We start from the raw sequence: 55456 nt of genomic DNA, 5'->3' as shown, positions 1-55456 counted from the left end.
CTCGCCCCGGAGGACACGGTCGGGGTCGACCTGGACGGCAAGCAGGTGCTCGGCGCGCTGCGCCCGACGAGCGAGCTGGCGATGCATCTGGCGATCTACCGGCACACCGACGCGGGCGCCGTCGTCCACACCCACGCCGTGCACGCCACGGCCGTCTCCACGCTCCTCTACGAACTGCCCGCCATCCACTACATGGCGGCGGCCCTGGGCGGCCGGATACGCGTCGCCGACTACGCGACCTACGGCAGCGAGGAACTGGCCGCCAACGTCCTGCGCGCGCTCCGTGACCGCACGGGCTGCCTGCTGCGCAACCACGGCACCATCGTCTACGGCGACGACCTCGAGCAGGCCTACGACCGCACCGCCCAACTGGAGTGGATGTGCCAGGTGTGGCTCGCCGCCCGCTCGGTGGCCGGGTTCTCGCCCTCGCTGCTCTCCAAGCGTGAACTCGCCCGCGTCGCCGAGCGGCTGCGCCAGTACGGCCAGCCCGGGGACGAGGCGGAAGAGGAGCACGCGGGGGACGAGGGGCACGGGGTCCACGACGGCCCCGAGGTCCACGAGGAGCGCGCGCCCGGCCGCGCCGACGTCCCCCGGCCCCGCGAGGCCCACGAGGACGAGCGCGGCTGAGCCCGGACGGCTCCGCCCACTGGCCGCCCCGGGTGAGCGCGCGGAGACTGGAAGCGATGCGCCTCACCACGGCGGCGGCCCTCGCCGCCACGACAGCGTTCGGTGCCGGTGCGGCCGCGGTGGCGGCCGGGCGGCACGTCTCCGAGCTTGCCCTGAGGCCGAGCGCGAGCGGCGTCGACCCGGACCCGCTCACCGTCCACGCCGTGACCGGGCAGGACATCACCCTCACCCGGACCCTGGGCACCGTACGGCGCGGAGTGCACGGCCTGATTGCCGCAGGGGTGCACGTCACAGTCGGCGAGGTGCTCTCGACGGCCCCGGACTCCGTGACCCGTCGCCTGGTGCGGATCAACCGCGGCGGCGTCGCGCCGGGCGACACGCTTCGACTCACCCCGCAGGTGCACATAGGCACCCCTGGCTCGGCCCTCGGCCTGGAGTACCGGGACGCCGAGATCCCCGCCGAACTCGGCCTGCTGCCCGCCTGGTTCGTGCCCGGCGCCCGCGACACCTGGGTCGTGCTCGCACACGGCCTCGGCACCTCCCGCGAACTCGGCATGAACCTCATGGCGTTCCTGGCCAAACTGCGGCTGCCCGTCCTGGCGTTCTCCTACCGCAACGACGCCGGCGCGCCCTCCTCCTGGGACGGCATCGGCCACCTCGGCGACTCCGAATGGCGCGACCTCGACGCGGCCATGCGCTACGCGGTCCGGCACGGCGCGCGCCGGCTGGTGCTGCACGGCTGGTCCACCGGCGCGACGATGGCGCTCCGGGCGACCAGCCACTCCCCGCTGCGGGCCCTGGTGTCCGGGATGGTCCTGGACTCCCCGGTGCTCGACTGGCAGGACACGGTCCGCGCCGCTGCTGCCGCCCGGGGCGCGCCGCGGGTGCTGCTGCCGCTGGGCGTGCGCGCCACCGAGGGCCGCACCGGCCTGCACGCGGAGCGGATCGCCGAGGCCGCCCACCCGGAGCGGCTGGACGTCCCGGCGCTCGTCTTCCACGGGCCCGACGACACACTCGCCCCGTGGGGGCCGTCCCGCCAACTCGCCCGGCAGCGTCCGGACCTGGTCACGCTGCACGCCGTCAGCGGCGCGTCGCACGCGGCCATGTGGAACGCCAACCCCTCAACATACGAGGAGGCCCTCCGGCGCTTCCTCACGCCCCTCCTCTGAGCCCCTCCCTGCGTGGTCTTTATGTCCGTACAAAAGTGCATCTCTCCCGTCAATTCGGGCGGCGTCAATCACGGTACGGGGACGCTCGTTTGGGTTTCCGGGTGCTCACCCGCAAGACTGCTCCCGTGACGTCCCGTATTCCGCGAGACACTCCGCTGCGTCTTGTCCCGCGCAGGCCACTCGCCACCGCGCGCCGTGCCGCCACCACACGGCGAAGCCGCCCGCCGCGGCCGCCGGAGGGAATCCCGGCGCTGCCCGAGCTCGCCCGCAGGGCGCGCACCGAACTCTCGGACGCCGTAAGGCTGGCCCGCTGGGCCGACGCGGAGACCGGCGCCGCCGCCCCCGGGACCGCCGGGATACTGCGGGACCCCGACGTGCTGCGGGCCGTCGCCTCGCTGGGCCTGACGGAGCGGCAGGTACGCACGGCCTGGGACCGGGCCCGGCTGACCGGCCTGATCGAGCTGCACAAAGGAGGTGCCGCCCGACCCGGCTGGCGCCTGCGCGCCTGGGACCGCGACGACACCGCCGTGCTGCGCGGCTGGGTCGCGCTCTTCGACGCGTGGTCGCTGGCGCACCCGGCGGCGCTCGATCCGGAGTGCGCCGACGCCGACCCCTCGCTCGTCGCCGAGGTCGTGGAGGCCGCACCGCAACTGCTCTCCCTGCTCCACCTCTCCTCCGGTCCGGTCGCCGTGGCCGTGCTGCTGGACCTGTTGCGGCAGCGTGTGGCCGAGCTACGCGCGGAGCGCCACGAGCCCCCGGCCGACGGCGGCCGCGACGAACTGCCCGCGCTGCTGGACTGGACGCTGGACGCGCTCGCCCGTGTCGGCGCCCTCAGGCCCCGCGACCCGGCCCGCCCCGGCGAGGTCACCATCACCGCGCTCGGCAGCTGGGCGGTGTGGGTGAAGCTGGAGCAGATCTGCGTCGCCGCGCAGGGCCCCGCCGGGCACTTCGAGCACTCCGCCGAGGAGATGCTCAAGGCGTGCATCGGGATGGCGCCCGGAGCCGCCCGCGACGAGTACAAGGCCTGGCTTGCGGCCCGCCCGGTGGCCCAGGCGGTGGGCGAGTTCCTGGACGTGGCGCGCGGCGACGACGCCCTGCTGCGCGCCCTGGCCTTCGAGGCGCTGCGCGTCGTCGGCGGCCCCGCGGAGCCGTCCGTCCGCCATGTGGTCGACGAGGCCGGTATGCGGCCCTACGCGCTGCTCTGGCTCGCCGAGCACGAGGGAGCGGACCCGGAGGACGTCGCCGCGCTGCTCACCCGCGAGGAGTCCACCTGGCTCTGGGTGGACACCGCCGCGGCCGTGGCCGACCACGGCGAGAGCCACCTGCTGGTGAGCCATCTCGAGACGGCCGTCCAGGGCTCGGTCACCCGCCTGCTGGAGGAGCTGCGTCACGCCGGGCACCCCCGCACCGTCCAGGTGCTGGTCGCCCTCGCCGCCGCGCACCCCGACCCCGCCCTGTCCAAGATGATCCGCCGGGCCGCCTTCCAGGTGCACACCGGGGGAGAGTGACGGGGAGCCGCCCCAGGGCTACTCCGGTATCCGCGGCACATAGGTGCCGAAGGACCAGAGGTTGCCCTCCGGGTCGCGGGCCGTGTAGTCCCGCGACCCGTAGTCCTGGTCGGTGAGCGGCAGCACGACCTCCGCCCCGGCGGCGACGGCGCGCTCGTGGTGGGCGTCGGTGTCCTGCACGGCCACGTACACCGACGCGGCGCCCAGGTCCGAGGCGATCCGGCTGAACGCGGTGCCCGACCGCTCGCTGCCGAGCATCACCACGCCGTTGCCGTACGCCAGTTCCGCGTGCTCCACCACGCCGTTCTCGTCCTCGTACACCGCGACCTCGGTGAAGCCGAAGGCCTCCTTGAGGAAGGCGACGGCGGCCTTCGCGTCCTTGTAGCGCAGCGTCGGACAGACGGTGGGCGCGGTTGCCTCGGCGGCCATGACGATCACTCTCCCCTTCCGGACCTGACGTCCTGTGTGACGTGGATCCCAGTCTGGCAGGGGGGTCCGACAATGGCCCCGCGCGCGGACATTCCACCCGGTCAGCGCTGGAAGGTGTCGCAGTGGCCGGGGTCACCGGTGTCCAGCCCGGTCGTGAACCACTGCTGGCGCTGCGCCGACGAGCCGTGGGTCCAGGACTCCGGGGTCACCCTGCCCTGCGTCCGGGACTGGATCGCGTCGTCGCCGACCGCCGCGGCCGCGTCCAGCCCCCGGCGGATGTCCTCCTCGTCGAGTGCGCTGATCATCGGACTGCCCGTGTCCTCGTCCAGGGTGCGTGTGGCGTTGTGCGCCCACACGCCCGCGTAGCAGTCGGCCTGCAGCTCCACGCGCACCGAGTTGCTGCTCGGACCGGTGAGCCGGTCCTGCGCCTTGCCCAGCGTCCCCACGAGGTCCTGCACGTGGTGCCCGTACTCGTGGGCGACGACGTAGCTCTCGGCGAACGGGCCGCCCTCCGCGCCGAAGCGGCTGCTCAGGGTCGAGAAGAAGTCCAGGTCCAGATAGACCTTGCGGTCCACGGGGCAGTAGAAGGGCCCCGACGCGGGGTCCGCGACCCCGCACCCGGTGCGGAGGGGCTGGTCGAAGAAGACGGTGGGAGCGGGCTCGTAGGTCATGCCGCGCTTGCGGAACTCCGACGCCCAGTACGCCTGCACGTTGTTGATCACCGCGACCATGCGGCACTCCTGGCGGGCGTTGGCGTCCGCGCCGGTGCGGCAGCCGGCGGCGAGGTCCGAGCCCGACGTGGTGCCCGGGGCCCGGCCCGGCGGATCGGAGGAGAGCCCCAGCTGGTCGGGGCTGATGCCGAAGATGAGCCCGATCACCACGACGATCAGCCCGGCGAGACCACCACCCACCATCTTGCCCCGCGGCCTGCCGCCGAGTCGTCCGCCGCTTCGCCGGTCCTCCACCTGGGACGTGTCGAGCGATGCGTCGTCGTCGAACTGCATACCTCCGATTATCGGCTGCTTCGTCCCGCCCGGCCCGTCGCGGCCGCCGTCGAAGCCGCCGTCGCAGCCGCCGTCGTGACCGGCCGGGCGGACCCGCCCCGGCCCGCCCGAAAACCGCTTGCCGGGCACCCGTGCCGCCCCCGGTAGACTGGAGACATGGCAGTGATCCTCACGCATTAGACGGCGTCCGACCGCGACCACCGCGCATCCACGCCCGACTGCCGTCCGACACTCCCAGGAGCTTCTTCCCGTGATTACTGCCACCGGCATCGAGCTGCGCGCCGGAGCCCGCGTCCTCATCGAGTCCGCCTCCTTCCGCATCGCCCGCGGCGACCGCGTCGGCCTGGTCGGCCGCAACGGCGCCGGCAAGACCACCCTCACCAAGGTGCTCGCGGGCGAGGGCCTGCCCGCCGCCGGCACCGTGACGCGCTCCGGTGAGGTCGGTTATCTGCCCCAGGACCCGCGCACCGGCGACCTCGACGTCCTGGCCCGCGACCGCATCCTGTCCGCCCGCGGCCTGGACACCGTCCTGCGCAAGATGCGCGAGAACGAGGACCGGATGGCCAACGGCAAGGGCGCCACCCGCGACAACGCGATGAAGAAGTACGCCCGCCTGGAGACCGAGTTCCTCACCAAGGGCGGTTACGCCGCCGAGGCCGAGGCCGCCACCATCGCCGCCGCCCTGGGCCTGCCGGACCGCGTGCTCGCCCAGCCGCTGCACACCCTCTCCGGTGGTCAGCGCCGCCGCGTCGAGCTGGCGCGCATCCTCTTCTCGGACGCCGACACCCTGCTGCTGGACGAGCCGACCAACCACCTCGACGCCGACTCCATTGTGTGGCTGCGGGACTTCCTCAAGACCTACCGCGGCGGCTTCATCGTCATCTCCCACGACATCAACCTGGTCGAGACGGTCGTCAACAAGGTCTTCTACCTGGACGCCAACCGCTCCCAGATCGACGTCTACAACATGGGCTGGAAGCAGTACCTCACCCAGCGCGAGGCCGACGAGAAGCGCCGCAAGCGCGAGCGCGCCAACGCCGAGAAGAAGGCCGCGACCCTCAACGCCCAGGCCGACAAGATGCGCGCCAAGGCCACCAAGACCGTCGCCGCCCAGAACATGGCCCGCCGCGCCGACAAGCTGCTGTCCGGGCTGGAGGCGGTGCGGCAGTCCGACAAGGTCGCCAAGCTGCGCTTCCCGGACCCCGCGCCCTGCGGCAAGACCCCGCTGACGGCCGAGGGGCTGTCGAAGTCGTACGGCTCGCTGGAGATCTTCACCGACGTCGACCTGGCCATCGACAGGGGCTCCCGGGTCGTCATCCTGGGCCTCAACGGCGCCGGCAAGACCACCCTGCTGCGGCTGCTGGCGGGGGTGGAGCAGCCGGACACCGGCGAGGTCGTCCCGGGCCACGGCCTCAAGCTCGGCTACTACGCCCAGGAGCACGAGACCCTCGACGCCGACCGGACGGTCCTGGAGAACATGCGCTCGGCGGCGCCGGACATGGACCTGGTCGCCATCCGCAAGATCCTCGGCTCGTTCCTCTTCTCCGGCGACGACGTCGACAAGCCCGCCGGCGTGCTCTCCGGCGGTGAGAAGACCCGGCTCGCGCTGGCCACCCTGGTCGTCTCCAGCGCCAATGTGCTGCTGCTCGACGAGCCCACCAACAACCTCGACCCGGCAAGCCGCGAGGAGATCCTCGGCGCGCTGCGCACCTTCTCGGGCGCTGTCGTCCTCGTCACCCACGACGAGGGCGCGGTGGAGGCGCTGCAGCCCGAGCGGATCATCCTGCTGCCCGACGGCGTCGAGGACCTGTGGGGCCAGGACTACGCCGACCTCGTCGCGCTCGCCTGATCCTTCCGGGGCCCGCGGCCGATCATCCGTGTGGATCACTCCACTGGATCATTCGGCCGACGGGTGATCCTTCATCTGTGTGAGACCGGCTCGTACTCCGGCGCGGGAACGTGCGAAATACCGGACGTACGGATGGATCAGCCGCGTCACATGGGGAAACTCCTTACCGGCCCAGGTGACCTGCCCTTTCTCCGCCGCGCTCCGGAGGGAGCCGGGGAAGGCTGTGCGGAATGCCGGATTCCACCCGTCCGGCGCCGGGTGTCCGCGTCAACAGGGCGCCAAATGTTGTCGCACGGACCTTGCCGAATGGGTGGCCAGGAAGTCTCCTAGGGGTGATCATGAGAGTCACAGAGCGCACTTCCCTAGAGGAGGCACGGGTGGCCGAGACTCTGAAGAAGGGCAGCCGGGTGACCGGCGCCGCGCGCGAGAAGCTCGCGGCAGACCTCAAGAAGAAGTACGACGGTGGAGCAAGCATCCGGGCGCTGGCCGAGGAGACCGGCCGCTCGTACGGCTTCGTCCACCGGATGCTCAGTGAGTCCGGCGTGACCCTGCGCGGTCGCGGCGGAGCGACACGGGGCAAGAAGGTTTCCACGGCCTGACACACGGCCGGGCGCCTAGCGCGGCGGCCCGGAGGCGTGGCGGGACCACCCGGTCGCGGGGACGGCCGACCGGGTGGTTACTCTTCGGTAATCCAGACTGCGGATCGCCAGGAGGTGCCCGATGTCCGACCCCACTGTGCTGCTGGAACGCGACGGCGTCCGACTCGTGACGGAGGATTCCGTCGCCACCGTCACGCTCTGCAACGCGGCCAAGCGCAACGCCCAGTCGCCCGCCCTGTGGCGGGCGCTGGTCGAGGCCGGCCGGCTGCTTCCGGGCAGCGTTCGGGTCGTCGTGCTGCGCGCGGAGGGCGTGTCCTTCTCCGCGGGGCTGGACCGGCAGGCCTTCACGCCCGAGGGATTCGACGGCGAGCCGTCGTTCGTCGATCTCGCGCGGGCTCCCGGGGGCGAACTCGACGCGACGATCGCCGAGTACCAGGCGGCGTTCACCTGGTGGCGGCGGAACGACGTCGTCACCATCGCCGCCGTGCAGGGGCACGCCATCGGGGCGGGCTTCCAGTTGGCCCTCGCCTGCGACCTGCGCGTCGTCGCCGACGACGTGCAGTTCGCCATGCGCGAGACCAGCCTGGGCCTGGTCCCCGACCTCGCCGGAACCAAGCCGCTGACCGAACTGGTCGGCTACGCCCGGGCGCTGGAGATCTGCGCCACGGGCCGCTTCGTCGACGCGGAGGAGGCCTGCGCCGTCGGCCTGGCCAACGTCGCCGTCCCGGCGGCCGAACTGGACGCCACTGTCAAGGACCTGGCGGGCGCTCTGCTGGCCGCGCCGCGCGACGCGGTGATCGAGACCAAGGCCCTGCTGCGCGAGGCCTCGGGCCGTACGTACGAGGAACAGCGCGTGGCCGAGCGCGCCGCGCAGGGCCGCCGGCTGCGGGACCTGGCGGGCGTGGGGGAGTAGCGGCGGCGCCGGGCCCCTGGTCCATGGCCTCAGTGCCCGGCGATGTCGGTGACCACGACGGTCGTGACGTCCTGCGTCACGGCCGTCACCGCCATGGCCACGGCCCGTCCGACGTCCAGGGCGCGGTGGCCGGCGTCCACGGCGATCTGCACCTGGGACGGATGGCGCTGTCCGCCGAGCCGGGAGGTCAGCCCGGCTACCCCGGGCACCGCCGCCGCGGCGCGGCCCGCGGTGGTGGTGGTCCGTCCGCCCTCCGGCGGGTCGACGGGCTCGGTGGGGAGCGCCACCCGGGCGCCGCCCTCCTCCAGCAGTCCGGTGACGGTCAGGTCGACCGCCTCCGTCTCCAGACCCACGTCCTCGGTCGCCGCCCGCCACAGCGCGTCGCGCAGCCGTCCGGCCGAGTCGGGCAACGGGCGTTCCGGGGTGGCCTCGAAGCCCGCCTCCACGCGCAGCGGCCGCCTGGGCAGCGCCCCGGACGGCGCCGACTCCGCCGGCAGCCCGGCCGCGTCACCCGGCTCGCCGCCCGAGCCGCCCGAGCCGTCCGAGCCGCCCGGACCATCCGGCCCATCCGCTCCGCCGGGCCCGTCCGCCGTGCCGATGCGCAGCGCGCCCAGGCGGATCCCGGGCACCGCGCCGGCCGCCGCGCGCAGTACGCCGGCCGCCGCCCGCTCGGTGACCCACACCGTGTCCCCGGGCCCGCCGAGCGGGAGCACCCGGCCCAGCCCGAGTTGCCGGCGCACCGCTCGAGCCAGCCGGTCCGCGCTCATCGGCCGTCGCCTCCCTCCGGCGCGCGCGTCCGCGCGCGCCGCCATCGTGGCCCTGATCGCTGCATCCTCACGGCGCGACGGGGCATGCCCACATAGTGTGGTGCACGGAGCAGCCCGTACCGCTCCCGCCGTCGGAAACCCGAAGGGACGAGGTGCGATGACCGAGACCGCTCAGCAGCCGGAGGAGCGGGGCCGGACCCTGGAGAAGGGGACCAGCCCGGCCGGCAACGGCACGTCAGGTCGGCGGGCGCCCCTGGGCGATCCCGCGACGCGCGGGCGGACCACCATCGCGGACGGCGTGGTCGAGAAGATCGCCGGGCTCGCGGCCCGCGACGTGGAGGGCGTGCACGCCCTCGGCTCCGGTGTCTCGCGCGGCTTCGGCGCGGTCCGCGACCGGGTGCCCGGCGGCAGGTCGGTGACCCGGGGGGTGCGGGCCGAGGTGGGCGAGGTGCAGGCGGCCCTCGACCTGGACATCGTGGTGGACTACGGGGTCTCGATCGTGGCGGTCGCCCACGGGGTGCGCGAGAACGTCATCGCGGCCGTGGAGCGGATGACCGGGCTCGAGGTCATCGAGGTCAACATCGCGGTGGGCGACGTCAAGCTCCCTGACGACACGGACGACGACGACCAGGAGCAGCGGGTCCAGTGACGGGCCCCGGGAGGGAAACAGGGAGCGGACGATGAGCATGGCCGTGCTCGGCTTGATCGTCGGGATGGCGCTCGGATTCGCCGGGTACTTCGGCGGGTTCGCGGCCTTCCTGCTGGTGGCGGCACTTGGCGCCGTGGGGTTCGTGGTCGGCCGGTTCCTCGACGGCGACCTGGAGCCCGGGGAGTTCTTCCGCAGTCGTGACCGGAGGCGGTGAGCCACGCAGATGACGGCCACGGCGCCGAACTCCCCCGTCCAGCCCCTCGTCCCCGAAGAGCGCGGCTCGCTCCGCCTCGCCGACCGCGTGCTGGCGAAGATCGCCTCCCAGGCGGCCCGCGAGGCCCTCGCCGACGCCCCCGGCCGGGAGTACGTGCCGCGCGGCGCGCGTCCCCAGGCGAGCGTCTCCGCCGTCCGCGAGCAGGTGTACGTCAGGCTCTCCGTCGAACTCGGCTACCCGGTGGACATCGCCGGGGTGTGCCGGTCGGTGCGCCGCCATGTCGCCTCCCGCGTCGAGGAGTCGACCGGTTTCACGGTCCTCGGGGTGACCGTCGAGGTCGAACGCCTGCACTCGCGGGCCAGCCACATCGTGGAGGAGGCGAGGGTCCGGTGAGCGGACTCGGCCCGTCGCCCCTCCCGCCGCGCCCCCGTTCCCGCCCGCGGCGCTTCTGGTCCCCGCGCCGCCTCCCCGCCGCGATCACCGCCGCCCTGCTGGCCGTCGTGGCCGGACTGCTGCTCTACGACATCGCCGCGGTACGTGCCGGCCGGCCCGGGATGGCCTGGCGCCGCAACCTCGCCGACCAACTGGCCACCCGCCCGCTGGACGACCCGTGGATCCTCACCGTGGCCTGCGTGGCGGTCGTGCTCGGGCTGTGGCTGCTCGTCCTCGCCGTCACCCCCGGGCTCCGCGACGTGCTCGCCATGCGCGAGGGAACGGCCCCCGTACGGGCCGGGCTCGACCGCCACGCCGCCGAACTCACCCTGCGCGACCGCGCGGTGGAGGTCTCCGGGGTGCGATCGGCGCGCGTCACCGTCACCCGCCGCACCGCCACGGTGCGCGCCGTGGTCGCCTTCCGGGAGACGGAGGCGGTCCGCGCCGATCTCGCCGCCGCCCTGGCCGAGGCCATGGAACAGCTGGGCCTGGCCCGGCCGCTGGGCCTCGCGCTGCACGTCCGCCGTATGGGAGAGGGGTGAGGCGCGGTGCGCGCCACCGTCAATCGCGTCGTCCTCGTGCTCACCGGGCTGGTCCTGGTGCTGGCCGGCGCCGTCGTGCTGTGCTCCGCGACGGGTCTGCTGCACCACCCGTACACCGGCCGGGACGACGTGCTGCTCAGTGCGGGCGACCGGACCCGTTACGAGGACACCTCCTGGTGGTGGCCCGTCATGATCGGCGTGCTGACCCTGGTCGTGCTGTGCGCCCTGTGGTGGCTGCTCGCCCAGGTGCGCGACCGCAGGCTGCGCCGGCTCGCGGTGGACGCCGCCGACGACGGCACGGCGCTGCTGCGCGGGCGCGCCCTGGAGGAGATCATCGCCGCCGACGCCGAGCAGCTGCACGGCGTCGACCACGCCACCACCGCGCTCATGGGCACGCCCACCGCGCCCCGTGCCCGGCTGCAGCTCGCCCTGTCGCCGAACGCCGTCCCCGGCGACGTCCTCGCCGAACTCGACTCCGCGGTCCTGGACCGCGCCCGCGTCAGCACCGGCCTGCCCCTGCTCCCCGCCGAGGCCCGGCTGCGCGCCGTCAGCCACCGCGCGGCCCGCGTCAGCTGACCGCGCCGGGGCCGGACCTCCTCGGCGACCGGGTCCTGAGGGGGATGGGAGGCTCTAGAAGCCGCCGCGCGCCCCGCCGTCCACCGGAAGCATGATCCCCGTCAGATAGGACGCCGCGGGTGACATCAGGAAGGCGGCGGCGCGGCCGAACTCCTCCGGGGTGCCGTAGCGGCGCAGCGGGATGCGCTCGCTGAGGCGGGCGCGGGCGGCCTCCGCGTCGCCGGTGAGGGCGTCGAGCTCACGGACGCGGTCGGTGTCGATCCGGGAGGGCAGCAGCCCCACCACGCGGATGCCGCGCGGCCCCAGCTCGTCGGCCAGGCTCTTGGCGTATCCCGCCAGGCCCGGCCGCAGGCCGTTGGAGACCACGAGCCCGGGGATCGGTTCGTGCACCGAGCCGGAGAGCACGAAGCCGATGACGCCGCCCTCGCCGAGTTCGTCGGCGGCCGCCCGGGACAGTCGTACGGCCCCGAGGAAGACGGACTCGAACGCGTCCCGCCACTGGTCGTCGCCGATGACGTCGGTGCCGCCCGCCGGCGGGCCGCCCACGCTGACGAGGAGGCCGTCGAGCCTGCCGAACGCCCTGCGGGCGGCGGCGATCAGCCGCTCCGGAGCCTGCGGTTCGGCGTTGTCGGCGACGACGCCGGTGGCCCGCTCGGCGCCGCCCAGCGCCGCGACGGCGGCGGCGACCGACTCCTTGCGGCGGCCGCCGACGACCACCCGTGCGCCGTCGGCCGCCAGTTCCCGCGCGGCGGCGAAGCCCAGCCCGCGGGTCGCGCCCGTGACGACGTACACCCTGTCCCTCAGCCCGAGATCCATGGCCTTATCGTGCCCGGTCGCGGCCGGAGAGCGTGAGCGCGGTGTTGACGAGTCCGATGTGGCTGAACGCCTGAGGGAAGTTGCCCAGTTGGCGCCGCTCGACCGGGTCCCACTCCTCCGCCAGCAGACCGACGTCGTTGCGCAGGCCCAGCAGCCGTTCGAACAGGGCGCGTGCCTCGTCGGTGCGGCCGATGCGGTGCAGCGCGTCGGCGAGCCAGAACGAGCAGGCCAGGAAGGCGCCTTCACCGCCGGGCAGCCCGTCCACGCTGCTGTCCTCCAGGGTGTAGCGGCGGACGAAGCCGCCGTGGTCCAGTTCGCGGCGCACCGCGTCCACCGTGCCGACCACCCGGCTGTCGGTGACGGGCAGGAAGCCGACCTGCGGGATGAGCAGGGTCGCCGCGTCCAGTTCCTTGGAGCCGTAGTACTGCGTGAAGGTGTTGCGCTCCCGGTCGAAGCCCTTGCGGCACACCTCGCGGTGCACCTCGCTGCGCATCGCCCGCCAGGAGTCCGCGTCGCCGGACAGATGCGGCAGGCCCTCCAGGGTGCGCACCGCCCGGTCGGCGGCCGCCCAGGCCATCACCTTGGAGTGCACGAAGTGCTGCCGGTCGCCGCGCACCTCCCACAGGCCCTCGTCGGGCTCGCGCCACTTGCTCTCCAGGAAGTCCATCAGTGTGCGCTGCACCGCCCAGGCGTGCGGTTCGTCGCGCAGCCCGAAGCTGCGGGCCAGGAACAGCGAGTCGAGGACCTCGCCGTAGACGTCGAGCTGGAGCTGCTTGGCGGCGGCGTTGCCGGTCCGCACTGGCAGGGACGCCTCGTACCCGGCCAGCCAGTCCAGCTCCTCCTCGGGCAGCCGGCGCTCGCCCGCCAGCCCGTACATGATCTGGAGGTCGGCCGGGTCGCCGGCGACGGCGCGCAGCAGCCAGTCGCGCCAGTGGTAGGCCTCCTTGAGATAGCCGGTCTCGACCAGCACGTTCAGGGTGAGCGTCGCGTCGCGGAGCCAGCAGAAGCGGTAGTCCCAGTTCCGCACCCCGCGGATCTCCTCCGGCAGCGAGGAGGTGGCGGCCGCGACGATGCCGCCGCTGGGCGCGTACGTGAGCGCCTTGAGGGTGATCAGCGAGCGCAGCACCGCGTCCCGCCAGGGACCGGCGTAGCGGCACTTGGCCGACCAGGACTCCCAGTCCGCGCAGCTCTGCTCCAGTGCCCGGAAGGGGTCGATCAGGCGTGGCCGGCTCTCGTGCGAGGGGTGCCAGGTCAGGACGAAGGCGATCCGCTCGCCCTCGGCGACGGCGAAGTCCGCGTGGGTCGCGAAGCCCTTGCCGTACATGGGCACCTGGGGTAGGGAGCGCAGCCACACCGAGTCCGGCCCCGCGATCGCGACGCGGTGGCCGTCGGTGCGGCGCATCCAGGGGACGACCCGCCCGTAGTCGAAGCGCAGCCGCAGCTCGCTGGCCATCGCCACGCGCCCGCGTACGCCCTCGACGATGCGCATGACGTCCGGCGCGCGATCGCGCTGCGGCATGAAGTCGATCACCTTGGCGGTGCCGTCGCGAGTCTCCCACACGCTCTCCAGCACCAGGGTGCCGTCGCGGTACGAGCGGTGCGTGCAGGGCTCCCCGTGCCGGGCCGCGGCCGGGGCGATCCGCCAGTTGCCGTTGTCCTCGTCGCCCAGCAGCGCGGCGAAGCAGGCGGAGGAGTCGAAGCGCGGCAGGCAGAGCCAGTCGATGGAGCCGCTCCTGGAGACCAGCGCGACGGTCTGCAGGTCGCCGATGATCGCGTAGTCCTCGATCAGTGCCGCCACGGTCGGCCTCCGTCTCTCCCTCTTACGAGGGTCCCTGCTCTACGAGGGTGCCCCCGGCGCTAGGGCGACGCGACCGCAGCGGCGACCGGCTCGGCCGTACCGCCCGCCTCCCGCGCCGCCGCGTCGCGGGCGGCGAGCCGCTCCCGACGCTCCCGGCGGACGAGGATGACCCAGCCGACCGGCACCATGGCGGTGAAGAGCCACCACTGGATCGCGTACCCCATATGCATGCCGATGCTGCTGTGGTCGGGGTCCGGGATCAGCTCGGGCTGCCGCCCGGAGGGCTTGGGAGAGGTTGTCTCCAGCTCGATGTAACCGCCGACCGGCCGCTCCGCCGCGGGCAGCTCCTCGGCCACCAGGGCGCTGTTGATCAGCATGATCATGCGGTCGGGCAGCCCGCCCTTGTTCCGGATGCCGGTCGCCGCCGTCGTCTCGTCCGGGCGCAGCCGGCCGGTGACGGTGACGTCGCCGGACGGGGCCGCGGGGACCTTCGGGAGCTTCGTCAGATCGGTACCGGCAGGGATCCAGCCCCGGTTGACCAGCACCGACCGCCCGTCGGCCAAGACCAGCGGGGTGATCACGTGGTAGCCGATGCTGTCGCCGTCGGCGGCGGTGCGCTGGCGGGCGACGACCTCGTGGGCGGTGTCGTAGCGCCCGGTCGCGGTGACGGTGCGGTAGACCTCCCGCTTCGGCACGGCCGCGCCGGGGGCGGTCAGCGACTCCACCGGGGCGGGCTTCGCCCCGAGGTTGTCCGCGATCAGGTGGTTGCTGGCCACCCGGCGCTCGTGGCGGTGCATCTGCCAGAAGCCCAGCTCGACCATGGTGGGCATCAGGAGCAGTGCGATGAGGGTGAGGATCACCCACTGCCGGGACAACAGGAAGCGGTACACCCCACGACCGTACAACTCGGTCGCGGGGCGCTCCGCGGAGGGGTCGGGCGGCGCCGCCGCGCACCCGCCGGGATCAGCGCCCGCCGGGGGTCAGCCGCCGCCGGGCAGCGAGCCGACCCGGTCGATGATGCCGCTGCGGCCCTCGGCCTTCGAGCAGTGGCCGCCGCAGTACCAGTGGCCGTCGACCTCGACCCCGTGGCCGACGATCCGTACCCGGCAGTGCTCGCAGATCGGGGCCATCCGGTGGATGGCGCACTCGAAGCTGTCGAAGACGTGCACGGCCCCCTGGGCGTGCACTTCGAAGCTCATCACATAGTCGTTTCCGCATACTTCGCATCGGGCCATGAGGCCCAGGGTGCGGTCCGGGCCCCGGCGCGGCAATCGGTGACCGGGTGCGTCGCGGGCGCACCACTCGAACGGCGGTGTCAGCCGTGCACGTCGGGCGCGGGGGCGACGTCGCCCAGCAGGTCGGCGAAGCGGCGCTCGCCGACCACCGGGGTGCCGAGCTGCCGGGCCCGTACGGTCTTCGTGGTGAGCGAGTCCGGGTCGTTGGTCACCAGGAGGCTGGTCAGCCGGCTCACCGAGGACGACACGTGCAGACCCGCCTCGGTGGCGCGGTCCTCCAGCAGTTCGCGGTCGATGCTCGTGTCGCCCGAAAAGGCGACCCGCATTCCCTGGACCAGTGGTCCCCCGGACTCCAGCCGCCCCGGGTTGGGGTAGGGGCAGGGCGGCCGCCTCCGCGCGGGCCGCCAGCTCATCGGCCGGTAGGTGTTGCGGTAGCCCGCGGAGGCCGACTGCCCGGGGACGGCCGTGTCGATCCACTCCGTCAGCGGACGGCAGGCGTGCAGCGGCAGCCGGAGTCCGCCCGCCGCGGCTTGCCGCAGACTGGGACGGAACACCTCCGCCAGCACGCGGGCGTCGTCCAAGGCGTGGTGGGCGCGCTGCTGGACCACGCCGAAGTGCGCGGCCAGGGACTCCAGCTTGTGGTTGGCCAGCGGCAGCGCCAGCGCCTTGGAGAGCACGATGGTGCACAGCCGGTGCTCCACGGGCGCCACGGTGCCCGCCCGCGCGAACTCCCGGGCCAGCATGGACCAGTCGAAGACCGCGTTGTGGGCGACGAACACCCGGCCCGACAGCCGGTCCGCCAGCTCTGCGGCGACCTCGCCGAAGAGCGGGGCGTCCGCCAGCATGTCCGAGGTGAGGCCGTGGATCCACACCGGGCCCGGGTCCCGCTGCGGGTTGACGGGGGTGTACCAGTGGTCCTGCACCTCGCCGTGCGCGTCCAGCCGGTAGACGGCCGCGGACACTATCCGGTCGTCGCGGCCGAGGCCGGTGGTCTCGACGTCCACGACGGCGTATCCGTCGGGGTAGGCCTCTGGCCACGACGGTTGCGGAAGCTGGGGCGCGTGCATGGAGGAACACAATACGGGCGGCCACCGACAGTCCCCGCCGCCACCCGCCCCTGGCGCACCGTCGGATGCCCCCGTGGGCGGTCCGTCCGGGGGCGCTGCGGCGGGCGTGTGACGCTTCGGTCCGGCCGGTCAACCACCCGCCGTACGGCTCCGGTCGGGCTCGCGCACCGCCGCGGCGGCCGGCCCGGCGGACCTCCTCGGATACCCCCGGGTAGAACCGATCGGTAACGACCTCTGGCCGTGGCCGCCAGGCGCCCTTAAGGTGCGCGCATGCCGCAACTGCCCGATGCCGTGATGTGGTCCATACCCGCGTTCGTGCTGCTCACCGTCGTGGAGCTGATCAGTTACCGCATCCATCCCGACGAGGACGCCGCCGGGTACGCCGCCAAGGACACCGCGACGAGCCTGTCGATGGGACTCGGCAGCCTGTTCTTCGACTTCCTCTGGAAGATCCCGATCGTCGTGGTCTACACCGCCGTGTACGAGTTCACCCCGCTCCGGGTGCCCGTGGACTGGTGGACGATCCCGCTGATGCTGCTCGCGCAGGACTTCTTCTACTACTGGCAGCACCGCGGTCACCATGTGATCCGCATCCTCTGGGCGAGCCACGTGGTGCACCACTCCAGCCGGAAGTTCAACCTCTCCACCGCGCTGCGCCAGCCCTGGACCGGCATGACGTCATGGGTGTTCTACCTGCCGGTGATCGCCTGCGGGGTGCACCCTGCGGCACTGGCGTTCTGTTCCTCGCTCAGCCTGGTCTACCAGTTCTGGATCCACACCGAGCGCATCGACAGGATGCCCCGCCCGGTCGAGTTCGTCCTCAACACCCCCTCGCACCACCGCGTGCACCACGCCTCGCAGGGCGGCTACCTGGACCGCAACTTCGGCGGCATCCTGATCGTCTGGGACCGGTTGTTCGGTTCCTTCGCCGCGGAGGGCGAGCGGCCGGTGTTCGGGCTCACCAAGAACATCACCACGTTCAACCCGCTGCGGGTGGCCACCCACGAGTACGCCGCCATCGCCCGTGACGTCGCCGCCGCCCGCACCTGGCGCGACCGCGCGGGCCACGTCCTGCGCGGTCCCGGCTGGCGGCCGCGGGGCGAGGAGCCCGCGGCGTGACGCGCGAGCGCGCCGCCCGCGCGGCGACGGCGGCCTTCGCGGTGGTGGCCGCGGCCCACCTGGCGGCGCAGCTCGCGGGGTCCGCGACGGCCGGCCACCTCACCAAGCCCGTCCTGGTGCCGCTGCTCGCGGCCTGCGCGGTGCTGCGCGGCGGCCCCCGGCTGCTGGTGGCCGCGCTGCTGTGCGGCTGGGCGGGGGACGTGCTGCTGCAGCTCGACGGGGACACGTCCTTCCTCCTCGGGATGGGCGCGTTCGCGGCCGGGCACGTCTGCTACCTCACACTTTTCACCGCCGGCGGGGCCTTCGCCGACCGGCGGCGCGCGGCCCGCACGGCGGCCGGCTACGCGGTCGTGTGGCTCGCCGCGCTCGTGGTGGTGTGGCCGGGTCTGCCCTCCGGGCTGCGCGTGCCGGTCGCCGCGTACAGCCTGCTGCTGACGGCGATGGCGGCCGGCGCGGCGGCGCTCGGCCCGCGGGCTACGGCGGTGGGCGGGGCGCTCTTCCTGCTCTCCGACACCCTGCTCGCGACCCGGCTCGCCGACCTCCCGCAGCTCCCGGCGGCCGACTTCTGGATCATGCTCGGCTACCTCGCCGCGCAGTTCCTGCTCTCCACCGGCCGGTACGGTGGTACGACCCCGTTCGAACAACCGCCGAGGACGACTTCGTATGCGCGCCACCGTGATCCACGCCCCCCACGACATCCGGGTGGAGGAGGTGCCGGACCCGGCGGTGCGGCGGCCCACCGACGCGGTGGTGCGCGTGGTGCTGGCCTGCATCTGCGGCAGCGACCTGTGGGCGTACCGTGGCGAGTCGGCCCGTGAGCCGGGACAGCGCATCGGGCACGAGTTCCTCGGCGTCGTCGAGGAGACCGGCTCCCAGGTGTCCGGGCTCAGGCCCGGCGACCTGGTCGTCTCCCCCTTCGTGTGGTCCGACGGCACGTGCGACTACTGCGCGGAGGGCCTGACGACCTCCTGCCCGGCCGGCGGTTTCTGGGGCCAGGTCGGCTCCGACGGCGGCCAGGGCGAGGCCGTACGCGTCCCGTTCGCGGACGCCACCCTGGTGCGGCTGCCCGCCGAGGCGCTGTCCGACGACCGCCTGCTGGCGAGTCTGCTCACCCTCTCCGACGTGCTGGGCACCGGCCACCACGCCGCCGTCGGCGCCGGTGTGCGGCCCGGGGCCACCGTCGCGGTCGTGGGGGACGGCGCGGTCGGCCTGTGCGGGGTGCTCGCCGCGCGGCGGCTCGGCGCGGAGCGGATCATCGCCCTCGGCCGGCACGAGGCCCGCACCGCCATCGCCCGTACCTTCGGTGCCACCGACGTCGTCGCCGAGCGCGGCGAGGCGGCCGTCGAGGCGGTCCGCGAACTGACCGGCGGCCACGGCGCCCACGCGGTCATCGAGGCCGTCGGAACCGAGCAGTCGATGCGCACCGCGGTCGCCGTCACGCGCGACGGAGGTGCCGTCGGCTACGTCGGCGTCCCGCACGGCAGCGCCACCGGCCTCGACCTGAGCGACATGTTCGACCGCAACGTCTCCCTGCGCGGCGGCGTCGCCCCGGTGCGCACCTACATCCCCGAACTACTCCCGGACATCCTCGACGGGACGATCGACCCCTCCCCGGTCTTCGACCTCACCGTTGGCCTGGACGGCGTCCCGGGCGGCTACAAGGCGATGGACGAGCGCATCGCGCTGAAGGTCCTCGTCAAGGCCTGACCCCGTCCCGGACAGCGGCCCGGACAGCGGCTCAAACAGATGGAACGCCCGGCGGGATCCCCCGCCGGGCGTTCCATCTGTCACGCGGGGCGCGTCACTTGGTGACGGCGTCCAGGGCGTCGACGATGCCGTGGCCGTAGAAGCTGGTCACGTGCCGTCCCGTGATGCAGGTGGCGTCCTGCACACCGTTGCCGTCCGGGTCGTACAGACCCGTCGGGCAACGCGGGTCGTCGGCCTGGGCCTTGAGCATCCCCTGCAGCTGCTGCGGGGAGGCGTGCGGGTGGCGGCTCTTGATGAGCGCGGCGACGGCGGCCACGTGCGGGCTGGCCATCGACGTGCCCTGCAGATAGCCGTAGGTGTTGCCGGGCAGCGTCGACAGGATGCGCCCGTTGGCCGAGGGGGTGGCGGGGATCTGGTAGCGGTCGCCGCCCGGGCCCGCGACGTCGACGACGCCCAGACCGTAGCTGGAGTAGTACGACTTCAGCTTCTGCACACCGGTCGCGGAGACGGTGACGACGCCCGGTAGCTGCGTCGGGAGGTCCCAGCAGACGTGCGGGTCGATCGTCCGGGTGACCGGGGTGGTGTCGTCGGGGCTCGTCGCGTCCTCGATCGCGTGCGAGTCGAGGTCGTGGTTGGAGTTGCCCGCCGAGGCGACGTTCAGCACGCCCTTCTTGTGGGAGTACTGCGCGGCCCGGTTGACGGCGTCGACGATGGCCCGCTGGTCGGGGTCGCCGAAGCAGTTGTAGAGCCACGGGTCGATGTAGTAGCTGTTGTTGGTGATCTCGACGCCGTGGTCGGCGGCGAAGACGAAGGCGCAGACCACGCTCTCCGGGAAGAACAGCTGGGTGACGGGGTCGGCCACCTTGATGGAGGCGACCTTCACGCCCGGGGCGACACCCGCCACGCCGATCCCGTTGCGCGCCGCGGCGATCTCACCGGCGACGTGCGTGCCGTGGTAGGCCTCCGGGACGTAGGGACGCCAGGCGCCCGGGCTCGTGTCGGCCTTGCCGCCCACGCAGTTGGCGGACTGCGAGGCCGAGAAGTTGGCGGTGAGGTCCGGGTGCGTGTCGTCGACGCCGGTGTCGATGACGGCGACCGTGACCTTGCGGCTGCCCGGGTTGATCCGGGCGGCCTTGTCGGCCTGGATGGCCGGCAGGTCCCACTGGTCCGGCTCCATCGGCTCCTGCCCGGCGGTGGCCGCGGCCTTCGCGCGGGCCGCGCCGGCGGCGGTGATCTCCTGCACCGCGCCCAGATCCGTCGTCGACGCCGTGGACAGCGCGGCCGTACGGGTCGCCCCGGCCGTCTGCACACCGCGCACCTTGCGCATCTCGGAGGCGAACGCGGGGTTCGCGGAGTGGACGACGATCACGCCGATCCGGTCGTAGGTGGTGACGATGTCACCACCGCTGCGGGACACGGCCCGCTCGACGGACTTGATGGTTCCCCGGTCGGTCTTGGTGTTGACCACGTACGACAGTGTCGGGCCGTCGTACGCGGCACCGCCGCCGTTCGAGGCGGATCCGGCGGTGGCGGCCGAGGCGGCGTTCGGCAGGAAGGCGAGGGCACTCGCCACCGCGAATCCGATGGGTATCGCGAAGGCGCGGCGCCGTCCGGGCAGTGGAGCCATGGGATCTCCAATCGTCCAAACACCCGTCCTGGCGGGCCGAGTTGCCCTTGGACGGGTACATGACGCTGGAAGCTATCGCCGCCGTCCACGCGCTATCAATGGATTGGTAAAGAAAGCTCTGGTTCCGGTTGCCGAAGAAGAACCAGTTTTCAACTACCGCCCCCTGTCGAAGGCCGTGGTTGCGCCTCTACCATGCGCGGGTCCGATCTTTACGTGACGTAGCTCACGTCGGCGCCCCGTGCGCCCGCGCGGGTCGCGTCACCTGCTCATGCCCTCTCAAACTCCGCCCCCACAGGAGGCATCGTGGACCCCGCACGACCTTCGGCAAGCTCCGGTCCGCCGTCTGCCGACTCGTACGCCGAGGTGCAGGCGAGCGCGGAGTTCGCCCAACTGCGCCGCTCGTACCGCTCGTTCGCGTTCCCGCTCACGGTCGCGTTCATCACCTGGTACCTGCTGTACGTCCTGCTGTCGAACTACGCCGGCGGCTTCATGGACACCAAGGTCGTGGGCCACATCAATGTCGCCCTCGTCTTCGGGCTCGCGCAGTTCGCCACCACCTTCGGTATCGCCGTCTGGTACTCCCGGCACGCGAACGCCAAGCTCGACTCCCGCGCCGACGCCATCAAGGCGCGCCTGGAAGGCCCCGGCACCCGGGGCGCCGACGACACCGACGACACCGACGACACCGAGAGCACGGAGGCCACCGCATGACCGCGCTGCACACCACGGGAGTCCAGGTGGTCGCGGTCGGCGCGAGCGAGCACCGGCCGCTGATCATCACCCTGTTCTCGGTCTTCGTCGTCGCGACGCTCGGCATCACCGTCTGGGCGGGCCGCCAGACCAAGGACGCCACCGACTTCTACGCCGGCGGCCGCTCCTTCAGCGGCTTCCAGAACGGCCTGGCGATCTCCGGCGACTACATGTCGGCCGCGTCCTTCCTGGGTATCGCCGGCTCCATCGCCCTCGTCGGCTACGACGGCTTCCTCTACTCGATCGGCTTCCTCGTCGCCTGGCTGGTGGCGCTGCTGCTGGTCGCCGAACCGCTGCGCAACTCCGGCCGGTTCACCATGGCCGACGCCCTCGCCTTCCGGCTGCGGCAGCGCCCGGTGCGCACGGCCGCGGGCATCTCGACCATCGTCGTCAGCATCTTCTACCTGCTGGCCCAGATGGTCGGCGCGGGCGCCCTGGTGGCGCTGCTGCTCGGCATCACCGGTGAGGGGCCGCGCCGTTTGATCGTCATCCTCGTCGGCGTCGTCATGGTGCTGTACGTGACCATCGGCGGCATGAAGGGCACCACCTGGGTGCAGATGGTCAAGGCGGTGCTGCTGATCGGCGGGACCTTGCTGATCACGTTCCTGGTCTTCGCCAAGTTCAACTGGAACCTGTCCTCGCTGCTCGGTGCGGCCGCGGACAAGAGCGGCAAGGGGGCGGCGTTCCTGGAGCCGGGCCTGAAGTACGGCGTCACGGCGACCTCGAAGATCGACTTCATCTCGCTGGGCCTGGCCCTCGTCCTCGGCACGGCCGGTCTGCCGCACATCCTGATCCGCTTCTACACGGTGCCCACCGCCCGGGCCGCCCGCACCTCGGTGAACTGGGCGATCGGCATCATCGGCTGCTTCTACCTGATGACGATCGCGCTGGGTTTCGGGGCGGCCGCGCTGCTCACCCCGGAGACGATCACCACCTCCAACGCGGCCGGCAACACGGCGGCCCCGCTGCTCGCGCAGGAGATCGGCGGTGGCGCGGGCTCCACGGGCGGCGCGATCCTGCTGGCGGTGATCTCCGCGGTGGCCTTCGCCACCATCCTGGCCGTGGTCGCGGGCCTCACCCTCGCCTCCTCGTCGTCCTTCGCGCACGACCTGTACGCCAACGTCATCCGCAAGGGCACGGCGAGCGAGAAGGAGGAGGTCGCGGCGGCGAAGATCGCCGCGGTGGCCATCGGGGCCGTGGCGATCCTGCTCGGCATCTTCGCGGGCAAGCTCAACATCGCCTTCCTGGTCGCCCTGGCCTTCGCCGTCGCGGCATCCGCGAACCTGCCGACGCTCCTCTACAGCCTGTTCTGGAAGCGCTTCAACACCACCGGGGCGCTGTGGAGCATCTACGGCGGCCTGGTCACCTCCGTGTTCCTGGTGGTCTTCTCCCCCGTGGTCTCGGGCAAGGCGACCGCGATGTTCCCCGGCGTGGACTTCCACTGGTTCCCGCTGGAGAACCCCGGGATCATCTCCATCCCCGTCGGTTTCCTGCTCGGTGTGGTGGGCACGCTCCTGTCCAAGCCGGAAGAGGACGCCGACCGCAAGTACGCGGAGCTGGAGGTCCGCTCCCTCACCGGAGCCGGAGCGCATTAAACAGACTGTTGAACGTCAGTGCCGTCCCGTAGGCTGCAAAGTAACGGGACGGCACTGACGTCCCACCGACCGGACCCTCTAAGGGAGGCGCGCCGTGCTGATCGACACCTACGGCCGGATCGCGACCGACCTCAGGGTCTCGCTCACCGACCGGTGCAATCTGCGGTGCACCTACTGCATGCCCGAGGAGGGCCTGCAGTGGCTCGGCAAGCCGGAGCTGCTCACCGACGACGAGATCGTCCGGCTCGTGCGGATCGCCGTCACCACGCTCGGCGTCAAGGACGTCCGCTTCACCGGGGGCGAGCCCCTGCTCCGCCCCGGCCTCGTCGGCATCGTCGAGCGCTGCGCGGAGCTGGAGCCCCGCCCCAAGCTCTCCCTCACCACCAACGGCATAGGCCTCGCCCGTACCGCGGCCGCGCTGCGCGGGGCCGGGCTGGACCGGGTGAACGTCTCCTTGGACACCCTGCGGCCCGACGTCTTCCAGACCCTCACCCGACGCAAGCGGCACGAGGACGTCGTCCGCGGCCTGGAGGCCGCCCATGCCGCGGGACTGACCCCGGTCAAGGTCAACACCGTCCTGATGCGCGGCATCAACGACGACGAGGCCCCCGAGCTGCTGGCCTGGGCCCTGGAGCACGACTACGAGCTGCGCTTCATCGAGCAGATGCCGCTCGACGCCCAGCACGGCTGGCAGCGCAGCGACATGGTCACCGCCCAGGAGATCCTGGAGAGCCTGCGGACCCGCTTCACCCTGACCCCCGAGGCGGACGAGGCCCGCGGCCACGCCCCCGCCGAACGCTGGCTGGTGGACGGCGGCCCCGCCCGGGTCGGTGTGATCGCCTCCGTCACGCGGCCCTTCTGCCGGGCCTGCGACCGCACCCGGCTCACCGCGGACGGTCAGGTGCGCAACTGCCTGTTCGCGCGCGAGGAGAGCGATCTGCGCGGCGCGCTGCGCTCCGGCGGCTCCGACGAGGAGATCGCCGAACTCTGGCGCACCGCGATGTGGGGCAAGAAGGCCGGCTCCGGCCTGGACGACCCCACGTTCCTGCAGCCCGAGCGGCCCATGTCAGCCATCGGCGGCTGAGCTCGTCTCCCACTCGTCGAAGGGCACGACGTCCTTCAGGAAACCGCGGACGCCCAGGAACGACGACAGGTGTTCGCGGTGTTCCTCGCACGCCAGCCAGGTCTTGCGGCGCTCGGGTGTGTGGATCTTCGGGTTGTTCCAGGCGAGTACCCACACGGCGGGGGCGCGGCAACCCTTGGCGGAGCAGATCGGGGATTCGTCGGTCACGAACCCCATCCAAACATGGCGACGCCGGGCAGCCACGGGGGGAGCCGCCCGGCGTCGGTCCGTCGCTCCGACGGGGGATGCGGAGCGCGTACGCAGTATGCCACGCGGCAAGGCCCCCAGTGCAGTGGATCCTCATGATTGATCTGAGGTTTTCTTGAGCTTCGGAGCGTGGCCGGAGCGGGGAAAAGGTTCAGGCCTGACCGGAACGACGCCGTCCGTCCTCTTCCCGGGTCCGCTCCGCCGGCAGCAGCGGTTCACCGGGGCCGAGCGCCGGCGGGACCGGCGGCGCGATCCGGGCCGACGGCAGCCCCGGGGCGTTCTCCCGGCCCGCGTTGGCGATGACGACCGCGACGTACGGCAGCACCAGACCGAGCACCAGCGCGATCCAGGCCAGGGGCGTCGAGACGTTCCACAGGACGACCGCCAGGATGAACGACAGGGTGCGGACCGACATCGAGATGATGTAGCGCCGCTGCCTTCCGCGGACGTCCTCGGTGAGCCCCGCCGCGGTCCCGGTGATCCGGAAGACCTCGGTACCGCTCCGCTTCCGCATCACGTTCCACCACCTGCTCGAAGCGCCGGAAGCCACCCGGTTCCGGCACGACCCACGTTACGCCGTGGGTCCGTCGCAGTGGAGACCGGGGAGGCCGCCAGGGTGTGACAGCACCCGCCGTACGGCGTATGGCCGCCTTCCGCATGCGTCGTACCCGGGCCACGCCGAAACTGACCGCATGAACTGGTTCTGGGCGATCATCGTCGGCATCGTGCTCGGCTTCCTGGCGAAGCTGCTCCTGCCGGGGAGGCAGGACATCCCCTGGTGGCTCACCATCATCTGCGGCATCCTCGGCGCCTTCCTGGGCAACGCGGTCGCCGGATGGATCGGTGTACGGCACACCAGCGGCGTCGACTGGATCCGTCACGTGCTGCAGATCCTGGGCGCGATCCTCGTGGTCGCCGTGATCACCCCGCTGTGGGCCTCGGTCCGCGGCAGGCGGCGCCGTACGGCCGGCTGACAGGACGTACCGGCCGCCCGCCAGGGCGCCCCGCTCAGTGGGCGTGCTGCCGCAGATGGGTCGGCGGCACCAGGTCGGTGAGCCACACTCCGTTGGCGCTCACCCGGAACACGTGGCCCGTGGCGGCCAGCCCCGCCGCGTCCACCGCCAGCACCACCGGACGGCCGTGCCGCGCACCGACGCGCACGGCCGTCTCCACGTCCGCGGACAGGTGGACGTCCTGCCGGGACATCGGCTTGAGCCCCTCGCGCAGCACGATCGGCAGGGTGGTGCTCGCCGTGCCGTGGAAGAGGACGGCCGGCGGATCCGCCGGGGACAGCCCGAGGTCGACCTCGACCGAGTGCCCCTGGCTGGCCCTGATCCGCCGCCCGTCGTCGGAAAAGGCGTACCTCTTCTTGTTGTTGGCGGCCACGACGTGATCGAGGTCGGCGCGCGAGAAACGCCGGCCGGCCCGGTGGGACGCGGCGATCAGCTCGTCCACGTCCACCCAGCCGGCCTCGTCGAGGGTGATCCCGATCGAGGCCGGGTCGTGCCGCAGCACCCGCGCCAGAAACTTCGAGACCTTGACCGTCTGCTTCTCGTCCATCGCCCCACCCGTCGTCCTGGTCAGACCCCCTGGCTGACCGAGCTCATGTTGAAGTCCGGGACCCGCATCGCCGGGAACGCGGCCCGGGTGAACCAGTCGCTCCACTCGCGCGGCAGCGTCCGCTCGGTGCGGCCCACCTCGGTGGCCCGGCCCAGCAGGTCCACCGGCGACTCGTTGAACCGGAAGTTGTTCACCGCACCGGTCACCTCGCCGCCCTCCACCAGGTAGACCCCGTCCCGGGTCAGCCCGGTCAGCAGCAGGGTGGCCGGATCCACCTCGCGGATGTACCACAGGCAGGTCAGCAGCAGGCCGCGCTCGGTGTCCGCGACCATCTCCTCCAGCGACCGCTTGCCGCCGCCGTCCAGGATCAGGTTGCCCCCGGACGGCGCGAACGGCAGCCCGGTCAGACCGGCGCTGTGCCGGGTGGTGGACAGCCGGTTGAGCACGCCCTCGCGCACCCAGTCGGTCGCCTCGACGGGCAGCCCGTTGTCGAAGACCGACGCGGTGTCGCCCGAGGCGTGCGCGATCACGAACGGCGCCGACTCCAGCCCCGGTTCGTTCGGGTCGCTGCGCAGCGTCAGCGGCAGTTCCGAGAGCTGCTCGCCGACCCGGGTGCCCCCGCCCGGCCGGCTGAAGACCGTACGGCCCTCCGCCGCGTCCCGGGCCGCGGCGCTCCACTGCTGGTAGATCACCAGGTCCGCCACGGCGGACGGCGGCAGCAGGGTCTCGTACCGCCCGGCGGGCAGGTCGATCCGGCGTTCGGCCCAGGCCAGGCGCTGAGCCAGGTCGGCGTCGAGGGCCGCCGGGTCGACGTCGGTGAAGTCGCGGGTGGCGGCACCGGCCCACGCCGAGCGGGACATGTCCTCGGACTTGGCGTTGAGCTCCAGGGTGCCGCTGGGCTGGTCGTGACGGAGCCGCAGCCCCGAGGACGTGCCCAGGTAGGTGGAGGTGACGGAGTGGTACGCGAATCCGTACAGCCTCCGGCCGCCGGCCCGCGCCGCGGCGAAGGACTCGCCCAGGGCGGGCGCGAAGGCGGCGAACACCTCGGAGGAGGTCTCGGCCGGCGGCTCGGTGAAGGAGGCGCTCTCCGGCACCCCCTCGACCAGCGGCTGGGCGTCCTCGGCGGGGCCGGCGGCACGCGCGGCCGCCTCCGCGGCCCGTACCAGCGGCTCCAGTTCGTCCGCGGTGACCGCGGCGCGGGACACCACGCCCGAGGCGGTGCCCTGGGCGCCGTCCACCGTGGCGACCACGGTCAGGGTGCGGCCCCGCGTCACGCCGTTGGTGGTCAGGGCGTTGCCCGCCCAGCGCAGGTTGGCCGAGGAGTCCTCGTCGGCGATGACGACGCAGCCGTCCGCCCGGGACAGCTCCAGGGCGCGCTCGACGATCTCGTGGGGCTTCGAAACGGAGCTCATCGACCGGCCTCCTGTGTGGTGTTGAGGATGTTGACGCCTCGGAAGAGCGCGGAGGGGCAGCCGTGCGAGACGGCGGCGACCTGTCCCGGCTGGGCCTTGCCGCAGTTGAAGGCCCCGCCCAGGACGTAGGTCTGCGGCCCGCCGACGGCCTCCATGGAGCCCCAGAAGTCGGTGGTGGTGGCCTGGTAGGCGACGTCGCGCAACTGCCCGGCCAGCCGGCCGTTCTCGATCCTGAAGAAGCGCTGACCGGTGAACTGGAAGTTGTAGCGCTGCATGTCGATCGACCACGAGCGGTCGCCCACGACGTAGATGCCGCGCTCGACGCCGCCGATCAGCTCCTGCGTCGACGGCCCGTCCGGCGCGGGCAGCAGCGACACGTTCGCCATCCGCTGCACCGGCACATGACCGGGGGAGTCCGCGTACGCGCAGCCGTTGGAGCGCTCGAAGCCGGTGAGCCGGGCGATCCTGCGGTCGAGCTGGTAGCCGACCAGGACGCCGTCCTTGACCAGATCCCAGGACTGACCGGCGACGCCCTCGTCGTCGTAGCCGACGGTCGCCAGGCCGTGCTCGGCGGTGCGGTCGCCGGTGACGTTCATGTGCGCGGAGCCGTACCGCAGCTTGCCCAGCTGGTCGAAGGTGGCGAACGAGGTGCCCGCGTAGGCGGCCTCGTAACCCAGCGCGCGGTCCAGCTCGGTGGCGTGGCCGATGGACTCGTGGATGGTCAGCCACAGGTTCGACGGGTCGACCACGAGGTCGTACGAGCCGGCCTCCACCGACGGCGCCGCCATCTTCTCGGCGAGCAGCCCGGGGATCTCCGCGAGCTCCGCGTCCCAGTCCCAACCGGTGCCGGTCAGGTACTCCCAGCCGCGACCGGCGGGCGGCGCCAGGGTCCGCATCGAGTCGAACCCGCCGGACTTCGGGTCCACGGCGACGGCGGTCAGCTCGGGGTGGACCCGCACCCGCTGCTGGGTCGTGGTCGTCCCCGCGGTGTCCGCGTAGAACTTGTTCTCGTGGACGGTCATCAGGGAGGCGTCGACGTGCGACACGCCGTCGGCGGCCAGCAGCCGCCCGCTCCACTCGGACAGCAGACCCGTCTTGTCGGCATCGGGCACATCGAAGGGGTCGACCTCGTACGAGGAGACCCACACCCGGTCGGGGTGGACCGGCTCGGCCGCCAGCTCCACCCGCTCGTCGGAGCCCGCCGCCGCGATCACCTTGGCCGACAGCTTCGCCATCGCCACCGCCCGCCCGGCCACGCGCGCCGCGGCGTCCATGGTCAGGTCGACCCCGGAGGCGAAACCCCACGCCCCGCCGTGCACCACGCGCACCGCGTAGCCGACGTCCGTGGTGTCGGACGAGCCGGACGCCCTCCCGTCGCGCAGTCGCCACGAGGCGCTGCGCACCCGCTCGAAGCGGAAGTCGGCGTGTTCGGCGCCCAGCGCGCGGGCCCGTGCCAGCGCCGCGTCGGCGAGCGCCCTGAGCGGCAGCGCCAGGAATGACTGATCGACCTCGTGGGGCACGTCGGCCTCCCCTTCTGTCCAGTCGTCGACGTCTCCGCAGTGAATCATGCCGCTCTGACAATCCGCCCGCCTGCGGTTTTCTGTAGGGACTCGACAGCGACTCGCACATGCCCCTGTCGGGGGTCGATTCCACGTACCGCGAGGTAGGCAGATAGTTTTCTGGAGTACCAGACCTCTAGGGAAAGGGTGATCCGTTGAGCCGCTCGGTTCTCGTCACCGGAGGAAACCGGGGCATCGGCCTCGCCATCGCCCGAGCGTTCGCCGACGCGGGCGACAAGGTCGCCGTCACCTACCGCTCGGGCGAGCCACCCGAGGGGTTCTTCGCCGTCAAGTGCGACATCACCGACGGTGAGCAGGTCGAGCGGGCGTTCAAGGAGATCGAGGCCCAGCAGGGCGCGGTCGAGGTGCTGGTGGCCAACGCCGGCGTCACGCGCGACCAGCTGCTGCTGCGGATGTCCGACGACGACTTCACGTCGGTCCTGGACACCAACCTGACCGGCACCTTCCGCGTGGTCAAGGCCGCGGTGAGGAAGATGCTGCGCGCCCGCAAGGGCCGCGTCGTGCTGATCTCCTCCGTGGTGGGCCTGACGGGCCAGGCGGGACAGGCGAACTACGCCGCGTCCAAGGCCGGTCTGGTCGGTTTCGCGCGCTCGCTGGCCCGTGAGCTCGGCTCCCGCAACATCACGGTCAACGTGGTCGCCCCCGGCTTCGTCGACACCGACATGACCCGGGTGCTCACCGACGAGCAGCGCCAGAACATCGTCGGCCAGGTCCCGCTGGCCCGTTACGCGCAGCCCGAGGAGATCGCCGCCTCGGTCCGCTTCCTCGCCTCCGAGGAAGCCGCATACATCACCGGAGCCGTCATTCCCGTCGACGGCGGATTGGGCATGGGTCACTGAGCACATGAGTGGAATCCTCGCTGGAAAGCGCGTTCTCATCACCGGCGTGCTGATGGAGTCCTCCATCGCCTTCCACACCGCGAAGCTCGCCCAGGAGCAGGGTGCCGAGATCATCCTCACGGCGTTCCCGCGGCCCACGCTGACCGAGCGCATCGCCAGGAAGCTGCCGAAGCCGGTCAAGGTCATCGAGCTCGACGTCACCAACGACGAGCATCTGGCCTCCCTCGCCGACGTCGTCGGCGAGGAGCTGGGCGGCCTCGACGGCGTCGTGCACTCCATCGGCTTCGCGCCGCAGGACGCGCTCGGCGGCAACTTCCTCAACACGCCCTTCGAGTCGGTCGCCACCGCGATGCACGTCTCCGCGTACTCGCTGAAGTCGCTCACCATGGCCTGCCTGCCGCTGATGCAGGAGGGCGGCTCGGTGGTCGGCCTCACCTTCGACGCGCAGTTCGCCTGGCCCCAGTACGACTGGATGGGCCCGGCCAAGGCGGCGCTGGAGGCCACGTCCCGTTACATGGCCCGGGACCTCGGCAAGCAGAACATCCGCTGCAACCTGATCTCGGCCGGACCGATCGGCTCCATGGCCGCCAAGTCCATCCCGGGCTTCAGCGACCTGGCCGACGTCTGGAACCACCGCTCCCCGCTCGAGTGGGACCTCGCCGACCCCGAGCCGGCCGGCCGCGGTGTCGTCGCGCTGCTGAGCGACTGGTTCCCGAAGACGACGGGCGAGATCATCCACGTCGACGGCGGTCTGCACGCGGTGGGCGCCTGATCGCACGGCCGTCCCGGCCCCTTCGCGTACGGCCCAGCAGACCGGGTGGCCTGGGCCCGCGGGCCGGGAGGATGGCTGTGCGGGGGAGAGCCGGGGGTGAGCGGAGGGAGGCCGTGCATCGTGCGTGCCTGTGTGCGTGCCTATGTGTGCGCCGCGGCGGCGGTCGCGGCGTGCGCCGCGGGCGTCGGCCCGGCGGTCGCGGCGGGGGCCGCCGCACGGCTGCCGGACGTCGCGGAGTGCCGGACCTCGGTGCAGGGCAGCGAGGGCGTCGCCGTGTGCTTCAACCCCGACCCCGACCTGGACCGCGTTCAGCTGCACATCGAGTGCCTCCAGTGGTGGGACCCGGACGTCGACGGAGTCCTCGTCCCGGTCGGACCCGCCGAGACTGTCACCCTGAGCGACCGCTGCTGGAAGGAGATCCAGGAGATCTGGGTCACCGGGACGCTGGGCTGAACCGGCAGCTGAAGGCGTGCGCCGACGCTTCGGCGGAGGCCGCCTCCGGATCGCCGGCCCGGATCGCCTCGACCAGCCGGGCGTGGTCCACGTACTGCTCGGGGCGCAGCTCCTCGCCGACGTCCGCGCGCAGGAACGCGCGCAGCACCTCGCCGAGGTCGGCGTAGAGCTCGACGACGACCTCGTTGTGCGAGGCCGCCACGACGGACAGGTGAAGTGCCGCGTCGGCGTCGACGAAGGCCTCGGCGTGGCCCGACTCCCAGGCACGTTCCCGCCGTGCCAGGGCCGCGTCCAGCTGCCTCAGGTCGCGATCCGTGCGGCGCCGCGCGGCGAGCGCGGCGGCGGACGCCTCCAGGGCGCTGCGCAGCTCGGCGACGTGCTGCGGGTCCGAGCCGGCGAAGCGGCGGTGCATGACCCCGGCCAGCTCGCTGGTGGCCAGCACATAGGTGCCGGAGCCCTGCCGGATGTCGAGCAGTCCATTGTGCGCGAGCGCCCGGACCGCCTCGCGGACGGTGTTGCGGGCCACCCCCAGCTGCTCGACCAACTGGGTCTCGGTGGGGATCCGCGACCCCACCGGCCACTCACCGGAGGTGATCTGGGCGCGCAGCTGCGCGATCACCTGGTCGGCCAGGGCGGAGCGCCGGGGCGAGGTCAGGGGCATGGGCTCTCCTCGACATTCATCCCATCATTCTATGATGGTCGGCATGCGTGACGACGAAGCGACGCTCGACCCTGCCACGGAACGGGCCACCATGCCCGCACACCTCCCCACCGCCGCGCAAGGCGTACGGCGCACCCGGATCCTGGTGGCCGTCGCATTGGTGCTCGCCGCACTCAATCTGCGGCCCGCGATCACCAGCCTCGGCGCGCTCCTGGAGGAGGTCCGCGACGGCCTCGGCATGAGCGGCGCCGTCGCGGGCCTGCTCACCTCCGTCCCCGCGCTGTGCTTCGCCGTGTTCGGGGTGACCGCGCCCCGGCTGGCCCGCCGCCGCGGCCCGGGTGCCGTGGTCTGCGCGGGTCTGGTCGCGATCACCCTGGGGCTCCTCCTCCGCCCGTTCACCGGCGGCACGGTGCCCTTCCTCGCCGCCAGCGCCCTCGCGCTGGGCGGCATAGCCGTCGGCAACGTCCTGATGCCCGTCGTCGTCAAGCGCTGGTTCCCGGACCGCGTGGGCACCATGACCGGTCTCTACTCGATGGCCCTGTCCCTGGGCACCGCCCTCGCAGCCGCGGCGACCGTCCCGGCGACCCGCGCCTTCGGCGGCGACTGGCGGCTCGGCCTCGCGGCCTGGGGCGTGCTCGCCGCCGTCGCCGTACTGCCCTGGCTCGCCCTCGTCCGCGACCGGGGCCCGGCCCCCGCCGCCTCCCCGCAGGCCGCGGCCCCGGAGCGGGCGCAGGCCCGCAGCATCGCCCGCAGCCGCACCGCCTGGGCGCTCGCCGTCTACTTCGGGCTCCAGGCCACGGGTGCGTACATCACCATGGGGTGGCTCCCGCAGATCTTCCGAGACGCCGGGGTCTCCGCCTCCACCGCGGGTGTGCTGCTCGCCGTCACCATGGTGATGGGCGTGCCGCTCTCCTTCGTGCTGCCCGCGCTCGCCGGCCGGATGCGGCACCAGGGCGGACTCGCCGTCGGCCTCGGCCTGTTCGGGATCGCCGGCTACGGCGGACTGTGGGCGGCCCCGGCCGCCGCGCCCTGGGTGTGGGCCCTGCTGCTGGGCATCTCCAACTGCTCGTTCCCCCTCGCGCTCACCATGATCGGGATGCGCTCGCGCACCGGCGGCGGGGTCGTGCGGCTGTCCGCCTTCGCGCAGTGCACCGGCTACCTGCTCTCCATCCCCGGTCCGATCCTCGTCGGCACCCTCTACCAGCACACCGGCGGCTGGGACCTGCCGGTGGCCTTCATGCTGGCCCTGCTGGTGCCGCAGATCGCCGCGGGTGTGGTCGCCGGCCGCGACCGCGCCGTGGAGGACGAGCTCTGACCACCCGCGTGTGAGGGCGGCAGCGACGGATGCGAGACTGGGCGGCATGCCCGTGCTCGAGCCCGACCCCCCGCAGCCGCAGAAGAAGCTCCTGATCGTCTTCGGCCTGATGATGGCCGTCCCCGCCTTCGTCGCGGTGATCGCCGTCATCGGCGCCAAGTTCGGCTGACCCGCCCCCCCCGAGACCCGGGGTAGGGACAACCCCACCTCCCCTGGGGGGCCAGGGTCAGGGTCAAGTGGGTGGGCCACCCGATGGGACCGGCGGCCGCGTTTCCGTAGCGTCGTGGTGCAAGGCGGGACGACGTCCCGGCACCCCGGCCGACCCACGGAGGCGCCCCGTGTCCACGCAGGCTGTTCCCTCGCGTACCCCGCGAACCCGCGCCGCCCGCCCGGCGGTCGGGGGCGGCACGCAGACGCGCCTGCCGTGGTGGGCGCTCGCCCTGCCCGCCCTCGCCTTCGCGGCGCTGCTCGCCCTGGTCGTGGGCCCGGGGGCCACGGAGGCCTCGGCCGCGGAGCCCGTCGGACAGCTCCTGCACGCGGTCGGCCAAGGGCTCCCGGGGCTCCTGCAGCACCTGCTGTGACCCTCCCGCGGCGAACCGTGATCCGTCCCGCAGCCCGCGCCTGGCGGCCGGATTTCTGGAAAGCTGAGGGTCATGAGCGCAGCTGCATCGCCCCGCCGGATCGTCCTGCTCCGGCACGCCAAAGCCGACTGGCCCGACGTCCCCGACCACGAGCGACCGCTGGCGGAACGGGGACGCAAGGAGGCCCCCGTCGCCGGCCTCAGGCTCGCCGAACTGGGGATCCCGTTCGAACTCACCCTCTGCTCCTCGGCCACGCGCACCCGCGAGACGTGGAAGCTGGCCGCCCACGAACTCCCGCACCGCCCCCGCACCGTCTACGAGGAGCGTCTCTACGACGCCACCCTCGGTGATCTGATCGCCCTGCTCAACGAGACCCCCGAGGACGTCGACGACGTGCTGCTGGTGGGGCACAACCCGGCCATCCACGCGCTCGCGGACGCCCTCGCGGCGGAGAGCGACGGGGACGCCCGCGCGCGGATGAACCGCACGGGCTTCCCGACGGCGGCCATCGCGGTGATTACCTTCTCCGGTCCCTGGAAGACGGTCGAGCACGGCGTCGGCCGCCTCGTCGACTTCTGGTCCCCGCACGACTGAGCCGCCCCCGGACGCGGCCCGGTGAGCCGCGGGGACGGTACGGCGAGGGCCCCGGAGCGCCTGCTGCCGGGGCCCTCGCCGTACCCGTGGAGCCATGCTGGTCAGGCGGTGGCGCCGTCCCGGGCGTCGGCCGCCTCGACCTCCTCGCGGGTGATGCCCAGCAGGTAGAGCACGGTGTCCAGGAACGGCACGTTGACCGCGGCGTCCGCGGCCCGCCGCACCACCGGCTTGGCGTTGAAGGCGACCCCGAGGCCCGCCGCGTTGAGCATGTCCAGATCGTTGGCGCCGTCGCCGATGGCGACGGTCTGGCTCAGCGGCACCCCGGCCTCCGCCGCGAAACGCCGCAGCAGCCGGGCCTTGCCCGCCCGGTCCACGATCTCGCCGGTCACCCGGCCGGTGAGCTTGCCGTCCACGATCTCCAGGGTGTTGGCGGCCGCGAAGTCCAGTCCCAGCCGCTCCTTGAGGTCGTCGGTGACCTGCGTGAAGCCCCCGGAGACCACGCCCACCTGGTACCCCATCCGCTTGAGCGTGCGGATCAGCGTGCGCGCCCCGGCCGTCAGCCGCACCTCCTGGCGGACCTTGTCGATCACGGACTCGTCCAGTCCCTCGAGCAGGGCGACCCGCGCGTGCAGGGACTGAGCGAAGTCCAGTTCGCCGCGCATCGCCGCGGCCGTCACCTCGGCGACCTGGTCCTCACAGCCCGCGTGCGCCGCGAAGAGCTCGATCACCTCGTCCTGGATGACGGTGGAGTCCACGTCCATGACCACCAGCCGCTGCGCCCTGCGGTGCAGGCCCGCCGACACCACGGCCACGTCGACCCCGCGCTCGTGGGCCTCCAGCGCCAGCGCCGGGCGCAGCAGGTCGGTGGCGACGCCGGAGACGGCGAACTCCACCGCGGTCACCGGGTACTTCGCCAGCCGGAAGATGCGGTCGATGTTGCCGCCCGCGCCGGTGATCCTGGCCGCTATGGCGGCCGTGGACTCCGCCGTCAGCGGATGCCCCAGCACCGTCACATGGGAGCGGCCCTCGCCACGCGGCCGGTTGTCTCCGATACCGGAGATGATCTCGGCCTGCAGGCGCATCGACTCCGCCCACGCGTGCACCGTCGCGCGCAGCTCGCCCTCCTCCGAACGGCCCGCGGGGGCCGGCACCAGGGCGCAGAGCACGATGCGCCCCCGGGTGACGACCTGCTCGATGTCGATGACGTTCACCTGGAAGCGGGCCAGCGTCTCGAAGAGCCCGGCGGTGATTCCCGGCCGGTCCTTACCGAAGATCTTGACCAGCAGCGTCGGCACATTGGCGGCGGTGGCAGCGGTCGCCTGCGATGCGTCGTTCATGGTGTCTCCACCGTATCGGGCACCGTGCCCGGGACGGACATGTGTTCCGCCTGGCGGACACCGCCCGTGGTCAGCGGCGGCCCCCGGGCGCGCCGGGTGGCGGAGGGCCCTCGCGCGGCGGGCCGGGCGGCCCCGGGGGAGGACCGGGCGGCGGGGGCAGCGGCGCCCCGGTGACGGTCCGCGCGGAATGCGGCGCCTGACCCCGCGGCGGCGGGCCGTGGGGCGCCTGACCCTGCGGCGCGGGGCCCTGCGGGGGCTGCCGGTAGGGGTTGGGCCCGGTGTCCGGAGGGCCGTAGCCGGGGCTCGGGACGTACGGGCCGGGCTGGTACGCGATGCCCGGATAGGTGCGCGAGCTGCTCTCCCCGGCCGCCGCCTCGGCCGCACGGCGCAGCGCGTACGGCGACACCCGGCGTCCGGCGGTGCCCGTCGCCAGCGCCAGCAGCGCCCCCGCGCCACCCGCCAGCGCCCCCCAGACCGCGCCGAGCAGGAACGCCAGGGGAAGGCTGCCGTGCAGGTCGATGCCGGCGCCCACCGCGTCGAAGCCGAAGACGGAGACACCCGCGTCCACCGAGACACCGGTCACCCACACCAGCAGCGGGAAGGCGACCGCCGTGACCAGTCCGAGCCGTATCGCGCAGCGCCCCGCGTACCCGGCCCGCGTCGTCCCCCACCGCGGGGTGCGAGCCGCGGCCAGCGCGCCCGCGGCCAGCATCATCAGCGCCGCGGCGACGGTCAGCAGCCACACCCGCTGGTCGTACTCGGCCAGCCGGGCGGGCGTCACCGGCTCCTCGGCGCTGGTCGACAGCAGCCGGTCCAGCGGATCCGGCAGCACCTTCGCCAACTCCCCGGTGGCCGTGCCCCGCCAGGACACGAACAGCCCGAGCGGCACCGCCAGCCACACCCCGTTGGGAGCCCCCAGCAGGGCCGCCCCGGCGATCCGGCCCGGCTCGTCACCCGTCACCGCCGCGTACCCGGCGGCGGCGCAGCCCGCGGCGACCGCCAGCAGCAGCACCCAGCGCAGCGCCGACGCGGCGGGCCGGACGACCCGGTGCAGCCCCTCCAGGGCGGGGGGCAGCGGCGTACGGCGCGAGCTGAGCAGCGCCAGCACGAGGACGACCAGCACCCACAGCAGACCGCCCAGCAGGCTGCGGCCGGTGGCGACGTGGAAGCTCACCGAGGCCTTGGCGTCGATCAGGTCCTGCAGCCCGTCCCCGAGCCCGCCGCCGAGGTCACCGATGCCCGGCAACCCGTCCGTCAGGCCGCCGCCCTTGTCCCCGCCCAGCGCGTCCCCGTCGAGGGCGATGGTGTCCTCCCCGGCCCACGCCAGCGCGCCCAGCAGGGTCACGAACAGCACCACCACCGCCCCGGCCCGCGCGGCCAGTTCGCCCCCGGGGACGGTCAGCCCCGCCCCGCGCAGCGACCGCAGGAACACCCAGGCCAGCAGCAGGGCACCGATCAGGCCGACGCCCAGCGGCATGAGCTCAAGCCGGCCCGCGCCGCCCGCGCCGCCCAGACCGAACACCGCCACGTCACCGGAGGGGACGACCTTGCCGCCCACCGCCATGGCGACCACGGCCGCCGTCATCGGCCCCAGCGAGCCCGCGGTGTCCGCGCCGAGCAGGTGCAGTCCCAGCGCCGCGGCCCCCACCATCCCCAGGTACGCCCAGCTCACCGCGGCGACCGCGGCGAGCAGCACACCGCCCCAAGGGAGCGGTCGCCCAGGGCGCGCGGGCGCGTTCGAAGGTGTGGAGGTGTACGCGGTCATGCCCGCCCCCGAGGTCTCGCGTCCGAACCGCCTGCGCTGCATGGTGCCCCGATCCGTCATGATCCGCACGGTTCAGGGGCGGTTACCACTCTCCGGTGGTGTTTCGGCGCCGTCAACGGCTTCTCGGAAGAGGGTTCACATCACCGCCGCGGCACGGCTTCCTGACGGGTGCGCGTGCCTGGAACAGTTCCGCCCGATGTTCGCAATCCCTAGACTCCCCTCATGGGGAACTCGGGGGACAACTTTGTGGGGCTTGGGGTGCCTGGACTCGTACTCGAACTGAACGGACGGACGTGGGCGCTCGATCCGGCCAGGTCGTACAGCCTCGGCCGCGATCCGCAGTCGGACGTCGTCCTCGACGACGCGCGGGTCTCCTGGCGGCACGCCACCATCCGCCGTGGCGAACGCGGTTGGGTCGTCGAGGATCTCGGCAGCACCAACGGGACCTACGTTCAGGGTCAGCGCGTCCACGCCTACGACGTCGCCGCGGGCGCCACCGTCAACCTCGGCAACGCCACCGACGGCCCGCGCCTGAGCTTCAGCGGCGGCGCCGCGGCCGGCGGTGACCTCTACAGCGCCGAGACCGCGCTGGCGAACCCGCAGCAGGGCCGCCGGTCCGGGCCCGCCGCGCCGGTGACGCCCGACTCCGGCGGCCCGCCGCGGCAGGGCGGCTGGGGGAACGGCTCGCCCGCCGCCCACGTGCCGCAGCCCTCGCCGGCCTCCCGTCCGGACCAGCGCAAACCCCAGGCCCGCATCCCGTCGCCGCAGGGGCCGTCGGGCGGCGCCGGCGCGCCGCCCGTGTACGGCGACCGCAGCCCGACGACCTTCCACCACCTGGTGCTCGGCCGCGTCATGAAGATCGGCCGTGCCCTGGAGAACGAGCTGGTCGTCTCCGACCTGCAGGTCTCCCGCTTCCACGCGGAGTTCAGGGCGCACCCCGACGGCCGTTACGAGATCGTCGACCTCGGCAGCCACAACGGCACGTACGTCAACGGCCAGCCGATACAGCGTCATCTGCTGGGTCCCGACGACATCGTGGGCGTCGGCCACTCGACCTTCCGGCTCGTCGGCGACCAGCTCGAGGAGTTCGTCGACACCGGCGAGATCTCCTTCTCCGCCCGCCGGCTCACCGTCCGGGTGCCGCAGGGCAGCACCACCAAGACCATCCTCAACGACGTCTCCTTCGGCGTCCCCGAGAAGTCGCTGGTCGCCGTCATCGGCCCGTCCGGCTCCGGCAAGTCGACGCTGCTGCGCGCCCTGACCGGCTACCGCCCCGCCGAAGAGGGCGAGGTGCTGTACGACAGCCGCAACCTCTACAAGCAGTTCGCCGAGCTGCGGCAGCGCATCGGCCTCGTCCCGCAGGACGACATCCTGCACAAGGAGCTGACGATCCGCAGAGCCCTGCGCTACGCGGCCAAGCTCCGCTTCCCCGGCGACACCAAGGCCGCCGAGCGCGAGGCCCGCATCGACGAGGTGCTGCGCGAACTCAAGCTGGACGTCCACGCCGACAAGCGCGTCACTTCGCTCTCCGGCGGCCAGCGCAAGCGGGTCTCCGTCGCCCTGGAGCTGCTCACCAAGCCCTCGCTGATCTTCCTGGACGAGCCCACCTCCGGTCTCGACCCGGGCATGGACCGCGACGTCATGAAGCTGCTGCGCGGCCTCGCCGACGACGGCCGCACCGTGCTCGTCGTGACCCACTCGGTGGCCGAACTCGCCCTGTGCGACAAGCTGCTGGTGATGGCGCCGGGCGGCGCCGTGGCCTACTTCGGCCCGCCGGAGGAGGCGCTGAACTTCTTCGGCTACGAAACCTGGGCCGACGTCTTCTCCGCCTTCGAGAACTACCGCGACTACGACTGGTCCGGCCGCTGGCACGGCTCCCAGCACTACCAGATCTACGCCGCGGACCTGGACGCGGTCGCCCCGCAGTCCGTAGGCGCGGCCCCGCAGCGGGCCAAGCCGCCCAAGCCGCAGAGCTGGCCGGCGCAGTTCGTCACCCTGGTCCGCCGCTATCTGTCGGTGATCGCCTCCGACCGCGGCTTCATGGCCCTGATGGTGATCCTCCCGGCCGTCCTCGGCCTGGTGAGCGTGGTCATCCCGGCGAAGTTCGGACTGGCGCCACCCGACGAGGCGGGCAAGTTCAACACCGACGCCGGCACCATCATGCTGATCATCGCGGTCGGCGCCTGCTTCTCGGGCGCCGCCAACTCGGTGCGCGAGCTGATCAAGGAACGCGTGATCTACGAACGGGAACGCGCCACGGGCCTGTCCCGCTCCGCGTACCTGCTCTCCAAGGTCTTCGTGCTGGGCCTGATCAGCGCCCTGCAGGGCGTCATCATCTGCGCCATCGGGCTGTCGGTGCGCAAGCTCCCCGAGGAGGGTCTGATCGTCAAGGGCTTCCCGGCCGCGGAGATCACCCTGGTGGTCATCGCGCTGGGCTTCACCTCGATGATGTTCGGCCTGGTCATCTCCTCACTGGTGAAGACCGCCGAGAAGACCATGCCCCTGCTGGTGATGTTCGCGATCGTCCAGGTCGTCTTCACCGGTGTCCTGTTCCAGATCTTCGGCACCGTCGGTCTGGAGCAGGTGGCCTGGCTGATGCCGTCCCGCTGGGCCGTCGGCGCCGCCGGCGCCACCCTGGACCTCGGGCACATCATGCCGCCCTGGGACCCGGCCAAGCCCGACAACCTCGACCCGCTGTGGGAGCACTCGGCGAGCCAGTGGGGCTTCGACATGGCGATCCTGCTCGGCATCGCCCTCGTTTGCGGCATCCTCGTGCTGCGGCTGCTGCGCCGCCACGAGCCGGAGGTCATGCGCAAGTAGCGGCCGCTCGTACGACGACGGAAGGCGGCGGCTCCCCGGGGTGGGGAGCCGCCGCCTTCCGTATGCCGTGCGTCCTGCGTGCGCCGGCTCAGTACCAGTGGTTGGCCTGCCAGAACGACCAGGCGCCGCAGGGGCTGCCGTAGCGCCCGTTCATGTAGTCCAGACCCCACTTGATCTGCGTGGCCGGATTGGTGCGCCAGTCGGCGCCCGCGGAGGCCATCTTGGCGCCCGGCAGCGCCTGGACCAGGCCGTACGCGCCGGAGGAGGGGTTGACCGCGTAGGGGTTCCAGGTGCTCTCGTGCATCACGATGTTGGAGAAGCACTGGAACTGCGCCGCGTCACCGATGATCTGCTGCGCCATCTGCTGCGGGGTGCCGGACGGCGCGGCGGGCGCCTGCGGGGCGGCCGCGCGCGGCGCGGAACGCGAGTTCTCCTGCCGCTGCTGCGGGACGAGGGCCTTGCGCTCATGGCTGCGGTTCGCCGCCTGCCGCTCCTGCCGGCGCGCCTCGTCCGCGGCCTTGCGCGCCCGCTCCTGCGCCTGGCGCTTGCGCACCACGGCCTGGTGGGCGACATGGGCGGCGTGCTGCTTCGCCAGCACCTTGCGGTGCGCGACGTGGGCGGCGTGCGAGGCGTGCTGCTCGGCCGCGACGGACCGCGCCCGCTCCGCGGCCGACTCCGCCGCCTTGCCGGAGGCCTGCGCCGTCCCGCTGGTCCCGGTCACACCGGTGATGGCCAGGACGCCCACGCCGGCCGCGGCGATGCCGGCGGCGGAGTACTTGTGGGCCTTGGTCAGACGGTCGAACTTCGGGATCGTCGGGAGCTGCATGGGGGAGTGACCTCTTCCATTCGGCTGCGCTCCACTCCCGCCCTCGGGCAGGGAGAAGCGCCGCATGTCCAACACGGCGCGGAGCGACCCGAGCATTGTTAGCCCCGGCAAATTCCCCAGCCAAACCCACCCATTACTACCCGAAGTCGTAGTCGCCGGACCGGCCGGGTACGGCGCACGCCGTATCTCCGGCCCATCCGGCAGCCCGTGCACTACTACGCGCCCTCGTACGTGATGTACGTCCTGTGCGCCGCCTCACAGGTGCGTCGCGCACCGCGACCGCGCCACGACGCCACGTGCCCCGGGCGAGGAGGTCAGGGCAGCAGCAGGTTCACGTCCCCGAACTCGTGCCAGAGGTAACCAGCCCCCACCGCGGCGTCGTAGACCCGTTCCAGCAACTGCCGCCCGGCCACCGCCTCCAGCATCAGCACATGCGAGGCCGCCGGGTCGTGCAGCCCGGTGAGGAGGCCGTCCACCGCCCGCACGCCCCGCTCGGGGGTGACCACCAGGTCCGTCCAGCCGCCCGCCGCCGCGACCCGCCCCCGTGCGTCGGCCGCCGTCTCCAGGGCGCGCACCGCGGTGGTGCCCACCGCCACCACCCGCCCGCCGCCCGCCCGGGCGGTGTTCACCAGCCACGCGGTGCTCTCCGGCACCGAGAACCGCTCCGGGTACGGCGGCTCGTGCGCCTCGCCCGAGGACACCCCGGTGTGCAGCACCACAGGGGCGAACTGCACCCCCCGGCTCACCAGAGCCGTGACCAGCCCGGTCGTGAAAGGGCGGGCCGCGCTCGGCATCTCGGCCGAGCCGAGACCGTCGTCCGACGGCACCGAGAACACCGTCCGGTACGCCGCAGCCGGCTGGTCCCGCTCGGTGTACGCGTACCGGATCGGCCGCCCGTGCCGGTGCAGGAACGCCATCGCGTCCGCCACCGACGCCCGCGCCACCCACAGCCTCTCCCCGCAGGGGCTCAGCGGCTCCTGCGGCACCAGCCGCTCACCGCCGGGCAGCGCCACCGCCACGCCCGCCGGGCCTCCCGCGCGCGGGCGGGTCGTACCCCGCCCGTCGGGCGTCCGCAGCTCCACCACCCAGCGCCCGTCGTCCAGCAGACCCGAGAAGTGCACCACCACCGGCGCCTCCTCGAGCGTGGCGTCCACCGCCGCCGGCAGGGTCCGCGAGGTGTTCACCACGAGCACGTCCCCGGCCCGCAGCAGCTCCGGCAGGTCGCCGAACGCGTGGTGCGCCACCTCGCCCCCGGCCCGCCGGCCCACCAGCAACCGCACCCCGTCACGGCCCGACGCCCCGCCGGAGCGCTGCTCCACCGGCACGCGCGCCGCCAGTTCCTCCGGCACCCTCAGCGCGCCCAGCGCGGTCACCGCCCGGCCTCCAGCAGCGCCGTCGCCACGTAGCGGCCACTGGCCGCGCCGCCGTCGAGCAGCCCCAGCACGGGCGGCACCACGGACCCGGGAGCCGGACGCCCGTCCGCGTCCGGATCGTCGGGCACCGCCGCCGCGTACAGCTCCGTCCCCATGTCGCCCGGGTCCAGCCACCACACCCGCAGGTCCGGTTCCTCCGCCGCCAGCACCGCCGACAGCTGCTCCAGCGCCGCCTTGCTCGCGCCGTACCCTCCCCAGGTGGGGTACGCCTCCACGGCGGCGTCCGAGCTGATGTTGAGGACCGCCCCCCGCCGCCGGCCCAGCAGCGGCAGAGCCTCCTGTACCAGGCCCAGCGCGGCCACCACATTGGTCTCCAGCGCCGCTCGCAGCCCCTCCAGCGGATGATCGGACAGCGGCCGCAGCGGCTCGGCGCCCAGCGCGCTCGCGTTGTTCACCAGCAGGTCCAGCCCGCCGAACTCCCAGGCCGCCGCGACCAGGTCCACCCGGTGCCGCGGATCGGTGACGTCACCGGGCAGCGCGGCCACCCGGGTGCGTTCCGCCAGCTGCCCCTCCGCCTGCTTCAGCGCCCCGGCCGACCGCGCGTCGATCACCAGGTCCCAGCCCCGCTCCGCGAGCGCCCCGGCGAGGGCCCGGCCCAGTCCCCGCGACGCTCCCGTGATGATTGCCACCGGCATGACGTGTCCTCCCGCCGGCCGCCCGGCCCGTCGCCCGGCGGCTGCCCCCACCGTAGGAACGGCCCCGCCCCGGGCACCTCGGCCGCCCGCAGCACGGGCGGAAGGCACTTCGCCCTAGGTCCGCGGACCCGGGGGAGGTCGGTCAGGAGGCCGATCCCGCCGGTCCCACCCCGCCGGTACGGTGAGGTCATGTCCAGCCGATCGTCCCGACGCGGCATCGAGGCGGTGAGTGAGGCCGTCCTCGCGATGAGCCGCCACCTGGAAGTGCGCGAGGTGCTGCAGACGATCGTCTCGTCCGCCCGCGAACTGCTCGAGGCCCAGTACGCGGCCCTGGGCGTGCCGGACGACCACGGCGGCTTCGCCCAGTTCGTCGTCGACGGCGTCAGCGACGAGCAGTGGAAGGCCATCGGCCCGCTGCCCCGGCAGCACGGCATCCTCGCCGCGATGCTCCACGAGGCCACCCCGCAGCGCCTGCGCGACGTCAAGCGCGACCCGCGCTTCGGCGGCTGGCCGTCCGCCCACCCCGACATGGCCGACTTCCTCGGCATGCCGGTGGTCGACGGCGACGAGATCCTCGGTGCCCTCTTCCTCGCCAACAAGCGCTGCGCCACCCGTCCCCCGGAGGACCGCGGCGGCTTCACCGAGGAGGACGAGGAACTGCTGCGCACCCTGGCCGCGCACGCCGCCATCGCCCTCACCAACGCCCGCCTGTACGAGCGCAGTCGCGAGCTGACCCTCGCCGGAGAACGGGCGCGGATCGCCCACGAGCTCCACGACGCCGTCTCGCAGAAGCTGTTCTCGCTGCGGCTGACCGCCCAGGCGGCCTCCGCCCTGGTGGCCCGCGATCCGGAACGCGCCCGCGAGGAGCTGCGGCAGGTCGCCGCCCTCGCCGCCGAGGCCGCCGACGAACTGCGCGCGGTCGTGGTCGAGCTGCGGCCCGCCGCGCTGGACGAGGACGGCCTGCTGGCCACCCTGCGCACCCAGGTCGGCGTCCTGGACCGGGCGCACTCGGCGCGCATCTCCTTCGGCCACCGTCACGTGCGGGCCCTGCCCGCCGCCCAGGAGGAGGCGCTGCTGCGGGTCGCCCAGGAGGCCCTGCACAACGCGCTGCGCCACGCGGACGCCGGCCGGGTGACGGTGTCCCTGGAGGGCCGGGGCAGGGGAGCGGTGCTCACGGTGCGCGACGACGGGCGGGGCTTCGACCCGTCCGCGGTGCGTCGTGCCGGCCGCCACCTGGGGCTGGTCTCGATGCGGGACCGCGCCGACGGGGTGGGCGGCGGGCTGACGGTGGATTCGGCGCCCGGCAGGGGCACCGTGATCGAGATGGAGGTGCCCGGTGGCTGACGGCCCCATTCGCGTCCTGCTGGTCGACGACCACCAGGTCGTCCGCCGAGGTCTGCGGACCTTCCTGGAGGTGCAGCCGGACATCGAGGTGGTGGGCGAGGCCGGGGACGGCGAGGAGGGCGTGGACCGCGCCGGTGAACTCGCCCCCGACGTGATCCTGATGGATGTCCGCATGCCCGGCGTCGACGGGATCGAGGCACTGCGGCGGCTGCGCGACAACGGCAGCAAGGCCCGGGTGCTGGTCGTCACCAGCTTCACCGAGCAGCGCACGGTCGTCCCGGCGCTGCGCGCGGGCGCGGCCGGCTACGTCTACAAGGACGTGGACCCGGACGCGCTGGCCGGCGCGATCCGCTCGGTGCACGCCGGACACGTGCTGCTGCAGCCGGAGGTCGCCGACGTCCTGCTCTCCCAGGAGGAGACCACCCCCGGCCAGGGCCGCGGGGGCACCCTCACCGACCGGGAGCGCGAGGTGCTGTCGCTGATCGCCGAGGGCCGCTCCAACCGCGAGATCGCCCGCGCCCTGGTGCTCTCGGAGAAGACCGTCAAGACCCATGTGTCGAACATCCTGATGAAACTGGACCTCTCCGACCGCACCCAGGCGGCCTTGTGGGCCGTCCGGCACGGCATCGGAATCTGATCCGGTCGATCCGGCGTCGCAGGTGAGCGACACCCGGCGGCACCGAAGCCGGGGCACTTAGCGGTAGGACAAGCGGATCGTCTCGGTCCGGAGTGAGATTCATACCGTCGGGTGTATGTCGCCCGGATGGCGCAACCTGGGCGGGCGTGGGCCGTTTTCCATGGCGTGCCGCGGCGACTGCCGCGGCACCCATGCAAGGAGGGTCAAGAAACGTGAAGAACCTGCACAAGGCCGCAGCCGTCGCCATGGTCGCCGGGAGCCTCGCCATGGTCGGCGCGGGTGCCGCCTCCGCCCACAGCGGTGGCGCCCAGGCCCACGGTGGCGCGAAGAACAGCCCCGGTGTGGTCTCGGGCAACGTGATCCAGGTGCCGGTGCACGTCCCGGTGAACGTCTGCGGCAACACCATCAGCGTCATCGGCCTGCTCAACCCGGCCATCGGGAACGTCTGCGTCAATCGCTGACCCAGAACGTCACCCCCCACGGCATGGCCGTGACCACCGGCCCCGGAGCGCCTCGCCGCACCGGGGCCGGTCCGTTCGTGCTGACCACGGCGTCCTTCCGCACGGCACACGGCACGTTCCGGTGCCTCCCGCCAGATTCCGCCGTACGGAGGTTTCCGGCGCCCTCCCCGTGTCAACGCCCCGGGCTCCGCGTTCCTCACAGTGCGGCTCCTCGAACCGGGCCGTGTCATCACAGGAGGAACAGTTTCATGAACAGCGCCAAGAAGGCCGCCCTGATCATCGCCGCCGCCGGTGCGGCCGCCGCCGGTTCGGCCGGTACCGCGCTCGCCGACTCCCACGCGGGTGCCGTGGCCGCCGGCTCGCCCGGTGTGCTCTCCGGCAACGTGATCCAGGTTCCGGTGAACATCCCGATCAACCTGTGCGGCAACACCATCGACGCGGTCGGCATCCTGAACCCGGCCATCGGCAACGTCTGCTTCAACCACTGACGTGCACGGAAGGCCCCGCGGACAGCGTCGTCCGCGGGGCCTTCCGCCGTTCCGGGCCGGCCTCAGCCCCGGCGCCGCTCGACCTCCTCGACGTACGCGTTGTACGCCGCCACCTGCGCCCTCCGCGCCGTGCGCTCCACCGGCCGCAGCAACTCGGCCCGCGCGGCGATCTCCGAGGCGCTGACCGCCGCCCCGTGCCCCGCCTGGGCACCGGTCGCGATCGCGATCAGCGCGCCCACCCGCTGGGCCAGTTCCAGCACCCGCACCGCCCGCGGCGGATACCCCGGCGCCAGCACCTCGCGCCCGCGCGCCGCCCGCGCCCGGTACGCCTCCAGAGCCGCCTGGGCCGCGGGGCCCGCGCCGGCCACGTCCAGCCGCGCCAGCGCCTCCGTGGCGTCCCGCAGTGCCTCCGCGAGCTCCCGCTCCGCCTCGCCCAGCGAGGGCACGTCCGCCGGCGGCGCGTCCCGCACCTCCAGGCACCGCCACTCCACCGACACGTGCACGTCCCCCCGCGGCCCGGCCTCCACGACCTCCGGCACCAGGCCGACGGCCGGTCCGCCCACCGCGATGACGGCCTCGCCCGCCGCCAGGGCCCGCGCGTTGAACTCCGGCGGCCCGCTGAGCCCGAGCGGATGCCCGGGCACCGGGAGCGCGATCCGCAGGCCGCGGACGCCGAGCGCGCGCAACCGCCCCAGCCCCAGCGTCAGGCCCACCGGGCCGTCCTCACCGGGGAGTCCGGAGATCCGGTGGACCGAATCGTCGGCGAGCACTTCCTGAGCGGCGTCATCCGGCGCGGCAAGTCCGGCAATCAGGGCATTTCCCCAGGCCGCCAACCGTCCTGAGCGAGGTTCGTCGAGCATCCCCCCAGCCTAAGGACTGGGGCGGCCCGGGCGTGGCGTAGATTTCCTGGGGGCAGCGCCTACAGGTGCTCGCGACGGCAGACGTGCGATCGGGAAGTGGGAGACAACACGCTCATGAGCGATGTTCTGGAGCTGGTGGACGTATCCGTGGTCCGAGACGGCCGGGCTCTGGTGGACCAGGTCTCCTGGTCGGTCGCCGAGGGCGAGCGCTGGGTCATCCTCGGCCCCAACGGCGCCGGCAAGACGACCCTGCTGAACATCGCCTCGAGCTACCTCTTCCCGACCTCCGGCACCGTCCAGATCCTCGGCGAGAAGTTGGGCGGCGTCGACGTCTTCGAACTGCGCCCCCGCATCGGCATCGCCGGCGTCGCCCTGGCCGAGAAGCTGCCGCGCAGGCAGACCGTCCTGGAGACCGTGCTCACCGCCGCCTACGGCATGACCGCGCACTGGCAGGAGAGCTACGAGCAGGTCGACGAGGACCGCGCCCGCGCCTTCCTCGACCGCCTCGGCATGAGCGACTACCTCGACCGCAAGTTCGGCACCCTGTCCGAGGGCGAGCGCAAGCGCACCCTCATCGCGCGCGCCATGATGACCGACCCCGAGCTGCTCCTGCTCGACGAGCCCGCCGCCGGCCTCGACCTGGGCGGCCGCGAGGACCTCGTCCGCCGCCTCGGCCGGCTCGCCCGCGACCCGATCGCCCCCTCCATGGTGATGGTCACCCACCACGTCGAGGAGATCGCCCCCGGCTTCACCCACGTCCTGATGATCCGCCAGGGCAAGGTCGTCGCCGCCGGCCCCATGGAGACCGAACTCAGCTCCCGCAACCTCTCCCTGTGCTTCGGCCTCCCGCTCGTCGTCGAGCGTCGCGGGGACCGCTGGACCGCCAACGGACTGCCCCTGAAGTGACCCGCTGACGCCACCCGCGCACCCGGCCCCGCGCCGAAAGCGTCGGGCAGAGCCGTCGCACCCTGTCACAGATCCACTGCGGCCCCCTACCATGGGCCTGTGGACGACTGGTTGTGGTGGCTGATCGCCGCCGTAGGGCTGGGTATTCCGCTTGTCGTGACCGCGATGCCCGAGTTCGGGATGTTCGCGGTCGGAGCCGTCGCCGCCGCGATCGCGGCCGGCCTCGGCCTCGGCATCACCGCACAGGTGCTGATCTTCGTCATCGTCTCGGTCGCGGGCATCGCCGTCGTGCGCCCGCTGGCCAACCGGAGCCGCGCGCAGCGCCCGGAGCTGCGCAGCGGCATCGACGCGCTCAAGGGCCGCCAGGCCGTCGTACTCGAACGGGTCGACGGGCACGGCGGCCGCATCAAGCTCAACGGCGAGGTCTGGTCGGCCCGCGCCCTCGACACCGGACGGGCCTTCGAACCCGGCGAGAGCGTGGACGTCGTCGAGATCGAGGGCGCGACGGCGGTCGTGATGTGATCCGGCGCGCCCCCGCAACCGGAGACGGCACGGGAATTCGCCGAACCCGGCCCGCCTCCCCGCGGGGTCTGCCAGACTTGATCATGTCTTCGTACAGGTAGCCACAGGCAATCGGCGTGGGAGTGGACGTGCAGCCGATCATCATCGTCCTGATCATCCTGGTGGTGCTCGTCTTCATCGCACTCATCAAGACGGTCCAGGTCATCCCGCAGGCCAGCGCGGCGATCGTCGAGCGCTTCGGCCGCTACACCAGGACCCTGAGCGCGGGCCTCAACATCGTGGTGCCGTTCATCGACACCATCCGCAACCGCATCGACCTGCGCGAGCAGGTCGTACCGTTCCCGCCGCAGCCGGTGATCACCCAGGACAACCTGGTCGTCAACATCGACACGGTGATCTACTACCAGGTCACCGACGCCCGGGCCGCCACCTACGAGGTCGCCAGCTACATCCAGGCGATCGAGCAGCTCACCGTCACCACCCTCCGCAACATCATCGGCGGCATGGACCTGGAGCGGACCCTGACCTCCCGCGAGGAGATCAACGCGGCCCTGCGCGGCGTCCTCGACGAGGCCACCGGCAAGTGGGGCATCCGCGTCAACCGCGTCGAACTCAAGGCCATCGAGCCGCCCACCTCCATCCAGGACTCGATGGAGAAGCAGATGCGCGCCGACCGCGACAAGCGCGCCGCCATCCTCACCGCCGAGGGCATCCGGCAGTCCCAGATCCTCACCGCCGAGGGCGAGAAGCAGTCCGCGATCCTGCGAGCCGAGGGCGAGGCCAAGGCCGCCGCCCTCAAGGCCGAGGGCGAGGCCCAGGCCATCCGCACCGTCTTCGAGTCCATCCACGCGGGCGACCCCGACCAGAAGCTGCTCGCCTACCAGTACCTGCAGATGCTCCCCAAGATCGCCGAAGGCGACTCCAACAAGCTCTGGATCATCCCCAGCGAACTCAACGACGCCCTCAAGGGTCTCGGCGGCATCGTCAACCTCCCCGGCGCCCCCGGCGGCGGCCCCGGCGACGGCGGCACCCGCCGCGAGACCCCCCGGCTCGACAAGGACTGAGCAGCGCGGCCGCCGCCGCGAACGCGTATGACATGATCCGTGCGCTCCGGCTCCCCCCGGTCCCGTCAGGGGGAGAGGAGCCGCACCGACCATGGAGACGCCTATGACCTACTGGGAAGCCCTGGCCGTGTTCGCGGCCGGAATCGGGGCCGGCACCATCAACACCGTCGTCGGCTCCGGGACGCTCATCACCTTCCCCGTCCTGCTCGCCGTGGGGCTGCCACCCGTCACCGCCAACGTGTCCAACACCCTCGGCCTCGTCCCCGGCTCCATCAGCGGCGCCATCGGCTACCGGCGCGAACTCGCCGGACAGGGCCCCCGCCTGCTGCGGCTGGGCGCCACCGCCCTCGTCGGCGGTCTCACCGGGGCGATGCTGCTGCTGACGCTGCCCTCCCGGGCCTTCGACACGATCGTGCCGGTCCTCATCGCCATCGCCCTCGTCCTCGTCGTCGTCCAGCCCCGGCTCTCCCGCGCCCTCCAGGCCCGCAGATCCGGCAACGGCACCTCCGTCCCCGAGCACGGCGGCCCTGTCCTGCTGGCCGGACTCCTCCTCGCCAGCATGTACGGCGGCTACTTCGGCGCCGCCCAGGGAGTCATCTACCTCTCCCTGATGGGCGTCCTCCTCGAGGAGTCCTGGCAACGGATCAACGCGGCGAAGAACGTCCTCGCACTGATCGTCAACGGTGTCGCCGCGGTCTTCTTCCTCTTCGTCGCCGACTTCGACTGGACCGCCGTCGCGCTCATCGCCGCCGGCGCAGCCCTCGGCGGCGTGCTCGGCGCCCGCGTAGGCCGCCGCATGCCGCCCGTCGCCCTGCGCGGCGTCATCGTCGTCGTGGGCCTCGTGGCGATCACCCAGCTCCTGCTCAAGTAGCCGGGCGACCGCCCCGAGACCCGGGACTCAGGCCGTCTGCGCCAGCCAGCCGGGAACGCCCTCACGGTCCTTCAACCCGAGCGTCAGCAGCAGCGCGTCCGCCGGTGTCGGCTCGAACGGCTGGGTCAGCAGCCGCATCCCCGCCTGCTCCGGCGTACGGTCCGCCTTGCGGTGGTTGTCCTCCGCGCACGAGGCCACCGTGTTCAGCCACGTGTCCCCACCACCGCGCGAACGCGGCATCACGTGGTCCACGGTGGTCGCCCTCCGGCCGCAGTACGCGCACCGGTGCCGGTCCCTGACCAGCACACCCCGCCGCGACCACGCCGCCCGTTGTCGGAAGGGCACCCTCACGTACCTGCAGAGCCTGATCACCTGCGGCACCGGCACCTCCACCGCCGCCGCACGGATCCGCAGCCCGGGATGAGCCTGCTCGACCACGGCCTTGTCCTGCATGACCAGCACCACCGCACGCCGCAGTGACACAGTCGACAGCGGCTCGAAGGTCGCGTTCAGCACCAGCGTCTCACGCACGTCGCCCACCCCTCGGGTCCATCCCCGCCCCGTGGCGAGGTGGCTCCACTGTGACCGGGCGATACCCATGCGGACAACGCAATTTCCGCACGTGAGAGCGAACAGGAGGAAACGGGAAACGAAACGGCGCCCGCTGGCCGCCGGCCACCCCGGGCGCCCTCCCCCGTCGGGGGTCCGGGGCGCCCGGAGCGCGGCGATCGGCGTGGACGCCCGGGCGCATGACCGGGCTCCGGCGGACGGCAGGCAGGTCGCGCGGCGAGAGCCGCACAGCGCAACGCCCCGCCGCCCCCGCCACTGCGGTGCCGACCCCCGGTGACGGTCAGGTCACCAGGCAGACACCACAGTGCGATGCGGGAGCGCCGGGGCGCAACGGGATTTCAGGCCCCCGGCCGCGGCCGGGGGCGCCACGACTACTGCGGGTTCTCGTACTCGCCGATCAGGTTGGCCCGTGCGATCGCGTGGAACCGCAGGTTGAAGCCGACGACGGCGGGCGACACGTCCCCGTCCGGCCCCAGCTTCTCCTGGTCCACCGCGTACACGGTGAACACGTACCGGTGCGGCCCGTCCCCGGGCGGCGGCGCGGCACCGCCGAAGTCCTTGCTGCCGTAGTCGTTGCGCACGTGCACCGCACCCTCGGGCAGCCCCTTGAAGCCGTCGCTGCCGGCCCCTGCGGGCAGTTCCGTCACCGACACCGGGATGTCGAAGAGCACCCAGTGCCAGAAACCGCTGCCGGTGGGCGCGTCGGGGTCGTAACACGTGACGGCGAAGCTCCTGGTCCCTTCTGGGAAGCCCTCCCACCGCAGGTGCGGAGAGACGTTCCCCTCGGCGTAGACCTGCGAGTCCTTCAGCGTGCCACCCGGCTCGATGTCCTCGCTCACCACCGTGAACGACGCCACCGGCGGGTGGAAATCGTGGGGGAGCGGCCGCCGCTTCTGCTCGGTCACCTCGGTACCTCCTGCTGATCGCGAAACGCGCTTCCGCCCGCCGATCCTAGAACCAGTTGCGCTTGCCGCCGACCTCGGCCAGCCACTGGTTGAGGTACCCCGCCCAGTCGGTCGAGTGGAAGTTGTTCAGGTCCACGGTGAACGAGCGGAAGGCGTCGCTGCCCTCGCTGAACAGCCCCGGCTTCTTGTCCATCTCCAGGACGACGTCCATTTCGTGGCCGTCGGAGACGAAGCTCAGCTCCACCTGGTTCAGCCCGCGGTACTGCTGCGGCGCGAAGAACTCGATCTCCTGGTAGAACGGCAGCCGCTGCCGCGTGTTGCGGATGTGGCCGCGCTCCAGGTCCGCGTTCTTGAAGCCGAAGCCCAACTGGCCGAACGCGTCGAGGATCGCCTGCTGCGCGGGGACCGGGTGCACGTTGATCGGGTCGAGGTCACCGGAGTCCACCGCACGGGCGATGGCCAGCTCCGTGGTGACGCCGACGTTCATCCCGGTCAGGTGACGACCCAGGAACGTCGTGATCGGGGTCTCCCAGGGGATCTCCAGCCCGAACGGCACCACGTGCACCGCACCCGGCTGCACCTCGAACGCCCCGCCCAACTGCTGCCGGTGGAACTCGATGTCCTGCTTGTACTCCGTGTCCTGGCCCTCGACCTCGACACGGGCCTGCAGGCCCACCGACAGCCCCTCGATCTGCTGCGGCACCGAGCCGCCCTGGATCCGCACCTCACCCTGGACGACCCCGCCCGGGACGACGTTCGGCTCGTTGAGCACCGTCTCGACCGACGCGCCACCGGCGCCCAAGCTCGCAAGCAGCTTCTTGAAGCCCACGATGTCCCTCTCCCTTTACTGGCGGTTGCCTCGGTCATTACGAACGCGGCCCCACCCCGAACGGTTCCATTACTCTCGTACCGCATGATCCCCCCTCCGGAAAGCACCCCGCTCCCCAGGTCCTTCTTCGACCGGCCGGTGCTGGAGGTGGCCCCCGACCTCCTGGGGCGAACCCTTGTACGCAGGACGGACGACGGCCCCGTCGCGCTCAGGCTGACCGAGGTCGAGGCCTACGCCGGCCCCCTCGACCCCGGCTCCCACGCCTACCGCGGACGCACCGACCGCAACGCGGTCATGTTCGGCCCGCCCGGCCACGCGTACGTTCACTTCACCTATGCACGTCAAGGCGGTCAGCATGAACGTGGTGGATCTTGCTCACCCCGCTGAAGAAGTCGCGCCCAAGCTGCTCGGTGCCGTCCTGACCCATGAGACGCCTGAGGGAACCGTGAGCATCGCCATCACGGAGACCGAGGCGTATTCCGGTTCGGCCGACCCCGCCTCGCACGCCTACCGAGGCATGACACCCCGGAACGCCGTCATGTTCGGACCCGCGGGGCACCTGTACGTCTACCGGTCCCACGGTCTCCACTGGTGCGCCAACATCGTCACCGGGGCAGACGGCATCGCCACGGCTGTCCTCATCCGGGCAGGCCGGGTCATCGAAGGTGAAGACCTGGCCCGCGAGCGGCGAGGGGGCAGGGTCGAAAGTCCACGTCTCGCGCGAGGTCCGGGGAATTTCTGCCAAGCCCTCGGCATCACGGCGGAGCACAACGGTGCAGACCTGCTGGCAGGAGCGTCGGTCGCGCTCTCGGAGGGCGAGCCGGCACCCGCCGCACTCATCCGGGTCGGTCCTCGGGTAGGCGTGAGCAAAGCCCACGACTGGCAGCACCGCTTCTATCTCGCCGGTGATCCAACGGTCTCGGCGTACCGACTGAGCCCGAGAGCCAAGCCGTCCGCCGGAACCTGAGCCGCTGTGCGCCTCGCTGCGAACCGTCGGCGCGCGGCGCGCTCCTGGCCGGTCGGGTGACCGTCAGGATCATCGGCACTAGGCACGACGACGAGGAGCGCTCCCGGCCGTCACTCATCGGCACAGTTTCCGGAAGGTGATCCGGCGAACAGCTTCAGCGCGTCACGTACGCCATGTGGCACTGCACGAACATCGCCTGCAGTCCGGAGGACACCTCAGCGGCGATCCCGCGGCGCGACGGCGACGGCGACGGCGCCGACAGCCGCTACCGCGCCCACGCACCGCGCCGCCGTGCCCCGGGGCGCGCAAAAGGAGTCGAGCGGAACGCGTAGTCTCGGAAAGACTCCGTACGAACGGGTACGAGGCATCGAACGACACCAGGAGGCACGAGAACCGTGACGGACATCGTCGACGAGCTGCGGTGGCGAGGGCTGATCGCCGTTTCCACCGACGAGGACGCACTGCGCAAGGCGTTCGCGGACGGCCCGGTCACGGTCTATTGCGGCTTCGACCCCACCGCGCCCAGCCTGCACCTCGGCAACCTGGTGCAGATCCTCACCATCCGCCGGCTCCAGATGGTCGGGAACCGGCCGCTCGCCCTCGTCGGCGGCGCCACCGGTCTGATCGGCGACCCCAAGCCGACCGCCGAGCGGACGCTGAACGACGCCGGCGTCGTCGCCGGCTGGGTGGAGCGGATCCGCGCGCAGATCGAGCCCTTCCTCTCCTTCGAGGGCCCGAACGCCGCGGTGATGGTCAACAACCTCGACTGGACCTCGGGCCTGTCGGCCATCGAGTTCCTGCGCGACGTGGGCAAGTACTTCCGGGTCAACAAGATGATCGCCAAGGAGGCCGTCGCCCGGCGGCTCAACTCCGAGGCCGGCATCAGCTACACCGAGTTCAGCTACCAGATCCTCCAGGGCATGGACTTCCTGGAGCTCCACCGCCGCTACGGCTGCACCATGCAGACCGGCGGCAGCGACCAGTGGGGCAACCTGACCGCCGGCATCGACCTGATCGGACGCGTCGAGGGCACCTCCGTGCACGCCCTCGCCACCCCGCTCATCACCAAGGCCGACGGCACGAAGTTCGGCAAGACGGAGTCCGGCACGGTCTGGCTCGATCCCGAGATGACCACGCCGTACGCCTTCTACCAGTTCTGGCTGAACGCCGACGACCGCGACGTGTCCAAGTTCCTGCGCATCTTCAGCTTCAGGTCGCAGACCGAGATCGAGGAACTGGAGCGGCTCACCGAGGAGCGTCCGCAGGCCCGCGCGGCCCAGCGCGCCCTCGCCGAGGAGCTCACCACCCTCGTCCACGGCGCCGATCAGTGCGCCGCGGTGATCGCCGCGTCCAAGGCACTTTTCGGCCAGGGCGAACTCGCCGAGCTCGACGAGCGGACTCTCGCGGCGGCCCTCGGTGAACTGCCGCACGCCAAGGTGGCCGAGCTGGCCTCCGTCGCGGACCTCCTCGCCGAAGTGGGGCTCGTGGCCAGCAAGTCCGCTGCCCGCCGCACCATCAAGGAGGGCGGCGCGTACGTGAACAACGTCAAGATCGGCGACGAGGACGCGGCCCCCCAGGCCTCCGACCTGCTGCACGGCCGCTGGCTCGTGCTGCGGCGCGGCAAGAAGAGCCTGGCGGCCGTCGAGGTCGCCGGCGGCTGACGTCGGCTGGTTATCCACGTTTGGGCGGCGGCGGAGCTTGACTCCGCCGCCGCCCATGCGTAACGTAGCCCGAGCCGCTTGAGACGGTGCGCCCGGTTCGTCCGGATCCTCCGATCGGCGGTCACTCACCACGACGACATCCACCCCGAAGATTCGGGCGCACTTTTGTGCCCTCGAATCCCCTCGGCATGGAATCGAACGGCGAGTGGGGGGACGAATTCGCAAGACGCGAAGGAATCCGCTAACGTAGTGAATGTCGCCGAGGCGGAAGCGCCGAAAGCGAAACCCCCTCCAGAGGGTGGCAGAGAAGGAAATCGGATCTGCTAAGCTGGAGACAACGAAGGGAAAGCCCGGAGGGGCCGGTGACACGGTCTCGAAGGAAGCTTCCGTTCCTTGAGAACTCAACAGCGTGCCAAAAGTCAACGCCAGATATGTTGATACCCCGTCCATCTCGGACGAGGTTCCT

At 72.5% G+C, this 55456-nt stretch carries 59 protein-coding genes and 2 pseudogenes (1 of these 61 cut by a window edge); 37 read left to right on the top strand and 24 right to left on the bottom strand.

Annotation, left to right across the window (positions count from 1 at the left end):
- The 3 genes and pseudogenes from PV342_RS17705 to PV342_RS17695 form a co-directional block, all read left to right on the top strand.
- Window positions 1-486: pseudogene (locus PV342_RS17705) on the top strand (class II aldolase/adducin family protein); its annotated part reaches 162 nt to the left of the window's first position; the annotation flags it as partial.
- 197 nt (window positions 487-683) lie between these two features.
- On the top strand, window positions 684-1796 hold the full coding sequence (locus tag PV342_RS17700; RefSeq protein WP_400801858.1) for an alpha/beta hydrolase family protein: 1113 nt from the start codon (window positions 684-686) through the stop codon (window positions 1794-1796).
- 125 nt (window positions 1797-1921) lie between these two features.
- A complete protein-coding gene (locus PV342_RS17695) occupies window positions 1922-3304 on the top strand; it encodes a hypothetical protein (protein WP_500317820.1) in 1383 nt (460 codons plus the stop codon).
- Between the two features lie 18 nt (window positions 3305-3322).
- On the opposite strand, the gene PV342_RS17690 is transcribed toward PV342_RS17695, so the two are convergent.
- Window positions 3323-3733 carry a VOC family protein gene (locus PV342_RS17690; RefSeq protein WP_329188585.1) on the bottom strand — a complete coding sequence of 137 codons (411 nt, stop codon included), beginning with the start codon at window positions 3731-3733 and terminating at the stop codon, window positions 3323-3325.
- A 101-nt stretch (window positions 3734-3834) separates the two neighbouring features.
- Window positions 3835-4737 (bottom strand): KPN_02809 family neutral zinc metallopeptidase, encoded by a 903-nt coding sequence (ypfJ, locus tag PV342_RS17685; protein WP_018560614.1) that lies wholly within the window; start codon window positions 4735-4737, stop codon window positions 3835-3837.
- Window positions 4738-4987: 250 nt separating this feature from the next.
- Here ypfJ and PV342_RS17680 point away from each other — a divergent pair, with 250 nt between their 5' ends.
- From PV342_RS17680 to PV342_RS17670, 3 genes are all read left to right on the top strand, one after another.
- Window positions 4988-6586, top strand: a complete 1599-nt coding sequence (locus PV342_RS17680; protein ID WP_329188587.1) for an ABC-F family ATP-binding cassette domain-containing protein — start codon at window positions 4988-4990, stop codon at window positions 6584-6586.
- A 377-nt stretch (window positions 6587-6963) separates the two neighbouring features.
- The gene (locus PV342_RS17675) at window positions 6964-7185 is read left to right on the top strand and encodes a helix-turn-helix domain-containing protein (RefSeq protein WP_018560612.1); all 222 of its coding nucleotides are present in this window, start codon (window positions 6964-6966) and stop codon (window positions 7183-7185) included.
- Between the two features lie 121 nt (window positions 7186-7306).
- Window positions 7307-8098 (top strand): enoyl-CoA hydratase/isomerase family protein, encoded by a 792-nt coding sequence (locus tag PV342_RS17670; RefSeq protein WP_400801853.1) that lies wholly within the window; start codon window positions 7307-7309, stop codon window positions 8096-8098.
- Window positions 8099-8127: 29 nt separating this feature from the next.
- Here the strand turns inward: PV342_RS17670 and PV342_RS17665 are convergent, their stop codons facing one another.
- Window positions 8128-8865: a hypothetical protein gene (locus PV342_RS17665; protein WP_400801851.1), complete on the bottom strand. Its 738-nt coding sequence runs from the start codon at window positions 8863-8865 to the stop codon at window positions 8128-8130.
- A 157-nt stretch (window positions 8866-9022) separates the two neighbouring features.
- On the opposite strand from PV342_RS17665, the gene PV342_RS17660 reads away from it, so the two are divergent.
- The 5 genes from PV342_RS17660 to PV342_RS17640 are packed head-to-tail and all read left to right on the top strand — an operon-like array spanning window position 9023 to window position 11278.
- A complete protein-coding gene (locus PV342_RS17660) occupies window positions 9023-9514 on the top strand; it encodes an Asp23/Gls24 family envelope stress response protein (RefSeq protein WP_326577112.1) in 492 nt (163 codons plus the stop codon).
- Between the two features lie 31 nt (window positions 9515-9545).
- On the top strand, window positions 9546-9728 hold the full coding sequence (locus PV342_RS17655; protein ID WP_018560608.1) for a hypothetical protein: 183 nt from the start codon (window positions 9546-9548) through the stop codon (window positions 9726-9728).
- Window positions 9729-9737: 9 nt separating this feature from the next.
- Entirely contained in the window at window positions 9738-10121 is a 384-nt protein-coding gene (locus PV342_RS17650; RefSeq protein ID WP_386997044.1) for an Asp23/Gls24 family envelope stress response protein, read from the top strand.
- Window positions 10118-10702, top strand: coding sequence for a DUF6286 domain-containing protein (locus PV342_RS17645; protein WP_500317817.1), 585 nt, complete (start codon window positions 10118-10120; stop codon window positions 10700-10702). The genes PV342_RS17650 and PV342_RS17645 overlap by 4 nt, the downstream gene beginning before the upstream one ends.
- A gap of 6 nt (window positions 10703-10708) precedes the next feature.
- Window positions 10709-11278 (top strand): Asp23/Gls24 family envelope stress response protein, encoded by a 570-nt coding sequence (locus PV342_RS17640; RefSeq protein ID WP_400801844.1) that lies wholly within the window; start codon window positions 10709-10711, stop codon window positions 11276-11278.
- A 54-nt stretch (window positions 11279-11332) separates the two neighbouring features.
- On the opposite strand, the gene PV342_RS17635 is transcribed toward PV342_RS17640, so the two are convergent.
- The 5 genes from PV342_RS17635 to PV342_RS17615 form a co-directional block, all read right to left on the bottom strand.
- Entirely contained in the window at window positions 11333-12094 is a 762-nt protein-coding gene (locus PV342_RS17635) for an SDR family oxidoreductase (RefSeq protein WP_500317816.1), read from the bottom strand.
- A 4-nt stretch (window positions 12095-12098) separates the two neighbouring features.
- On the bottom strand, window positions 12099-13892 hold the full coding sequence (locus PV342_RS17630) for a glycoside hydrolase family 15 protein (RefSeq protein WP_500317814.1): 1794 nt from the start codon (window positions 13890-13892) through the stop codon (window positions 12099-12101).
- A 59-nt stretch (window positions 13893-13951) separates the two neighbouring features.
- Window positions 13952-14782 carry an SURF1 family cytochrome oxidase biogenesis protein gene (locus tag PV342_RS17625; RefSeq protein WP_400801837.1) on the bottom strand — a complete coding sequence of 277 codons (831 nt, stop codon included), beginning with the start codon at window positions 14780-14782 and terminating at the stop codon, window positions 13952-13954.
- A gap of 90 nt (window positions 14783-14872) precedes the next feature.
- Complete coding sequence (locus PV342_RS17620; RefSeq protein ID WP_089222209.1) at window positions 14873-15127, bottom strand: metallothionein; 255 nt, start codon at window positions 15125-15127, stop codon at window positions 14873-14875.
- 80 nt (window positions 15128-15207) lie between these two features.
- Complete coding sequence (locus PV342_RS17615) at window positions 15208-16194, bottom strand: DEDDh family exonuclease (protein WP_500317812.1); 987 nt, start codon at window positions 16192-16194, stop codon at window positions 15208-15210.
- A 270-nt stretch (window positions 16195-16464) separates the two neighbouring features.
- Here PV342_RS17615 and PV342_RS17610 point away from each other — a divergent pair, with 270 nt between their 5' ends.
- From PV342_RS17610 to PV342_RS17600, 3 genes are read left to right on the top strand one after another with little or no spacing between them, the layout of a single operon-like run.
- Window positions 16465-17313: a sterol desaturase family protein gene (locus PV342_RS17610; protein ID WP_329188598.1), complete on the top strand. Its 849-nt coding sequence runs from the start codon at window positions 16465-16467 to the stop codon at window positions 17311-17313.
- Window positions 17310-18131: a lysoplasmalogenase gene (locus PV342_RS17605; protein ID WP_500317810.1), complete on the top strand. Its 822-nt coding sequence runs from the start codon at window positions 17310-17312 to the stop codon at window positions 18129-18131. Before PV342_RS17610 ends, PV342_RS17605 begins: the two co-directional genes overlap by 4 nt.
- Window positions 18016-19020 (top strand): zinc-dependent alcohol dehydrogenase family protein, encoded by a 1005-nt coding sequence (locus PV342_RS17600; RefSeq protein ID WP_400802180.1) that lies wholly within the window; start codon window positions 18016-18018, stop codon window positions 19018-19020. Before PV342_RS17605 ends, PV342_RS17600 begins: the two co-directional genes overlap by 116 nt.
- A gap of 94 nt (window positions 19021-19114) precedes the next feature.
- Here PV342_RS17600 and PV342_RS17595 read toward each other — a convergent pair whose 3' ends face one another.
- Complete coding sequence (locus PV342_RS17595) at window positions 19115-20647, bottom strand: S8 family peptidase (RefSeq protein ID WP_500317808.1); 1533 nt, start codon at window positions 20645-20647, stop codon at window positions 19115-19117.
- Between the two features lie 303 nt (window positions 20648-20950).
- Here PV342_RS17595 and PV342_RS17590 point away from each other — a divergent pair, with 303 nt between their 5' ends.
- The 3 genes from PV342_RS17590 (at window position 20951) to moaA (ending at window position 24076) form a co-directional block, all read left to right on the top strand.
- Window positions 20951-21358: a DUF485 domain-containing protein gene (locus PV342_RS17590; protein ID WP_392605870.1), complete on the top strand. Its 408-nt coding sequence runs from the start codon at window positions 20951-20953 to the stop codon at window positions 21356-21358.
- A complete protein-coding gene (locus PV342_RS17585; RefSeq protein WP_500317806.1) occupies window positions 21355-22992 on the top strand; it encodes a monocarboxylic acid transporter in 1638 nt (545 codons plus the stop codon). The genes PV342_RS17590 and PV342_RS17585 overlap by 4 nt, the downstream gene beginning before the upstream one ends.
- A 94-nt stretch (window positions 22993-23086) precedes the next feature.
- Window positions 23087-24076: a GTP 3',8-cyclase MoaA gene (moaA, locus tag PV342_RS17580; protein ID WP_386997057.1), complete on the top strand. Its 990-nt coding sequence runs from the start codon at window positions 23087-23089 to the stop codon at window positions 24074-24076.
- Here moaA and PV342_RS17575 read toward each other — a convergent pair.
- A complete protein-coding gene (locus PV342_RS17575) occupies window positions 24059-24283 on the bottom strand; it encodes a hypothetical protein (RefSeq protein WP_026251290.1) in 225 nt (74 codons plus the stop codon). The two genes, moaA and PV342_RS17575, sit on opposite strands and share 18 nt — an antisense overlap.
- Window positions 24284-24473: 190 nt before the next feature.
- Entirely contained in the window at window positions 24474-24836 is a 363-nt protein-coding gene (locus PV342_RS17570) for a DUF3099 domain-containing protein (RefSeq protein WP_500317804.1), read from the bottom strand.
- A 178-nt stretch (window positions 24837-25014) separates the two neighbouring features.
- Here PV342_RS17570 and PV342_RS17565 point away from each other — a divergent pair, with 178 nt between their 5' ends.
- Window positions 25015-25296 (top strand): GlsB/YeaQ/YmgE family stress response membrane protein, encoded by a 282-nt coding sequence (locus PV342_RS17565; RefSeq protein WP_386997058.1) that lies wholly within the window; start codon window positions 25015-25017, stop codon window positions 25294-25296.
- 34 nt (window positions 25297-25330) lie between these two features.
- On the opposite strand, the gene PV342_RS17560 is transcribed toward PV342_RS17565, so the two are convergent.
- From PV342_RS17560 to PV342_RS17550, 3 genes are read right to left on the bottom strand one after another with little or no spacing between them, the layout of a single operon-like run.
- Window positions 25331-25882 carry an RNA 2'-phosphotransferase gene (locus tag PV342_RS17560; RefSeq protein WP_018560589.1) on the bottom strand — a complete coding sequence of 184 codons (552 nt, stop codon included), beginning with the start codon at window positions 25880-25882 and terminating at the stop codon, window positions 25331-25333.
- A 20-nt stretch (window positions 25883-25902) separates the two neighbouring features.
- On the bottom strand, window positions 25903-27294 hold the full coding sequence (locus tag PV342_RS17555; RefSeq protein ID WP_500317801.1) for a metallopeptidase TldD-related protein: 1392 nt from the start codon (window positions 27292-27294) through the stop codon (window positions 25903-25905).
- Window positions 27291-28814, bottom strand: coding sequence for a TldD/PmbA family protein (locus PV342_RS17550; RefSeq protein WP_386997093.1), 1524 nt, complete (start codon window positions 28812-28814; stop codon window positions 27291-27293). The genes PV342_RS17555 and PV342_RS17550 overlap by 4 nt, the downstream gene beginning before the upstream one ends.
- Before the next feature lie 194 nt (window positions 28815-29008).
- Here PV342_RS17550 and fabG point away from each other — a divergent pair, with 194 nt between their 5' ends.
- From fabG to PV342_RS17535, 3 genes are all read left to right on the top strand, one after another.
- Window positions 29009-29713, top strand: a complete 705-nt coding sequence (gene fabG / locus PV342_RS17545; RefSeq protein ID WP_500317799.1) for a 3-oxoacyl-[acyl-carrier-protein] reductase — start codon at window positions 29009-29011, stop codon at window positions 29711-29713.
- A gap of 4 nt (window positions 29714-29717) precedes the next feature.
- Window positions 29718-30485, top strand: a complete 768-nt coding sequence (fabI, locus tag PV342_RS17540) for an enoyl-ACP reductase FabI (RefSeq protein WP_026251288.1) — start codon at window positions 29718-29720, stop codon at window positions 30483-30485.
- Between the two features lie 120 nt (window positions 30486-30605).
- Window positions 30606-30938, top strand: a complete 333-nt coding sequence (locus tag PV342_RS17535; protein WP_400801823.1) for a hypothetical protein — start codon at window positions 30606-30608, stop codon at window positions 30936-30938.
- Here PV342_RS17535 and PV342_RS17530 read toward each other — a convergent pair.
- On the bottom strand, window positions 30919-31599 hold the full coding sequence (locus PV342_RS17530; RefSeq protein ID WP_018560583.1) for a FadR/GntR family transcriptional regulator: 681 nt from the start codon (window positions 31597-31599) through the stop codon (window positions 30919-30921). The two genes, PV342_RS17535 and PV342_RS17530, sit on opposite strands and share 20 nt — an antisense overlap.
- Window positions 31600-31642: 43 nt before the next feature.
- Between PV342_RS17530 and PV342_RS17525 the strand changes: the two genes are divergently transcribed.
- From PV342_RS17525 to PV342_RS17510, 4 genes are all read left to right on the top strand, one after another.
- Window positions 31643-32914 carry a CynX/NimT family MFS transporter gene (locus tag PV342_RS17525; protein WP_500317796.1) on the top strand — a complete coding sequence of 424 codons (1272 nt, stop codon included), beginning with the start codon at window positions 31643-31645 and terminating at the stop codon, window positions 32912-32914.
- 46 nt (window positions 32915-32960) lie between these two features.
- Entirely contained in the window at window positions 32961-33083 is a 123-nt protein-coding gene (locus PV342_RS17520) for an SGM_5486 family transporter-associated protein (RefSeq protein ID WP_018560581.1), read from the top strand.
- A 169-nt stretch (window positions 33084-33252) separates the two neighbouring features.
- Window positions 33253-33495, top strand: coding sequence for a hypothetical protein (locus PV342_RS17515; RefSeq protein WP_500317794.1), 243 nt, complete (start codon window positions 33253-33255; stop codon window positions 33493-33495).
- 72 nt (window positions 33496-33567) lie between these two features.
- A complete protein-coding gene (locus PV342_RS17510; protein WP_500317792.1) occupies window positions 33568-34089 on the top strand; it encodes a SixA phosphatase family protein in 522 nt (173 codons plus the stop codon).
- Window positions 34090-34190: 101 nt separating this feature from the next.
- Here the strand turns inward: PV342_RS17510 and serB are convergent, their stop codons facing one another.
- Window positions 34191-35426, bottom strand: coding sequence for a phosphoserine phosphatase SerB (gene serB / locus PV342_RS17505; RefSeq protein WP_400801811.1), 1236 nt, complete (start codon window positions 35424-35426; stop codon window positions 34191-34193).
- Between the two features lie 70 nt (window positions 35427-35496).
- A complete protein-coding gene (locus PV342_RS17500) occupies window positions 35497-37251 on the bottom strand; it encodes a streptophobe family protein (protein ID WP_500317790.1) in 1755 nt (584 codons plus the stop codon).
- 198 nt (window positions 37252-37449) lie between these two features.
- Between PV342_RS17500 and PV342_RS17495 the strand changes: the two genes are divergently transcribed.
- The gene (locus PV342_RS17495) at window positions 37450-40011 is read left to right on the top strand and encodes an FHA domain-containing protein (protein ID WP_472975008.1); all 2562 of its coding nucleotides are present in this window, start codon (window positions 37450-37452) and stop codon (window positions 40009-40011) included.
- Window positions 40012-40099: 88 nt separating this feature from the next.
- On the opposite strand, the gene PV342_RS17490 is transcribed toward PV342_RS17495, so the two are convergent.
- From PV342_RS17490 to PV342_RS17480, 3 genes are all read right to left on the bottom strand, one after another.
- Window positions 40100-40837: an aggregation-promoting factor C-terminal-like domain-containing protein gene (locus tag PV342_RS17490; RefSeq protein WP_400801805.1), complete on the bottom strand. Its 738-nt coding sequence runs from the start codon at window positions 40835-40837 to the stop codon at window positions 40100-40102.
- Between the two features lie 314 nt (window positions 40838-41151).
- Window positions 41152-42210 carry an S-adenosylmethionine:tRNA ribosyltransferase-isomerase gene (locus tag PV342_RS17485; protein ID WP_500317788.1) on the bottom strand — a complete coding sequence of 353 codons (1059 nt, stop codon included), beginning with the start codon at window positions 42208-42210 and terminating at the stop codon, window positions 41152-41154.
- Window positions 42207-42905: an SDR family oxidoreductase gene (locus PV342_RS17480; protein ID WP_500317786.1), complete on the bottom strand. Its 699-nt coding sequence runs from the start codon at window positions 42903-42905 to the stop codon at window positions 42207-42209. Before PV342_RS17480 ends, PV342_RS17485 begins: the two co-directional genes overlap by 4 nt.
- A gap of 189 nt (window positions 42906-43094) precedes the next feature.
- Between PV342_RS17480 and PV342_RS17475 the strand changes: the two genes are divergently transcribed.
- The 4 genes from PV342_RS17475 (at window position 43095) to PV342_RS17460 (ending at window position 45835) form a co-directional block, all read left to right on the top strand.
- Window positions 43095-44249: a GAF domain-containing sensor histidine kinase gene (locus tag PV342_RS17475; protein WP_386997072.1), complete on the top strand. Its 1155-nt coding sequence runs from the start codon at window positions 43095-43097 to the stop codon at window positions 44247-44249.
- A complete protein-coding gene (locus PV342_RS17470; RefSeq protein ID WP_329188619.1) occupies window positions 44242-44886 on the top strand; it encodes a response regulator in 645 nt (214 codons plus the stop codon). The genes PV342_RS17475 and PV342_RS17470 overlap by 8 nt, the downstream gene beginning before the upstream one ends.
- 212 nt (window positions 44887-45098) lie before the next feature.
- On the top strand, window positions 45099-45347 hold the full coding sequence (locus tag PV342_RS17465) for a chaplin (RefSeq protein WP_018560570.1): 249 nt from the start codon (window positions 45099-45101) through the stop codon (window positions 45345-45347).
- Between the two features lie 248 nt (window positions 45348-45595).
- The gene (locus tag PV342_RS17460; protein WP_018560569.1) at window positions 45596-45835 is read left to right on the top strand and encodes a chaplin; all 240 of its coding nucleotides are present in this window, start codon (window positions 45596-45598) and stop codon (window positions 45833-45835) included.
- A 62-nt stretch (window positions 45836-45897) separates the two neighbouring features.
- On the opposite strand, the gene PV342_RS17455 is transcribed toward PV342_RS17460, so the two are convergent.
- Window positions 45898-46695 carry an Rv1486c family protein gene (locus PV342_RS17455; protein ID WP_500317783.1) on the bottom strand — a complete coding sequence of 266 codons (798 nt, stop codon included), beginning with the start codon at window positions 46693-46695 and terminating at the stop codon, window positions 45898-45900.
- A gap of 114 nt (window positions 46696-46809) precedes the next feature.
- Between PV342_RS17455 and PV342_RS17450 the strand changes: the two genes are divergently transcribed.
- The 4 genes from PV342_RS17450 (at window position 46810) to PV342_RS17435 (ending at window position 50058) form a co-directional block, all read left to right on the top strand.
- Complete coding sequence (locus PV342_RS17450) at window positions 46810-47601, top strand: ABC transporter ATP-binding protein (protein WP_361013371.1); 792 nt, start codon at window positions 46810-46812, stop codon at window positions 47599-47601.
- A gap of 111 nt (window positions 47602-47712) precedes the next feature.
- Window positions 47713-48123, top strand: a complete 411-nt coding sequence (locus tag PV342_RS17445; RefSeq protein ID WP_018560566.1) for an NfeD family protein — start codon at window positions 47713-47715, stop codon at window positions 48121-48123.
- 128 nt (window positions 48124-48251) lie between these two features.
- Window positions 48252-49187 carry an SPFH domain-containing protein gene (locus tag PV342_RS17440; RefSeq protein WP_026251284.1) on the top strand — a complete coding sequence of 312 codons (936 nt, stop codon included), beginning with the start codon at window positions 48252-48254 and terminating at the stop codon, window positions 49185-49187.
- A gap of 103 nt (window positions 49188-49290) precedes the next feature.
- Window positions 49291-50058: a sulfite exporter TauE/SafE family protein gene (locus tag PV342_RS17435; protein ID WP_386997078.1), complete on the top strand. Its 768-nt coding sequence runs from the start codon at window positions 49291-49293 to the stop codon at window positions 50056-50058.
- A 27-nt stretch (window positions 50059-50085) separates the two neighbouring features.
- On the opposite strand, the gene PV342_RS17430 is transcribed toward PV342_RS17435, so the two are convergent.
- The 3 genes from PV342_RS17430 to PV342_RS17420 form a co-directional block, all read right to left on the bottom strand.
- On the bottom strand, window positions 50086-50589 hold the full coding sequence (locus tag PV342_RS17430) for an HNH endonuclease (protein WP_500317780.1): 504 nt from the start codon (window positions 50587-50589) through the stop codon (window positions 50086-50088).
- A 410-nt stretch (window positions 50590-50999) separates the two neighbouring features.
- Window positions 51000-51533, bottom strand: coding sequence for a YbhB/YbcL family Raf kinase inhibitor-like protein (locus tag PV342_RS17425; RefSeq protein ID WP_392605920.1), 534 nt, complete (start codon window positions 51531-51533; stop codon window positions 51000-51002).
- 46 nt (window positions 51534-51579) lie between these two features.
- On the bottom strand, window positions 51580-52362 hold the full coding sequence (locus PV342_RS17420) for a sporulation protein (RefSeq protein WP_018560561.1): 783 nt from the start codon (window positions 52360-52362) through the stop codon (window positions 51580-51582).
- An 84-nt stretch (window positions 52363-52446) separates the two neighbouring features.
- Between PV342_RS17420 and PV342_RS17415 the strand changes: the two are divergent.
- The 3 genes and pseudogenes from PV342_RS17415 to tyrS all read left to right on the top strand — a co-directional run.
- A pseudogene (locus PV342_RS17415) lies at window positions 52447-52698 on the top strand (DNA-3-methyladenine glycosylase); the annotation flags it as partial.
- 19 nt (window positions 52699-52717) lie between these two features.
- Window positions 52718-53329: a DNA-3-methyladenine glycosylase gene (locus PV342_RS17410; protein WP_361013361.1), complete on the top strand. Its 612-nt coding sequence runs from the start codon at window positions 52718-52720 to the stop codon at window positions 53327-53329.
- 395 nt (window positions 53330-53724) lie between these two features.
- Entirely contained in the window at window positions 53725-54990 is a 1266-nt protein-coding gene (gene tyrS / locus PV342_RS17405; protein WP_500317778.1) for a tyrosine--tRNA ligase, read from the top strand.
- The last annotated feature ends 466 nt before the right edge of the window (window positions 54991-55456 follow it).

It is taken from the genome of Streptomyces sp. PA03-3a (genome assembly GCF_033792735.1).
In the GTDB taxonomy this organism is placed as follows: Bacteria; Actinomycetota; Actinomycetes; order Streptomycetales; family Streptomycetaceae; genus Actinacidiphila.
The sequence above is the reverse complement of the archived record's forward strand: the minus strand, read 5'-3'. Positions and strand labels throughout refer to the sequence as shown.

Coding starts and splice junctions, on each gene's coding strand:
- PV342_RS17525 (WP_500317796.1), top strand. CDS start 31,643: ATGCGTGACGACGAAGCGACGCTCGACCCTGCCACGGAACGGGCCACC.
- PV342_RS17655 (WP_018560608.1), top strand. CDS start 9,546: ATGAGCATGGCCGTGCTCGGCTTGATCGTCGGGATGGCGCTCGGATTC.
- PV342_RS17455 (WP_500317783.1), bottom strand. CDS start 46,695: ATGCTCGACGAACCTCGCTCAGGACGGTTGGCGGCCTGGGGAAATGCC.
- PV342_RS17615 (WP_500317812.1), bottom strand. CDS start 16,194: ATGCACGCGCCCCAGCTTCCGCAACCGTCGTGGCCAGAGGCCTACCCC.
- PV342_RS17510 (WP_500317792.1), top strand. CDS start 33,568: ATGAGCGCAGCTGCATCGCCCCGCCGGATCGTCCTGCTCCGGCACGCC.
- PV342_RS17520 (WP_018560581.1), top strand. CDS start 32,961: ATGCCCGTGCTCGAGCCCGACCCCCCGCAGCCGCAGAAGAAGCTCCTG.
- PV342_RS17410 (WP_361013361.1), top strand. CDS start 52,718: ATGAACGTGGTGGATCTTGCTCACCCCGCTGAAGAAGTCGCGCCCAAG.
- PV342_RS17700 (WP_400801858.1), top strand. CDS start 684: ATGCGCCTCACCACGGCGGCGGCCCTCGCCGCCACGACAGCGTTCGGT.
- PV342_RS17450 (WP_361013371.1), top strand. CDS start 46,810: ATGAGCGATGTTCTGGAGCTGGTGGACGTATCCGTGGTCCGAGACGGC.
- PV342_RS17670 (WP_400801853.1), top strand. CDS start 7,307: ATGTCCGACCCCACTGTGCTGCTGGAACGCGACGGCGTCCGACTCGTG.
- PV342_RS17490 (WP_400801805.1), bottom strand. CDS start 40,837: ATGCAGCTCCCGACGATCCCGAAGTTCGACCGTCTGACCAAGGCCCAC.
- PV342_RS17610 (WP_329188598.1), top strand. CDS start 16,465: ATGCCGCAACTGCCCGATGCCGTGATGTGGTCCATACCCGCGTTCGTG.
- PV342_RS17435 (WP_386997078.1), top strand. CDS start 49,291: ATGACCTACTGGGAAGCCCTGGCCGTGTTCGCGGCCGGAATCGGGGCC.
- PV342_RS17635 (WP_500317816.1), bottom strand. CDS start 12,094: ATGGATCTCGGGCTGAGGGACAGGGTGTACGTCGTCACGGGCGCGACC.
- PV342_RS17480 (WP_500317786.1), bottom strand. CDS start 42,905: ATGCCGGTGGCAATCATCACGGGAGCGTCGCGGGGACTGGGCCGGGCC.
- PV342_RS17660 (WP_326577112.1), top strand. CDS start 9,023: ATGACCGAGACCGCTCAGCAGCCGGAGGAGCGGGGCCGGACCCTGGAG.
- serB (WP_400801811.1), bottom strand. CDS start 35,426: ATGAACGACGCATCGCAGGCGACCGCTGCCACCGCCGCCAATGTGCCG.
- PV342_RS17585 (WP_500317806.1), top strand. CDS start 21,355: ATGACCGCGCTGCACACCACGGGAGTCCAGGTGGTCGCGGTCGGCGCG.
- PV342_RS17530 (WP_018560583.1), bottom strand. CDS start 31,599: ATGCCCCTGACCTCGCCCCGGCGCTCCGCCCTGGCCGACCAGGTGATC.
- fabI (WP_026251288.1), top strand. CDS start 29,718: ATGAGTGGAATCCTCGCTGGAAAGCGCGTTCTCATCACCGGCGTGCTG.
- PV342_RS17475 (WP_386997072.1), top strand. CDS start 43,095: ATGTCCAGCCGATCGTCCCGACGCGGCATCGAGGCGGTGAGTGAGGCC.
- PV342_RS17500 (WP_500317790.1), bottom strand. CDS start 37,251: ATGACGGATCGGGGCACCATGCAGCGCAGGCGGTTCGGACGCGAGACC.
- PV342_RS17460 (WP_018560569.1), top strand. CDS start 45,596: ATGAACAGCGCCAAGAAGGCCGCCCTGATCATCGCCGCCGCCGGTGCG.
- ypfJ (WP_018560614.1), bottom strand. CDS start 4,737: ATGCAGTTCGACGACGACGCATCGCTCGACACGTCCCAGGTGGAGGAC.
- PV342_RS17620 (WP_089222209.1), bottom strand. CDS start 15,127: ATGGCCCGATGCGAAGTATGCGGAAACGACTATGTGATGAGCTTCGAA.
- PV342_RS17690 (WP_329188585.1), bottom strand. CDS start 3,733: ATGGCCGCCGAGGCAACCGCGCCCACCGTCTGTCCGACGCTGCGCTAC.
- PV342_RS17570 (WP_500317804.1), bottom strand. CDS start 24,836: ATGCGGAAGCGGAGCGGTACCGAGGTCTTCCGGATCACCGGGACCGCG.
- PV342_RS17595 (WP_500317808.1), bottom strand. CDS start 20,647: ATGGCTCCACTGCCCGGACGGCGCCGCGCCTTCGCGATACCCATCGGA.
- PV342_RS17560 (WP_018560589.1), bottom strand. CDS start 25,882: ATGGACGAGAAGCAGACGGTCAAGGTCTCGAAGTTTCTGGCGCGGGTG.
- PV342_RS17665 (WP_400801851.1), bottom strand. CDS start 8,865: ATGAGCGCGGACCGGCTGGCTCGAGCGGTGCGCCGGCAACTCGGGCTG.
- PV342_RS17650 (WP_386997044.1), top strand. CDS start 9,738: ATGACGGCCACGGCGCCGAACTCCCCCGTCCAGCCCCTCGTCCCCGAA.
- PV342_RS17565 (WP_386997058.1), top strand. CDS start 25,015: ATGAACTGGTTCTGGGCGATCATCGTCGGCATCGTGCTCGGCTTCCTG.
- PV342_RS17555 (WP_500317801.1), bottom strand. CDS start 27,294: ATGAGCTCCGTTTCGAAGCCCCACGAGATCGTCGAGCGCGCCCTGGAG.